Source organism: Pseudoduganella sp. GW821-FHT12E03 (assembly GCF_058807115.1).
In genome coordinates this window covers 172618-230288 of the sequence record NZ_JBXAQJ010000009.1, presented here as the reverse complement: position 1 = coordinate 230288, position 57671 = coordinate 172618, and the positions used below count along the sequence as shown (strand labels likewise).

Below are 57671 nucleotides of genomic sequence, written 5' to 3'. Positions count from 1 at the left end.
GGGCCATCGTCTGGAATCTGATCACTTGGTACTACGGCATTCCATCGTCGTCGTCGCACGCGCTGATCGGCGGCCTGGTCGGCGCCGCGGTGGCCAAGTCCGGCACCGGCGCGCTGATCTCCGGCGGCCTGATCAAGACCGTGACCTTCATCGTGGTGGCGCCGCTGCTGGGCTTCGTGCTCGGTTCGCTGATCATGCTGATCGTGTCTTGGGTGTTTGTCCGCACCACGCCGCGCAAGGTCGATACCTGGTTCCGCCGCCTGCAGTTGGCGTCCGCGGCTGGTTACAGCCTGGGCCACGGCGGCAATGACGCGCAAAAGACCATGGGCATCATCTGGATGCTGCTGATCGCGACGGGCCACGTGGCCGCCGACGCGAAAGCACCGCCGGACTGGGTCATCATCGCCTGCTATGGCACGATTTCGTTTGGCACCTTGTTCGGTGGCTGGCGTATCGTGAAAACCATGGGCCAGAAAATCACCAAGCTGAAACCGGTCGGTGGCTTCTGCGCCGAGACCGGTGGCGCCTTCACCCTGCTGATGGCTTCGTTCTGGGGCGTGCCGGTCTCGACCACGCACACTATCACCGGCGCGATCGTCGGTGTCGGTTCGTCGCAAAAGATGTCGGCGGTGCGCTGGGGTGTCGCGGGCAACATCGTGTGGGCCTGGATCTTCACCATTCCGGCGTCGGCCTTCGTGGCGGCGATCGCGTGGTGGGTGGGTAAGCACATCATGTAATGACGGCCATGCGATTTAGCAAGTTGGGTGCCGGGCCTTCAGGCCGGGTATCCACGTAGCAAGAAACAAGGGAGCTTCGGCTCCCTTGTTTCTTGGCTGCTACAATGGCCGGATGTTGAGTTCTTTCCTGAACCGGATCAAGCCGGATTCCTTCACGCTGGCCCTGCTGGCCACCGTGGCCATTGCCACCGTGGCCCCGTGCACCGGCCAGCTGGCCGTCGCGTTCAGCGACATCACGGCCGTTGCCATTGCCGCATTGTTTTTCCTGCATGGCGCCAAGCTGCCCCGGGAAGCCATCATTGCCGGCATGACGCACTGGCGCTTGCATGTCACCGTGCTGGGCTTCACGTTCGTGCTGTTCCCGTTGCTGGGATTGCTGATGACGCCAATGATGGGCGCGGTACTGACGCCGGAGCTGACGATCGGCATGCTGTTCCTGTGCATGCTGCCGTCCACCGTACAGTCGTCGATCGCCTTCACCGCGATGGGCCGGGGCAATGTGCCGGCCGCCATCTGCAGCGCCTCGGCGTCGAATTTCATCGGCATCTTCCTGACCCCGCTGCTGGTGTCCGCCTTTGTCATGCAGGGCGCGGCGGGGCGCTCCGCCGGCGATGCGGTGCTGGCCATCGTGATCCAGCTGTTGCTGCCGTTCATTGCCGGCCAGTTGCTGCGGGGCTGGATCGGCGCCTGGGTCGACCGCCACAAGCCGGTCTTGAAATATGTGGACCAGGGCTCGATCTTGCTGGTGGTGTATACCGCCTTTTCCGAGGCGGTCAGCGAAGGCATCTGGAGCAAGCTGGGATTGCCGGCCCTGGCCAGCCTGCTCCTGGTGTGCTGCGTGCTGCTGGCGGTGGTGCTGTGGCTGACGGGGTATGTCAGCCGCCGCCTCGGCTTTTCGCGCGAAGATACCATCACGATCGTGTTTTGCGGTTCCAAAAAGAGCCTGGCGTCCGGTGTGCCGATGGCCAAAGTGCTGTTTGCCACCTCATCGCTGGGCATGGTCATTTTGCCGCTGATGCTGTTCCATCAAATCCAGCTGATGGTATGCGCCGTGCTGGCGCAGCGTTTCGGCAGCCGTTCCGAGGGAGAATAAATGGGCAATTCAGCAGGAAAACTGGCAATCGCACCGGAAGATCCGTCGTCGCCCGACGCTGTGCGGCTGATGGCGGAATTGTCCGCGGTGCTGGCCGCCATCACCGGCGACAGCGGGTTGTCGTCGTTCGGCCCGGACGATGTGCGGGTGCCGCGCTCGCGCTTCCTGGTGGCGCGCGACGACAAGGGCAGGGCGGTCGGCTGCGGCGCGTTGCGGCCGCAGGACGGCGCCGCGGCGGAAATCAAGCGCATGTATGCCGCGCAAGGCGGCGGCGGTGTGGGCGCCGCACTGCTGGCGGCGCTGGAGCAGGAAGCCGAGGCGCTGGGGTACCATGTGATCCGGCTGTCGACGCGTATTGTCAATACCCGCGCGGTGTCGTTTTACGAGCGGCACGGCTACCGCCTGATCCCGAACTTCGGCCGCTACAAAGGCAGCCATGACTCGGCCTGTTTTGAAAAGCAATTAATCCATCACGAATGAACCGCTTCCTGAAATTTACCGTGCCCGCCATCGCCCTGGCGGCCGGCGCGTGGCTGTATGCCACCCCCTACCTGGCCTTCCACGGCATGAAGAGCGCGGCGCAAGCGCGCGACGCGCAGCGCCTGTCCGGCTATATTGATTTCGTCGCCGTGAAGGCCGACCTGAAAGAGACGCTGAACGCGAAAATCACCGGCAACGCGCGCGCCAGCGACAACCCATTGGGCGCCATGGGGGCAGCGCTGGGCGCGATGGTCATCAACCCGATGGTCGACCTGTTCATCACACCGGAAGCCATCGCGGAAATGATGAAGGGGCACCAGCCGAAACTGGCCGGCCAGGGCGGTGGCGCCCCTGCCGATAACGATGCCAAGGCGGACACCACGATGGGTTACGAGGGGCTGAACCGCTTCGTGGTCGCGGTCCGCCGACAGGGCGACGAGGGCGAACCGCTTGCCATGGTGCTGCAGCGCGACGGCCTGGCGGGCTGGAAACTGGTGGCGCTGCGGCTGCCGCTGTGACGCCGCGTGGTCATGTTATTTGATGCAGACCGCCCGCACCATCTTGATGTCGGTAATTCCTAGCAGCACTTTTTCAATGCCATCCATTTTCAGGGTCAGCATGCCGTCTTCCAGTGCGGCGGCCAGCAGCTGGGCCACGCGGGCGTGTTCCTGCAGCAGTTTTTTCACCTTGTCGGACCCCAGCATCAGCTCGTGCAAGCCGACCCGGCCCTTGTAGCCCCGGTTGCATTCGTCGCAGCCCACCGCGCGGTACATGGTGAACTTGCCGTCCTTGTCGGTGTAGCGTTCGCGCCATCCCTTGAGCACGGCGGCGCGGCCGGCCTTGGCGTCTTTCTTGAAGCTTTCCGTGTTTTGCAATTCTTCGCAAAATTCCGTCAGCAGCAATTCCAGTTCGATCTCGGCCGGCTGGTAGGCTTCCTTGCAGTTGCCGCACAGCCGCTTGGCCAGGCGCTGCGCCAGGATGCCCAAGAGCGCATCGGCAAAATTGAACGGGTCCATGCCCATGTCCAGCAAGCGCACGATGGATTCCGGCGCGCTGTTGGTGTGCAGGGTGGCAAACACCAGGTGGCCGGTCAGTGACGCTTCAATGCCCATGCCGACGGTTTCCTTGTCGCGCATTTCACCGACCATGATGATGTCCGGGTCGGCCCGCAGGAACGCCCGCATCACCGTGGCGAAGTCGAGCCCCGCCTTGCGGTTGACCTGCACCTGGCGCAAGCCTTTCTGGGTGATTTCCACCGGGTCTTCCGCGGTCCAGATTTTCGTGTCCGGCGTGTTCAGGTAATTCAGCACCGAGTGCAGGGTGGTGGTCTTGCCGGAGCCGGTCGGGCCGCACACGAAAAACAGGCCATACGGCTTCTCGATCGCGGAGCGCAGGCGGTCCAGGTTGAACGGCAGCACCCCCAGCTTGTCGAGCGGGATCGGTTCGCCGGCGGCCAGGATCCGCATCACGATGTCTTCCACGCCCCCGGTGGACGGGATGGTGGCCACCCGCAATTCAATGTCGAGCGGGCCGTACTTCTTGAACTTGATTTTGCCGTCCTGCGGCTTGCGGCGCTCGGAAATATCGAGGTCGCACATGATCTTGATGCGGGCCACCAGCGCGCTACGGTAAGCGTGCGGGATTTCAATGTACGGCACCAGCGAGCCATCCTTGCGAAAGCGCACCCCGGTCTTGCCCTTGCCGGGCAGCGGTTCGATGTGGATGTCCGAGACGCCCTGGCGGTAGGCGTCGATAATGATCTTGTTGACCAGCTTGACCAGTTCATTCTCGACCGCTTCCGAGACCTGTTCCTGCTCGCCGCCTTCTTCATCCTGCTCGTCCAGGCCGGACAGTAATTCGCCGACCGTGCCGCTATCGCTGGCGGCGCCATAAAACTGGTCGACAGTCTGTTCGAATTCCAGGTTGGTGGTGACGCGGTAGACGATTTTCGAGCGCGGGAAAATCTGGTTGACGATGCGGGTATTGGCCACCTGTTCCGGGTCGGTCGCCAGCACCAGCAAGCCATCCTTGTTTTCTTCCAGCGGCAGCCACCAGCACTCTTCCACATATTGCCGCTTCAGGTTGCGCAGCAAGTCGATCGGCTTGATGCGGTCGGCTTTATATGGTTCGTACGGCACATTGAAGTGGCGTGACAGGGCCTGGCCCAGCACGGGCAGCTTCACGTGCATTTCCTTGAGCAGCACTTCTTCGACCGCGATGTCGTTCTTGCGCGCCGAGCGCGTCGCCATTTCCAGGTCGGCGGTGGAAATCACGGCATCGGACACCAGGCCGTCATATTTGGTGCGCACATATTGCGGCGGTTTCATGCGCTGGCTGAGCGCCACCGACAGGGTGTCGCACAGTTCCTTCACGCCATCGAGCGCGATTTGCGAAAACGGCCCGCCTTCGCGGTTGTTGATGAACTGGACCACGCCCAGCAATTCCTTCGACTGCACGGAAATCAACGGCGCCACCAGCATTTCACGGGTGCGGTAGCCGGTGCGCTGGTCCACGCCTTGCTGGAAGCGCAAGTCCGGCGACAGCCGCTTCAATTCGTTTTCATCGTAGACGTCGGTGATGTTGACGGTCTTGTGCGTCAGCGCCACGTAGCCGGCGATCGAGTGCGGCGTCACGGCCAGCTTGAGGTCGCGGAAGGTGGTCAGCCCGGTCTTGACCTTGGAGACGATGTAATCCTTCTCATGGTCCATCGCGTACAGCGTGAAGCGGTCGCAATTGAACAAGTCGCAGAACTCCATGCCCAGGTCGAGCATGATCTCATCGAGGTTGTTGGTGGCGTGGATCTTGGTGGTTACCGCATGGAGCTTTCTGAAGAACGCCAACCGCAGGTCAACCTCGCTGGGTTTTTGACTTAAATGGCCGGCGTCGTTCATGGTTTCCTTATAGTTCCACTTCCAGTCCCTCGTAGGCGAGGAACACTTGCAAGCCTTCCGGAATGATGGCCGCGTGGCGCGCCATCACTTCCGCGAACACGGCTTCCAGCTCGTCATCGCTGCGGGTTGGTTCGTGGTGCGTACAGTACAGCCGTTTGGCGCCGGCCTTGATGGCCATTGCCAGCGCGGAATCAAACGTGCCATGGCCCCAACCCTTTTTGGCCGGATATTCTTCGCGGGTGTAGGAACAGTCTACTATCATCGCGGTGACGCCGCGCACCATGTCTTCAATCGCGCGCACCCGTTCTTCGATGTGCAGCTGGTACGATGCGTGGTCGGGATGGTCTTCCGGGTAAATGTTGTAGTGCGGTTCATGATCGCCCGTGAAAAACACGGACTTGCCATTGCACTCGATGCGGTAGCCCAGGTCGATGACCGGGTGGTTCATCACCACATTGGACACTTGCGCATCGCCCACCATGATGGTTTCGCCCAGGCCCAGCGTGCGGTACTCGATGGTCGCGTCCATCTGCGTTTCGCTGACGGGGAAATAGCTGTTTTGCAGCTGAACGCCCATCACATGTTCAATGCCGTTGCCGGTATCCGGGTCGGTGGCGCCGTGCAGGCGCACGCGGCTGCCCTTGATGAACAGCGGCGTGAAAAATGGCAGGCCGTGGATATGGTCCCAGTGGCTATGGGTGATGAAGATGTTGGCGTGGACCGGTACTTTTTTTTGGGCGATCAGGGACTGCGCCAGCGCGAATATGCCGGTGCCGCCGTCAATCACAATCAGGGTGTCGTCATCACTGCGCACTTCGATACAGGTGGTATTGCCACCGTAGCGCGCAGTGCGCGGTCCGGGAGAGGGAATGGAACCCCGAACCCCCCAAAATTTGAATTTCATGCTCTAAGCCCCTAACCGTTCTTATTGTCCCGCACTTGCTCAGCTTCATCTTCATGGTTGAACAGGCAAGTGACAGTCAGAACCGATGATAGCCTTTTTTTCACGAAATCTGGGCCAAAAGTTGCGAATTTGAAGTACAAATCCCCTTTGGGGCACGGCAATGGGGGTATAACTGTAATTCCAATGTACAGCGGGCTGCACGGGAGCTAAACTGTCAATAATTACGTCTGGGCATCAAATTAAACCATGCAAGAGCTGAACCATACCCAAATTGCGCAGAGGCTGGACCAGCTGACCGAATTGAGCGTGGCGCTTGGCGCCAGCTACAACACGGACGAGCTGCTTGAGCGCATCCTGATGGTGGCCAAAAGCATGACCCATGCCGACGGCGGCACGCTGTACCGGCCCAGCGAGGACGGCCGCAGCCTGTGCTTCCACATTTCCGTCAACGACACCCTGGGTATCCGCCAGGGAGGCGCGCATGGCGACAAGATCGATATCCCCGCGGTGCCGCTGTATGACGAGCATGGCGACAAGAACCTGGCGTCGGTGGCGGCGTATTCCGCCAACTTCCGGTTGTCGGTCAATATCGAAGACGTGTACCAGGCCGACGTGTTTAACTTCTCCGGCATGCGCATGTTCGACCAGCAGCGCGGCTACCATTCGCAATCGTTCCTGACCGTGCCGATGGCCGACCACGAAGGCGAACTGGTCGGCGTGTTGCAACTGATTAACGCCAAGGATCCCGTCACCGGCGACATCCTGGCGTTCACGCCGACCGACCAGCGGTTCATTGAAGCGCTGGCGGCCCAGGCGGCGGTGGCCATCACCAACCAGCGCCTGATCCTGCAGCTGGAAGAATTGCTGGAGTCCCTGGTCAACCTGATCAATATCGGCATCGATGAAAAGTCGCCGTACACCGGGCGCCACTGCCAGTTCGTGCCGGAACTGACGATGATGCTGGCCGAGGCGGTGCACAATGCGGACAGCGGGCCGATGGCCGACTTCCGCATGACCGACGCCGACCGCAAGGAACTGTGGCTGGCGGGCCTGCTGCACGATTGCGGCAAGATCACCACGCCGGTCCATGTGGTGGATAAAGCCACCAAGCTGGAAACCATTTTCGACCGTATCCACACGGTATCGACCCGTTTCGAAGTGCTGATGCGCGATGCGGAAATCCGCGCCCTGAAAGCCAAGCTGGCCGGTGGCGACCACGCCGCCATCGACGCGCAACTGGCGGAAGACCTGGCGCGGATCGAAGCGGACCGCCAGTTCCTGCGCGCGGCCAACATCGGCGGCGAGGGCATGAAGCCGGATGACCAGGAACGGGTGCGCCAGCTGGCGAAACTGCGCTGGCTGGGGCCCGTCATCCAGAAGAAGGAGCCGGGCGGCGAAGAGCCGCCGTTCGTGCGCATCGAACAGGATTTCCTGACCCAGGAGGAAGTCGACAACCTGACCATCCGGTTTGGCACCCTGACCGATCCGGAGCGCAAGGAAATCAACAACCACATCGTCATGACGATCCGCATGCTGGAGTCGCTGCCGTGGCCGAAGCACTTGCAGAACGTGCCGGAATACGCGGGCGGCCACCACGAGCGCATGGACGGCAAAGGCTATCCGCGCGGCCTGACCAAGGACCAGATGTCGGTGCAGGCCCGCATCATGGCCATTGCCGACATCTTCGAAGCGCTGATGGCGCGCGACCGCCCGTACAAGAAGGGCAAGATGATGTCCGAAGCGATGCGCATCCTTGGCAACTTCAGCCTGAACGGCCATATCGATCCGGACTTGTTCGACATCTTCGTGCGGCAAAAAGTGTACCTGGCCTTCGCGCAGAAAAACGTCGACGAACGGCAGCGCGATTTCATCGACGAATCGAAAATCCCGGGCTATACGCCCTGATCACCGGCGCAAGGAGTTGGCGTGCCCCTGAAAATTTCCGGATTCACGGACAAGGCAGTCAAGTCGCTGCAAAAGTATTACCAGCGCTGGCTGATGGGGCTGGTGCTGACCTTGCTGGCTTGCCTGCAGTTGACCGGGGTGCTGCATCTGGAAACCATCGACCGGATGGAAACCGCCGTGGCCGATTTCCGTATGCGGCTGGAAAAGGCGGAACTCGATCCGCGCATCGTCATCGTCGATATTGACAGTAAAAGTCTGACCGAGGTGGGGCGTTTCCCCTGGAGCCGCAACCACGTGGCGGACCTGGTACGCCAGTTGACGGAAAAGTACCAGGTCAGCGCGATCGGCTTCGACGTCTCGTTCCCGGAACCCGATACCAGTTCCGGCTATGGCGTGCTGCAAAAGCTGGCGCAAAACGAATTGAAGCAGGTGCCGGGACTGCAATCCCAGTTGCAGCGCCTGGAATCGGCCATGGATTACGATGGCTTGCTGGCCGCCGCCATGAAAGACCGGCCCGTGGTGCTGGGCTATAACCTGTCCGGCACGGAAACCAAGGGCGTCTTGCCCGAGCCCGCGTTTACCGAGGAAAAACTCAATGGCAGGGCGCTGACAGCGCTGGAGACGCGCGGCTACGAAGGCAATATCCAGCGCTTGCAGGATGCCGCCGCCACGGCCGGCAGTTTCTCCGTGGTGACCGATCCGGACGGCGTGGTGCGCAGCACGGCACTGCTGCAAAAGGTGGGGACCGGTTATTACTCCACTCTGTCGCTGGCCACGGTGGCGGTTGCCGTGGGGGCGCATGCCATCGCGCCTTACCTGGAAGGCACGGTCGATACGCTGTCCGAGAGTGAAAAAGACAGCGGCGGCATCGACAAGATCGCCATGTTCAGCAAAGAGGGAAACCGGCTGATCCCGGTGGGGGACGGCCTGATCACTCGGGTGCAATTCCGTGGCAGGGGCGGGCCGGATGGCGGCGCATTCCGCTACGTGTCCGCGGTCGATGTGATGACGGGGAAAGTGCCGCAGGACGTCCTGGAAGGCGCCATTGTGCTGGTTGGCACGACCGCGCCGGGCTTGAACGACTTGCGGGCCACGCCGGTCAATGCGGAATACCCCGGGGTGGAAATCCACGCCAATATCATCAAATCGATCCTCGACGACCAGTTCAAGGTGCGACCTGATTTTTGGCTGACGATCGAGCTGGGATTCGTGCTGGCGATGGGGCTGCTGCTGACGTTCGCGCTGCCGGTTCTGTCGCCGCTGTGGGCGATCATGCTGTCGCTGGCCGCCATGGCGGCGGCGGCGGCGGTCAATTACTACTTTTATGTGCACCTGGACTGGGCGCTGGGCCTGGCGCTGGTCCTGCTGCTGGCGGCCGGCCTGTTTGTCGCCAATGTCGCCTGGGGCTACTTCTTCGAAGTGCGGCGCGGGCTGGCGCTGGTGTCGCGTTTCGGCGAATACGTGGCGCCGGAACTGGTGGCCGAGATGGCGGAAGACCCGGAAAAGTACAACATGGATGGCGAAAGCCGCGAACTGACGGTGCTGTTCGTCGACGTGCGCGGCTTTACCACGATTTCCGAAGGCTTGACGCCGAAACAGCTGCGCGAATACATCAATATTTACCTGACCGCGATGTCCAAGGATATCCGTGACTACTATCGCGGAACCCTGGACAAGTACATCGGCGACGCCGTGATGGCGTTCTGGGGCGCGCCGGTGGCGTTCCCCGACCACGCCAGCCGGGGCGTGGCCACCGCGCTGAAAATGCAGGAAAGCGCCCATAAGCTCAATGACGACTTTATCAAGCGCGGCTGGCCGGAACTGAAAATCGGTATCGGCTTGAATTCGGGCCCGATGCACGTGGGCGACATGGGTTCGGAAATCCGCCGCGCCTACACCGTGATGGGCGACGCCGTGAACCTGGGCTCGCGCCTGGAAGGCATCACCAAGGTCTATGGCGTCGGTATTTGCGTGGGCGAAGTCACGCGTCATGCCGCCACCGAATTCGCGTACCGTGAATTGGACCTGGTGAAAGTCAAGGGCAAGAACGAACCGGTGGCGATTTTTGAACCGGTCGGCCTGGACAAGGATTTGCCGGAAGCCGACAAGGCGGAAATCGCCCGCTGGAACGAGGCGCTGGCGCTGGTGCGCGGGCAGCAGTGGGATGCCGCCCAGACCATGCTCGAAGCGCTCAACGCCGCCCATGCCCGGGGCTTGTACACCCTGTACCTGGAGCGCATCGCGATCTACCGCGAACATCCGCCGGGCGACGACTGGGATGGCGTGACCAAGTTTGAAACGAAGTAGCCGCCTCGATAACACACGGCGCTGAAAGTGTCTCCCGCCTGCATCAAGCCGCCCGAAAATTGCGGACTTCAATCCTAAATCGGACTAAACTTAAAGTAACAACCATTTCTTATTAGCCAAATTATCAGATGGCTACCGGAGGTGGTTGCGCTGCTGTCCGGAGGCATCATGAGGTGTCGCATTGCGCACATGCTGGCTGCAACGGCCTTCGCCGCTGCCGCAGGCATCGCACACGCCGCCTCCGCCACAATTTCCGATGAGCAGGATAAAAAGGACGACAGGCCCAGCCTGACGGGGACGGCGGTACTGGATAACAGCGCCAGCAACGTGCGCGCAGGTGTTCAGCTTGGCTATTCCATTCCATTGGCCGGTAACACGCTCGATGTCTATGGCAGCTGGTCGCAGGCCGGCACTCGCTACGGCGGTCCGGCCGGACCCGGGTTGCAAGGCTGGCCGGGCGGATCAAGCAGCGCGGCGGACAGCGAGCGCCGGCTGTGGGACGGTCCCGGCAAAGGCGCGGCCGTCGGTGTGCGCTGGAACCGGATGCTGGCGTCCGGCGGTGGGTATGAATCGCGGCTCAGCCTCGGCGCCGATGTGCGCGGCTACCGCGCCAACGGTCCACTCCTGGAGGTGGAACCGGGCAACGACGTCACCGTCGCGCCCTTGAGCGTGAACGTCAGCGGCAACTGGACCTTGAACGAGGGCACCGTGAGTGGATCTGTCACCTGGCTGCACAATATTGGCGCCCCGCGCGGCCACCAGGATGACATTGCACGCCTGCGGCCCGGCGCCAGCGCCAATTACAGCATCTTGCGCCTGGCGGGCCAGTTGACCCGCGACTTGCCCAGCGATTTCCAGGTCCGTGCCGGGGTCCGGGGCCAATACACCAGTGACGTGCTATTGCCGGGCGAACAGTTCGGCGCTGGCGGCGCCGGCGGCGGCTTGCTGGTGCGCGGCTTCAATGACCGCGCGCTGGCGCGTGACAGTGGCCTGGCCGCGCATGTGGAACTGTATTCGCCGGAATGGTGCGGCGCCTATATGCGCTGGCGTTGCCGCGCGCTGGTGTTTTACGACAAAGGCTATTTCCGCAGCAACCGCGACTTGCCCGGCGAGTTGCGCAGCAACACGGTGCGCAGCATCGGCGTCGGCGTGCGCATGAACATTTATAAAAATGTAGACCTGCAAGTGGACTATGGCCGCGTGGTCCGGTCCAGCATCGTTCCGCAAGAAGACAAGAACCGCCTGCACGTGCGACTCGGCATGCGCTGGTGATCCCGCCACAGCAAACATAGGAAGGCAAGCGATGAATCTCCATCCCGTCCATCACGGACTGCGCCGCAAAGTGCTCGTTGTCCTGATCGCCGCCTGCTATACCTCCGCATCAGCCAACCCCACCGCCCCGCAAGTCATCGCCGGGCAGGCCAGCTTCCAGCAGAGCGGCAACCTGTTTTCCATCACGAATTCCCCCAACGCGATCATCAACTGGCAAAGTTTTTCCATCGCGCCCAATGAGATCACGCGGTTTATCCAGCAAAACGCCGACAGCCGGGTCCTGAACCGCATCACCGGGCAAGATCCCAGCCGCATCCTCGGCGCGCTGCAATCGAACGGCCACGTGTACCTGATCAATCCGAACGGCGTCCTGTTCGGCAAGGGCGCGCGGGTCGATGTGCAGGGGCTGGTGGCGTCGTCGCTGGCGCTGTCCGACAACGACTTCCTGACGGGACGTCACCGCTTCACGGGTGTCAACGCGGGGAAAGTGTCGAACGAAGGCGCGATTGTCACGCCCAATGGCGGCAAGGTATTCCTGGTCGGCTCCAGTGTGGAGAACAGCGGCGTGATCACGTCGCCGCAGGGGGAAGTGGTGCTGGCGGCGGGCCACACGGTGCAACTGGTCGATTCAAGCGATCCGTCGGTGCACGTGGTGGTGTCGGCGCCGGATGGCCAAGCGGTCAATCTGGGCCAGGTGCTGGCCTCGGGCGGACGGGTGGGGATTTTTGGCGCGCTGGTCAACCAGCGCGGCAAGGTCAGCGCCGACAGCGCGCTGCGCACCGAGAGCGGCAAGATCGTTTTAAAGGCGTCCGGCACCACCTTGCTGGAAAAAGGCTCCAGCACCAGCGCGGTCAACAGCGCGGGGCAGGGCGGCGACATCCGGTTGCTGGGCCAGCGCGTTGGCCTGATGGACGATGCGCAAGTCGACGCCAGCGGTGAACAGGGCGGCGGCCAGGTCTTGATCGGCGGCGGCTACCAGGGCCAGGATGCGAAGGTAGCCAATGCGCAGCAAACCTATATCGGCGAGCAGGTGCAGGTACGCTCGAACGCGCTGGGCAATGGCAACGGCGGGCGCATCATCGCGTGGGGCGACAATGCCACGCGCGTCTATGGCAGCCTGTTCGCCCGTGGCGGCGCGCAGGGCGGCGACGGCGGCTTCATTGAAACTTCCGGCCATTACCTCGACATGCAGGGCAATGCCGATACCCGCGCGCCGCGCGGTAAAACCGGGCAGTTGCTGCTGGACCCGACCAATATCACGATTATCGGCGGCTCACCATCGAATGGCAGCAATGTGCAGGTGACCGGCAATGTGTTCGCGGAAGCCGGCAGCAGCACCGACAGCGAGCTCGATACGGGACGGCTGAATTCCGCACTGTCCGGCAACAACATCACGGTCACCACCGCCAACAGCGGCGCCGCCGCGGCTGGCAACCTGACGGTGGATTCATCCGCCACGATTAGCTGGGGCACGACCAACAAGCTGACCCTGCGGGCGGACAATAACATCGTCATCAATGGCGCCATCACCAACAGCAACGCGCCGGTCGAATTGAACGCCGTCGGCGGCTCGATTTCGCAGAGTTATCCGATCACCGCCGCCTCGCTGACCGCGACGGCGCCCGCCGGCAGCATCACCTTGAACCAGAGTGCGAACGCCATCAGCGGCGCCGTGACGGCCTCGGCCTCCGGCAACATCCTGCTGGCCGCGAACGCGCTCACCACCGGGACGGTGACCTCCAGCGGCGGCGGCATCATCCAGGCCGCCAGCACGTCCGGCGCGCTGACCATCAATGGCAATATCAGCAGCAATGGCGGCGCCATCACCCTCGAATCGTATTTCGGGTATGGCATTGCGACCGGCAGCAGCACGGCCATTTCCAGCGGCGGCGGCACGGTGATCCTGCGTGGCGACGCCATGGATTTGCAGGGGACTGTCAATGCCGGCGCCGGCGGCATTACCACGATTGCGCGCAGCACCAGCCAGTCGGTGCACCTGGGCGGCACGGAAGCCGATTCCAGCAATATCCTGGCGCTGACGGAAGCGGAAATCCAGCGCATGAACACCACCGGCGCGATTACCCTGACGAACAATGGGGTGACGGGCAGTCCGGACATCGAAGTCAATGCGTTGAATGTCGCGTCGTCGCACCCGACCGGCGCCTTCAATATCGTGGCGCAGGGCGATTCCGACATCAGCGTGCTGGGCAATGTTGCCACCAACGGTGTCCTGGTGGTGACCAGCGGCAATACCAGCACCTCGCGCATCACGCTCGATGGCTCGCTGACGTCGGCCAGCAGCGTGGTGATGTCCACCGGCTACCTGAACGCGAACCAGAACATCACGGCGCCCTCAATCGGCCTGGTGTCGAAAAACTCGATAGACGTGGGCGCGGTCAATGAAGCGGTCGGCGTGCTGAATATTCCGACCGCCATGCTGCCGCGCTTCAATACCACCAGTCTGCTGCTGCAGGTCGACAATACCATCACGACCGGCGATATCTCGTTCAGCCAGCCATTCTCGTGGACCGGCACATTGTTCCTGAATGCGAAGGACCAGTACAACACCGGCAATAACGCGATCAGCGTCTCCAGCCAGCTGGCGCTGGAAAATGGCACGTGGAACCAGGTCAGCGCCAGCCTGCCATCGCTGAGTGTGGCGAAACTGAAACTCACGCAGACCGCGTTTACCCGCGCCCTCGGTGGCGACGGCAGCAGCACCACGCCGTATCAGATCACGGACGTGTATGGTTTGCAGGGCGTGGGAACGGCCAGCAACACCCACAATTTCATCCTGGCCAATAACATCGACGCGTCATCCACCGCGACCTGGAACGGCAATACCGGCTTTGCCCCGATTGGCACCAGCACCCTGGCCTATGCCGGTATCTTCGACGGCAACAATAAAACCATTTCCGGCCTGACCATCAACCGCACCAGCCTTAATGGCGTTGGCCTGTTTGGCTACCTGGGCGCCGGCACGGTGAAAAACCTGACCCTGTCGGGCGGTTCCATCGCCGGGCAGCAAATGACGGGCGCGGTGGTGGGACAGATGACCAGTGGCGGCGGCCTGGTTTCCGGCGTGACCAGCAGCGTTCCCGTCTCCGGCACCTTTGCCGTGGGCGGCCTGGTCGGCGAGGCCGACCAGGGCACCATCACGGGTTCGTCCGCCACCGGCACGGTGAGTGGATCGGGGTCGTCCAGCCTGGCCAAGGTGGGCGGGCTGGTGGGATATAACGCCGGCGCGGCCATCACCAAGTCGTTTGCCACCGGCGCGGTCAGCACCGCGGCGGATGTGGCGGGTGGCCTGGTTGGCTACAACAGCGGCACCGTCACCAAATCGTATGCCACCGGCAGTGTGACGGGCGGCGGCCATGTCGGCGGGCTGGTTGGCTATAACGCCGGCAGCGTGACCGATGCCTATGCCACCGGCAGCGTCTCGGCCAATGCCACCGACAGCGGCGCCACCCATGCCGGGTTGGGCGGTCTGGCCGGCACGTCGACCGGCTCCCTGGCCACGTCGTACAGTACCGGGACGCTCAGCGCCGGCAGCTTTACCCTGGTGCATGGCGCGGTGGGCGACTATAACGATGGCACCGCGACCAACCTGTTCTGGAACAATGAGCAGAGCGGGGCTGGCGGCACGGACCCGGCCGCCACCGGCAGGACGGCGGCCCAGATGAAGCAGCAAGCGAGCTTCACCGGATTCGATTTCACCAATACCTGGCAACTGTACGACGCCACCACCAACCCCTTGCTGCGCGACTTCCTGGTGCCGCTGACGATCACCCTGACCGGGGGCACCACCAGCAAGACCTATGACGGTTCGGCGCAATCGTTCAACGCCACCCCGTCGTACAGCGGCTTTACCGGCGGCGATACCGAGTCCAGCCTGGGCGGTGGGCTGATCTGGGGCACCAGCGGCGCGCTGCACGCCGGTTCCTACACGCCTGGCGGCCTGTCGTCGACCAAATACAGCATTACCTATACCGGCGCCGCGTCGTCCCTGACGATTTCCCAGCGCCCGGTGACGGCGGTGTTCAGCGGCAGCAAAGTGTATGACGGCACCACGACGCTGGCGTCGCCAACCTACACGATCAGCAACGTGGTCCCCGCCGATACCTCCAACCTGACGCTGGATGGGAGCGCGTCGTTTGCCGACAAGAACGTCGGCACATCCAAGCCGATCACCCCCAGCGTGACGCTGGCTGGTTCCGCCGCTCCTGATTACACGCTGACGAGCACGTCGGGCACCGGCACCATCACGGCCGCGCCGCTGACCATCAGCGGCCTGACTGGCGTAAACCGCGTTTATGACGCCACCACGGCGGCCACGCTCAATACCGGCTCCGCCACCTTGTGTTGCAAGGCGACCGGCGATACCGTCACGGTCTCCTATACGCCGGGCTTCACCACGTTTGCCGACAAGCATGCAGGCACCGGCAAGGTCATCACGATCGGCAGTTCGGCATTTGCGCTCAGCGGCGCCGACGCCGGCAATTACACCATGACGCCGCCGACCGGCATCCTGGCCGACATCACGCCTGCGCCGCTGACCGTCAGCGGCCTGTCCGGCGTATCGCGCATCTATAACGCCACCACCACCGCCAGCGTGACCGGCACCGCCGCCCTCAGCGGCGTGCTGGGATCCGATGTGGTCAGCGTTGCCGGTTATGGCAACGGTACCTTTGCCGACAAGAATATCGGCACCGGCAAGGGCATCACCTTGCCGGGAAGCGCGTTCAGCCTGACCGGCGCCGACGCCGCCAATTACAGCGTGACGGCGCCCACCGGGCTGATGGCGAATGTGACCGCCGCGCCGCTGACGGTCAGCGGCGTCACCGCCAGCAACCGCACCTACGACGCCACGACCGTTGCCGGCCTGGCCGGCACGCCGGTGCTGTCCGGCATCTTCACGGTGGCCAGTGTGACCGACGACGTCAGCGCCAGCCCGACCCTGGGCAACGGCGCGTTTGCCGACAAGGCGGTCGGCACCGGCAAGGCGGTGAGCGCGCCCGGCAGCGTGATCACCCTGCTGGGCGCCGACGCGGGCAACTACACGGTGTCGGCGCTGACGGGCCTGACGGCCGATATCAGCCAGGCGTCGCTGACGGTGTCCGGCCTGACCGCCGCCAACCGCACCTACAACCAGAGCACGTCGGCATCGACCAGCGGTGGTTCGCTGGTTGGCCTGCTGGCCAGTGACGTGGTGACGCTGGGCAGCGTGACGGCGGACTTCGATACCAAGAATGTCGGCACCGGCAAGACCGTGACCGTGTCCAATGTGGCCACCAGCGGCGCGGATGCGGGCAATTACAGCGTGACCCTGCCGACCGGCCTGACGGCCAATATCACGCCGGCGATCCTGACGGTCAGCGGCATGACGGCCAACAGCCGCGTGTACGACGCCACCACCGTGGCCAGCACCACGGGCGGCGCGCTGGCTGGCATCCTGGGCGGCGAAGACGTGGCGATGGGCGCTGCCACCGCCGCCTTTGCGGACAAGAACGTCGGCACCGGCAAACCCGTGACGGTGTCGTCGATCGCGCTGACTGGCGCCGATGCCGGCAACTATTCGGTGACGTCGCCAACCGGCCTGACGGCCGCCATCACGGCCGCCGGCCTGACGGTCACCGGCGTCACGGGCACCTCGCGCGCCTACAACGGCGGCACCAGCGTCAATCTGGCCGGCACGCCATTGCTGGCCGGGGTGGCCGGCGGTGATACGGTGACGCTCAACGCGTCGCTGGGCACCGGCAATTTCGCCGACAAGCATATCGGTACCGCGAAAACCATCACGATACCGAACGGCGCCCTGACCATTACCGGCGCCGACGCCGCCAACTACACGCTGACCATTCCAACCGATGTGACGGCCGATGTGACGGCGGCCGGCGTGACGGTGTCGGGGCTTGCCGCCACCAGCCGCCCGTATAACGGCGGGACCAGTGTCGCCACCACGGGCGGCTCGCTGCTGGGCGTCATCGAAGGCGAGCTGGTCAGCATGGGCACGGTCACGGCGGACTTTGCCGATAAGAACGTCGGCACCAGCAAGCCCGTCACGGTGTCGCAAGTGCTGCTGACCGGCGCCGACGCGGGGAACTACACATTGACCTTGCCGACCGGCCTGACGGCCAACGTCACGGCGGCGGCGCTGACGGTCTCCGGCATTGCCGGCCTGTCCCGCGTGTATGACGGCACCACCGGCGCCAACACCAGTGGCGGCACCCTGTCGGGGGTGTTTGGCTCGGACGCGGTGGCGATCGGCGCCGTCTCGGCATCGTTTGCCAATAAAAACGTCGGCACCCTCAAACCGGTGACGGTCAGCGCCGTCAGCCTGACGGGCGCGGACGCCACCAATTACACGGTGACGGTGCCGACCGGTGTGACCGCAACGATTACGCCGGCCACGTTGACCATGCCCGGCATCACCGGCGTCGCGAAGCAGTACGACAACACCACGGCGGCCAGCACCACGGGCGGCGCGCTGGCGGGCGTGATCGGCAGTGACGTGGTGACGGCCGGCAGCTTCACGGCGACCTATGCGGACAAGAATGTCGGCACGGCCAAACCGCTGAGCCTGACCACGATCGCGCTGACGGGCACCGATGCGGCCAACTACACCCTGACGCAGCCAAGTGGCGTGACGGCGGACATTACGCAGCGGCCGCTGTCGACCTGGACCGGCGGCGCCGATCTGTTCTGGACCAACAGTAATAACTGGGCCGGCGGCGTTGCGCCGGATGGCGCCAACGTGGCGGCGGCCGTGTTGCCGCTGGCCAGTGGTGACGTGATCCTGAACACCGGTTCCGTCACCCTGGAAACCCTGACCGCGTCCAGTGGGCAGAAAGTCGTGATCAGTGGCGGTGCACTGACCTTGGGCATCAACGCCAGCCAGGCGTCGAACATTGCCGCCATGGACCTCAATAGCGGCAGCGTCAACGTGGTCGGGACGCTGAGCGGCTCCAATTACGTGCAGGCGGGCGGTGCGCTGGGCGGTTCCGGCGGCGTCACGTTCAGCAGCTTTGCGCAGGGCGGCGGCACGGTCAGCGGATTGGGTTCCCTGACCGTGACCAATAACTGGGCGCAAAGCGGCGGCACGTTCGCGATTCCCGGTACGCTGTCGATCCAGCAAAACACCGGCAGCCTGGCGATGCAAGCGACCACCGCGCAAACCAGCATCACGCTCGACGTGACGGAAGGCGGCAGTATTTCCCAGAGTGGCGCACTGATCACCAATGCGCTGTCGACCAATTCGCAGAACGGCGTTACCCTGACCAACAGCGGCAACCAGATCAAGGCGTACAGCGGCACCAACAGCAGTACCGGCGGCATTTCGCTGGTCAACACCACTGGCGGCAATGTCCTGGCGCTGGGCCCCGTGACCAGCACGAATGGCGGCATCACGGTCGACAATACCGGTTCCGGCGGCATCCATGTCAGCGGCACATTGAGTGCACCGACCGGCGCCATCCAGCTGACGGCCCACAGCCCGATCAATGTGTCGGCGGCGATCCAGGCCGACAGCATCGGCCTCGATGCCAGCACCAATATTTCGCTGTCGAGTGGATCGTCGCTGTCCGCCGTGCATAACATTACGCTTGGCGCGGGGAGCGGCATCGACCTCGATGGCGCGATTTCCAGCACCTCGGGTTCGGTCTCGATGGTGGCCAACACCGGTAATATCGTGGCCACCAGCGGCACGTCGATCAACAGCCCGGGCGGCGTCAGCATGACTACCGTCACCGGTTCGGTGACGGCGGCCAACTCGATCTTCGCCAGCGGCACCACGCCGACGATCAATGACGCGGCAGCCGTTGCCGCCGCCAAGGCCGCCGCCGAAGAAGCCGCCGCCAAGGCTGCGGCGGAAGCGGCCGCGAAGAAAGCCGCGGAAGAGGCGGCCGCCAAGGCCGCGGCGGAAGCCGCCGCGAAGAAAGCGGCGGAAGAAGCGGCGGCCAAGGCTGCGGCGGAAGCGGCCGCGCAGAAAGCGGCGGAAGAAGCGGCCGCGAAGAAAGCGGCGGAAGAAGCCGCCGCCAAAGCGGCAGTGGAAGCGGCCGCGAAGAAAGCGGCGGAAGAGGCCGCCGCGAAGGCCGCGGCGGAAGCGGCTGCGCAAAAAGCCGCCGAAGAAGCCGCCGCCAAGGCTGCGGCGGAAGCGGCGGCCAAGGCGGCGGAAGAAGCGGCGGCCAAAGCAGCAGCCGAAGCAGCGGCCAAGGCGGCGGAGGAAGCGGCAGCCCAGGCGGCGGCCAAGGCGGCGGAAGAGGCGGCCGCCAAGGCTGCAGCGGAAGCGGCCGCCAAGGCGGCCGAGGAAGCCGCTGCCAAGGCTGCGGCGGAAGCCGCCGCCAAGAAAGCCGCAGCGGAAGCGGCCGCCAAGGCAGCAGCGGAAGCCGCGGCGAAGGCGGCGGCCGAAGCGGCGGCCAAGAAAGCCGCGGAAGAGGCGGCCGCCAAGGCGGCAGCGGAAGCGGCGGCGCAGGCGCAGCAGACCAAGGAAGCGGAACCCGTCCGCGAAGCCATCAATACCGCCGTGAATTTGATTAATACGGCGGCCAACAACGTGGTCGACACCACGCCCGCCAACACCGCCACCGGCGGTGGCGGCGGCGCTTCATCGGCCAGTTCGTCGTCGAGTTCTTCGTCCGACAGCAAGTCGGACAGCGATTCCAAGAAAGAGGAGAAAAAGGATGGCGTTGCCCCACAGGACAGCGCGCCTAAGAAAGATGAACCCGTCAAAAAAATGTATTGCAACTGATCGTATTGCCACCGAAGGCATGGCAGGCCGCCGCCAGCGGCGCACCGTACTGGCGGCGCTGGCCATGCTGGCCATGGCCGCCGCCATGCCGGCGCCGGCCGCCACGGTGGCCGGGACGGTCACCCAGCTTAGCGGCGCCATGAGCGCCAGCGGGCCCGGTGGCGAGGTGCGGCAACTGGCGCTGAAGTCGGAAGTCGCCAGTGGTGAAACGCTGACCACCGCCAAGGACAGCTATGCGGTGGTGACCTTCGTCGACCACAGCGAAGCCGTCCTGAAACCGGTCACCACCCTGGCCATCGAGCATTTCCGGTTCGATCATGGCAAGCCGGCGGAAGACAGCGCGGGCCTGCGGCTGGTGCGTGGCGGCCTGCGGACCGTGACCGGCCTGCTGGGCAAGCGCAACCGGGAAAAGTTCAGCTTGCAGACGCCCAGCGCCACCATCGGCATCCGCGGTACCACGTTTTTCCTTGAATACCTGACTGGCAGCGCCGATGGCGCCAGCGCCAGCCAGCTCGACCCGGGCTTGCACGTGTACGTCAGCGACGGCGGCATTTCCCTGACCAACCAGGCCGGGTTCTTCCAATACGATCCGGGCCAGTATGGCTACATCAAGGACGACAAGACCAAGCCGGTCAAGATGAGCGCCAATCCGGGCATGCAGTTCGACTTGCCGCCGGGGTTTGGCGCCAGTGGCTTGCCCGGGAAGTAACTTTGTAACGAAATTATTTCAAATAAGCATTATTTGTTGTTTCTGTGATAGCATCCCGTTGCGCTGCGTCCATCGCGGTCTGCAATGGGAGTTGTCTCATACAGTTGCAAAATTTCTGAATGCCGGGCGCAACGGGCCGGTCCTGAGTAATAATTCCATACAGCACAAGAACAACCCACGAGCCGATACATGAAACGACAACTAGCGCGCTTATTTGCAGGTTCCCTCCTGGCCGCCGCCGTCAGCACCGCCTGGGCCGCAGAACCGGACGACGGCGTGGTCCGGTTTGAAATCACGCGGTTTACCGTTACCGGCAATTCCTTGTTGCCGCAGGCGGAAATCGACAGCGTGCTGGCGCCATTTGCCGGCCAGCGGCGCGACTTCGGCGACGTGCAGCGTGCCCTGGAAGCCCTGGAAGCGGCGTTCCATGCGCGCGGCTACAACATCGTCACGGTCGAATTGCCGGAACAGGAACTCGATAAAGGCGTGGTGCAGTTCAAGGTGGTGGAAACCAAGATCGGCCGCATCAAGGTCAGCGGCAATCAGCACTTTGATGAAGCCAACGTGCGCCGCGCGCTGCCGCACCTGCAGGAAGGCAAGACGCCGAACCTGAAAAAAGTGTCGGCCGGCCTGAAACTGGCTAATGACAGCCCGGCGCGCAAGATTGCCCTGAAGCTGCAAAGCAGCGACGAAGATGGGGAAGTCAATGCCGCGCTCGACGTGACGGATGAAAATCCGTGGAAAGCCATGCTCAACGTGGACAATACCGGTACCGACTCGACCGGCAAGACCCACGTCGGCGTGGTGCTGCAACATGCCAACCTGTGGGGCCTGGACCACGTGGCCAGCCTGCAATACACCACCACGGCGGAAAAGCCGGGCCAGGTCAAGGTGTATGGCCTGGGCTACCACATTCCGCTGTACAGCCTGGGCGACGCGATCGACTTGTTTGCCAGCTACTCGAACGTGGATTCGGGCGTGGTCACAGCCGGCGTGCTGAGCCTGGCGGTGAGCGGCAAGGGCGCCGTATATGGCGCCCGCTACACTCACAACATGGCCAAACGGGGCGACCTGGAATCGCGCCTGATCTACGGTCTCGATTTCAAGGCCTTCAAGAATAACGTGACGTTCCTCGGCACCCAGCTGGGCAACGATGTGACCGTGCATCCGCTGTCGGTCAACTATGTGGCCAACTGGGCCAAGGATGGCACCGACCTGGGCGGTTCCGTGACCCTGGTGCACAACATCCCGGGCGGCGACAAGGGGGGCTCGGACGATTTCAACCGCGCCCGCACCGGCGCCAAGGCCCGCTATACGGCGCTGCGCCTGTCGGGCAGTGCCGGCCGCGCGCTGGCCAATGACTGGCAATTGCGCGCCATCGTCAATGCCCAGCTGACGTCGGATGCGCTGATCCCCGGCGAACAGTTTGGCGGCGGCGGCGCCGGTTCCGTGCGCGGTTTCGCCGAACGTGAAATTTCCAACGACAGCGGCCTGGGTGCGAACCTGGAAGCGTATACGCCGGACTTTTGCAATTCGGACCGCTGGCAGTGCCGCGTGCTGGGCTTCTATGACATGGCTTACGTCAAGCGCAACCACGCACTGGCAGGTGAATTGACCAGCACGACCATTGGCAGCACCGGCCTCGGCTTGCGCGTGCTGATGGGCAGTTCCTTCAACCTGCAACTCGACTACGGCCATGTGATACAGGCCGGGGCCACGGGCCGCAACGGCGCCAACCGCCTGCACGTGCGATTGGGCCTCGCTTATTAGACAACATGGGTGCCGGGCCTTCACGCCGGGCGCCCATTTATCAGGCAGGATAGTTATCATGAATTCCCCCGGGCGTCCGCTGTACCTCAAGCGCAAAGCGCTGGCTGTCATGGTTGCCGCCTGTTACGGGGCGGCGTACGCCAATCCCCTGGCGCCGCAAATCATCGCGGGCCAGGCGGCATTCCAGCACAATGGCAAGGTGTTTTCCATCACGAACACACCGAACGCCATCATCAACTGGCAAAGCTTTTCCATCGCACCGGATGAAGTCACGCGCTTCATCCAGCAAAACGCCGACAGCCGGGTCCTGAACCGCATCACGGGCCAGGACCCCAGCCGCATCCTCGGCGCGCTGCAATCGAACGGCCACGTGTACCTGATCAACCCGAACGGCGTCCTGTTCGGCAAGGGCGCGCGGGTCGATGTGCAGGGGCTGGTGGCGTCGTCGCTGGCGCTGTCCGACAACGACTTCCTGACCGGGCGTCACCGCTTCACGGGCGCCAATGCCGGCAAGGTGGCGAACGAAGGCGCGATCGTCACGCCCAATGGCGGCAAGGTATTCCTGGTCGGCGCCAGCGTGGAAAACAGTGGTGTGATCACGTCGCCGCAGGGGGACGTGGTGCTGGCGGCGGGCCACACGGTGCAACTGGTCGATTCCAGCGATCCATCGGTGCACGTGGTGGTGTCGGCGCCGGATGGCCAGGCGGTCAATCTGGGCCAGGTGCTGGCCTCGGGCGGACGGGTGGGGATTTTTGGCGCGCTGGTCAACCAGCGCGGCAAGGTCAGCGCCGACAGCGCCGTGCGCGGCGAAAACGGCAAGATCGTCCTGAAAGCGTCCGGCACCACCTTGCTGGAAAAAGGGTCCAGCACCAGCGCGGTCAACAGCGCGGGGCAGGGCGGCGACATCCGGTTGCTGGGCCAGCGGGTCGGCCTGACGGACGATGCGCAAGTGGACGCCAGCGGGGCGCAGGGCGGTGGCCAGGTCTTGATTGGCGGTGGCCAGCAGGGCAAGGACGCTTCGGTGCCCAATGCCGAACAAACCTATATCGGCGCGCAGGTATCGGTGCGCGCCGACGCCGTTGGCAGTGGCAATGGCGGGCGCGTCATCGCGTGGAGCGACAAGTCCACCCGCGTCTATGGCAGCCTGTCCGCCAGGGGCGGCGCGCAAGGCGGCGACGGCGGCTTCCTGGAAACCTCGGGCGGCTACCTGGACATGCAGGGCCAGGTCGACACGCGCGCCCCGGCCGGCAAGGGCGGCAAGCTGTTGCTGGACCCGACCGACATTGAAATCGTCGCCTCCGGCACCTCCGGCGGCATGTCATCGAGCACGCCGTTCGTGCAGACCACCAATTCCAGCAGCAGCACCATCGCGGCCTCGCAGTTCACGTCCTACCTCAACTCGGGCACCAGCGTGGAAGTCTCCACCAGCAACGCGCTGGGCGGCGGCACCGGCAACCTGACGGTGTCGGCGCCGGTGTCATGGACCGGCGCATCGACGCTGACCTTGACCGCCAGCGGCGGCGCCATGGCCATCAATGCCAACCTGACGGGCAGCCATGCCAGCGCCGCGCTGGTCTTGTCCGCCACCGGCGATATCACGCAAAACAGCGCCAATTACATCAAGGTGCCGAGCGTCACGGCCACCTCGTCCACCGGCGGCATTTCGCTGATGGGCTCGCAAAACGAGATTTCAACGCTGTCGATGTCGGCCTACAAGGCCATCGACGCCTTTACCGCCAATTTCCAGACCTCGGTCACCAAGGCCACCTCCAGCACTACCAGCGTTTCGGACAATGGCGACGTTACGCTGATGAGCGACGGCATCATGACCATTGCCGGCCCGGTCTCCACCGCGCGCGGCGGCGTCACCATCGAGAGCTTACAGGGCATCATCGTCAACGGTTCCGGCAGTATCGCCACCAGCGGCGGCGATATCGCGTTTACGCAGGACAGCGGCTATTCGGTCGACATCAACGCCGGGGCGACCGTCAGCAGCAGCGGCGGCATGATCAGTATTTCCACCGACACGCTGACGGTGGATGGCGTGGTCGATGCCGGCAACGGCCTGTTGAGTATCCAGGCACTGTCGAGCGGACGGCCGGTGGAAATCGGCGCCACCAACGCCACGGCCACCTCGCTGTCGCTGACCTCCACGACGGTGCCGAACCTGCGCACCACGGGGGAACTGGCGGTCACGACGTCCGGTTCCGGCGGCACGGTCACCGTGTCCGGTTCGATCGATTACACCACCGGCAATGCGCAGCCGTCCACCGTGATGTTGAGCGCGGACGACCATATTGCGCTGAACGGCACGCTGAAAGTCGATGGCGACCTGGTGCTGGCCACCACGGCGGCCGGCGACAAGCGCATCACCTTTGGCAGCGGCTCGTCCACCACGGTGTCGGGCGAACTCAGCCTGACGGCCGGCAACCTGACGTTGAGCGGCACGGTTTCCGCCGACAGCGTCACGTTGAACACGGAAAATTCCATCATCGTTGGCACCGGCACCGAAGCGTCCGACACGCTGGTGGTGGCCGCGGCCGACCTGGAAAGCAAGCTGACCGCCAACTCGCTGAACCTGTATGTCGGCATCGACGCCACCAGCAGCGGCATCACGCTGAACGAAGACTTGTCGCTGGGCGGCAACCTGAACCTGTATTCGCCCAGCACCATCACGGTGACCGGCGACCTGGCCGTGAGCGGTGAGCTGACCCTGGAAGGCGGCGCCTGGTCGCAAACCGGCGCGTCGCTGCCGGCCTTGTCCGCCGGTGCGTTCTCCATCAATGGCGGCACCTTCCTGCGCGCCCAGGGCGGGACCGGCGACCTGGCGACGCCATACCTGATTACCGACGTCTACGGGCTGCAGGGCATCGGCACCTTGCTCGATACCACCCTGCATTACAAGCTGGAGAACAATATCGACGCCAGTTCCACGTCCGCGTGGAGCAGTGGCTTCCAGCCGATCGGCAACAGCGATTATCCGTACCAGGGCGATTTCGACGGCAATGGCAAGACCATCAGCGGCCTGTACGTCAACCGGCCCGGCTATAACACGGCGGGCCTGTTCGGCGAACTGGGCGGCGCGGCGAATATCCACGACCTGACCTTGTCCGGCAATGTCACCGGTGGCACGTACACGGGCGGGCTGGCCGGCTACACCGGATCGGGCGTCACGATCAGCAATATCACCAGCAGCGTCAATGTCACCGGCGAAGTCACGGGCTCGGGTTCCACCGCCAAGGTTGGCGGGCTGGTGGGCTATAACTGGGGCACCATCGCCAATGCGTCGTCCAGCGGCACGATCACCGCCGACAGCGACGATGGCACCGCCCTGGCCGGCGGCCTGGTGGGCTATAACAGCAATGAGATTTCCAATTCGCACGCCAGCGGCCCGGTCTACGCGATCGGGCAATATGCATACGCGGGCGGCCTGGTGGGCTTGAACTGGGAAAACATTACCGGTTCCTACGCGACCGGCGCCGTGTCGGCCAATGGCTCGCTGGATGGCGCGGCAGGTGGCCTGATCGGCACCAATAACGTGAATATTTCTGGTGTCTATGCCACCGGCAACGTGACCGCGTCCAACAACGCCGTGGCCGGCGGGCTGGTCGGGTTCAATGATGGCGGATTGCTGTCGGAAGTGTATGCCACCGGCACGGTCACCGGCGTCAACCATGTCGGCGGCCTGGTGGGCGACAATTCCGGCAGCATCGATACGTCGTACGCCACCGGGGCGGTGTCGGGCACCAAGAGCTATGTGGGCGGGCTGGTCGGCAGCCACGCGTATGGCACCTTGCAGTATGTGTATGCCACCGGCAATGTCTCGGCCGGCGCCTATGGCGGCGGCCTGGTGGGCGAGAACCTGGCGGAAATCTACGACGCCTATGCCACCGGCAACGTGACGGGCTACAGCGGCACGGTGGTCACCAAACAATACATCGGCGGCTTTATCGGGCTCAACGATGGCGGCACCATCAGCCGCGCCTACAGCACCGGGACGATATCGGCGAGCGGCTTCAGCAATGTGGCGGGCTTTGCCAGCTATGCGGGATGCGATTGCCAGTCCCCGGGCAACCAGGCCCTCAACGTGTATTACAACAGCACCACGGCTGGCGCCTCGGACGATTTCGCCACCCCCCTGACGAGTGCGCAAATGATGCAGTCGTCGAATTTCACGGGCTTCGATTTCGAATCGAACTGGCGCAACTACGATGGCTACACCACGCCGCTGCTGAAATCCATGCTGACCGATCTGACGGTCACCGTGTCCGGGACGCAGACCCACGTGTATGACGGCGCCACGCCGGCATTCACATTGGGCGGTTCGACCACCTATGCCGGCTTTACCGGCAGCGATACGGAAGCCTCGCTGGGCGGCGCGCTGGGCTGGGGCACGGCCGTCAATTACAGCGCGACCCCTTACGATCTGACCGGCCTGTATTCGACCAAGTACGATATCAGCTACACCGGTTCGGGTTCGACACTGTCGATCACCAAACGCACGGTGACGCCGACCGCCACCAAGACGTATGACCGCCTGACGTCGGTGTCGAGCGGCAATATCAGTTTCATCAACATGGTCGATGGCGATTCGCTGAGCCTGGTGGCCTCGGTTTCGTTCAACGACAAGAATGTCGGCACCGGCAAAACCCTGAATATCGTCGAGCCCAACCTGTTCGGCGCCGATGCCAACAATTACACGCTCAATACCTCTGGCGCCACCGGCACCATCACGGCGGCGCCTTTGAGCGTGACCGGCATGACCGGCGTGTCGCGCACCTACAATGCCGGCACGGCCGCCGCCACCACCGGCGGCACCCTGGCCGGCGTCATCAGCGGCGATACGGTCACCCTGGGCACCACCACCGCCAGCTTCGCCGACAAAAATGTCGGCACCGGCAAGGCCATCACGGTAGGCACCGTCGGCCTGTCCGGCGCCGATGCCGGCAATTACACGGTGACCGCGCCGACCGGGCTGACGGCCAATATCACGGCGGCGCCTTTGAGCGTGACGGGCCTCGCTGGCGTGTCCCGCACCTATGACATGGGCACCAGCGCCACCACCACGGGCGGCGCCTTGTCCGGCATCCTGGGTTCGGACAGCGTGGCGATCGACACCGTCACGGCCAGCTATGCCGACAAGAATGTCGGCGCGACGAAATCCGTCACGGTCAGCGGCGTCACCCTGTCCGGTACCGACGCCGGCAATTATGCGGTGACCCTGCCGACCGGCGTGACCGGCGCCATTACCGCCGCGCCACTGACGGTATCGGGCCTGAGCGCCGTCAGCCGCAGCTATGACCAGACCACCAGCGCCACCACCACGGGCGGTTCCCTGTCCGGCGTGCTGGGCTCGGAAGACGTGTCGCTGGGGGCGGTCACGGCCAGTTTCGCGGACAAGCATGCCGGCACGGGCAAGACGGTGACGGTCAGCAACGTGGCGCTGACCGGTACGGCCATCGCCAATTATTCCGTGACGCTGCCGGGCGCCCTGAGCGCCGATATCACGGCGGCGGCGCTGACCGTCACCGGCATGACCGGCGTGTCGCGCACCTACAATGCCGGCACTTCCGCGTCCACCACGGGCGGCACGCTGGCCGGGGTCTTCAGCGGCGATAGCGTGACATTGGGAGCGGCCACGGCCAGCTTTGCCGACAAGACCGTCGGCACCGGCAAGGCCATCACCATCAGCAATATCGGCCTGTCCGGCACGGATGCCGGCAATTATTCGGTGACCGCGCCGACCGGCCTGACCGCCAACATCACGGCGGCGGCGCTGACCGTGAGCGGCATGACGGCCGACTCGCGCGTCTACAATGCCGGCACGTCGGCCACCACCACCGGCGGCAGCCTGTCCGGCGTCCTCGGCTCCGATAGCGTGGCGCTGGGTTCCGTGACGGCGGCGTTCGCCGACAAGCAGGCCGGCACCGGCAAAGCCGTGACGGTCAGCGGCATTGCGCTGTCGGGGACGGACGCCGGCAATTATGCGCTGACCCTGCCGAGCGGCTTGAGCGCGAACATCACCGCGGCGCCGCTGACGGTGACCGGCATGACGGGCGTGGACCGCGTCTACAACAGTGGCACGGCGGCCGGCACCAGCGGCGGGTCGCTGTCGGGCATCCTCAGCTCGGATGCGGTATCGATCGGCACTGTGGCGGCCAGCTTCGCCAATAAAAATGTGGGTACTGGCAAGGCGATTACCGTCAACACGGTTGGCCTGACCGGTACCGATGCCGCCAATTACACGGTGACGGCGCCATCCGGCCTGACTGCCGATATCACGGCGGCGCCATTGACCGTCACAGGCATGACGGCGGTGTCCCGCACTTACAACGCCGGTACTGGCGCCAGCACCACGGGCGGCACGCTGTCGGGCATCTACAGTGGCGACACCGTCAGCACCGGCACGGTGACGGCCAGCTTCGCCGACAAGAACGTCGGCACCGGCAAAACCGTGACCGTCAGCGGCGTCACGCTGAGCGGTACCGACGCCGGCAATTACACCGTGACCGCGCCGACCGGTTTGACGGCCAATATCACGGCGGCGCCATTGACCGTGACCGGATTGACCGGCGTGTCGCGCACCTATGACGCCACCACCGTGGCCGGCACCACCGGCGGCGCGCTGTCGGGCATCCTGAGTTCGGACGATGTGTCGGTGGGAACGGTGACGGCCAGCTTTGGCAGCAAGACGGTCGGCACCTCGAAGCCCGTCACGGTGTCCGGCATCAGCCTGTCCGGCGCCGACAGCGGCAACTATGCGCTGACCCTGCCGAGCGGCCTGACGGCCGACATCACGGCCGCCTCGGTCACGGTGTCCGGCCTGCTGGCCGCCAACCGCACTTATGACGGCACCACCGCGGCGTCCGTCAGCGGCGGTACGGTGACCGGCGTACTGTCCAGCGACGTGGTGACGGTGGGCGCCATCAGCGCCAGCTTCAGCGATAAAAACGTCGGCAGCGGCAAGACCGTCACCATCAGCAGCGCCGGCCTGTCCGGCGCCGACGCCGGCAATTACACCCTGGTGCAGCCATCCGGCCTGACGGCGGACATCACCGCCAAGGCCTTGAGCGTGACCGGCATGACGGGCGTGTCCCGCGTGTATGACACCACCACGACGGCCACCACCAGCGGCGGCGCCTTGTCGGGGATCGTCAGCGGCGACACGGTCACCAAAGATGCCGTGACTGCCAGCTTCGCCGATAAAAACGTCGGCGCCTCGAAGGCCATCACGGTCTCCAGTATTGGCCTGGCTGGCGCCGATGCCGGCAATTACACCGTGACCTTGCCTTCCGGCTTGAGCGCCAGTATCACGGCGGCGCCGTTGAGCGTGACGGGGATTACCGGTGTATCGCGAGTATACGACGCCACCACGGCCGCCACCACCACCGGCGGCGCGCTGTCCGGCCTGCTGGGTTCGGACAATGTCGCGATGGGGGCGGTCACGGCGGCCTTCGCCAGCAAGAACGTGGGGACGTCCAAGGCCATCACGGTCTCGGGCATCAGTCTGTCCGGTAGCGACAGCGGCAATTACACGCTGACCTTGCCGGCCGGCGTGACCGCCGACATCACGGCGGCGCCATTGACGGTCAGCGGCATGGCGGCCGTCAACCGCACGTATAACGCCACGACTGCCGCCAGCACCACCGGCGGCACGCTGAGCGGTGTGCTCGGTTCCGATACCGTCACCAAGGGCACGGTCACGGCCAGCTTCGCGGACAAGAACGCCGGGACCGGCAAAGCGGTCACGGTCAGCAACATTGCACTGGGCGGCGCCGATGCGGGCAATTACACGGTGACCTTGCCGTCCGGCCTGTCGGCCGATATCGCGCAAGCGCCGCTGACGGTGACCGGCATGACAGGCGTATCGCGCGTCTACGACGCCACCATCACGGCCACCACCAGCGGCGGCGCGCTGTCCGGTGTACTGGGCACGGACAGCGTGGCGATGGATGCCGTGGCGGCCAGCTTTGCGGATAAGAATGTGGGGACGAACAAGGCCATTACGGTGGCCAGCGTCGGGCTGACGGGCGCCGATGCAACAAACTACACGGTGACACTGCCCGCCGGTCTCTCCGCCAATATCACGGTGGCGCCCCTGACCGTGTCCGGCTTGCTGGTGCCGGACCGCGCCTATAACGCGCAATCCGCCGCGGTCACGACCGGCGGCACGCTGGCCGGCGTGGTGGGCAGTGACACAGTCGCGATCGGCACGGTGAACGCCGCCTTCGCCACGCCGGTCCCGGGCGCCGGCAAGCCGGTGACCGTGACCAGTATCGGCCTGACCGGCGCCGACGCCGGCAATTATGCGATCAGTGCCTTGCCGACCGCCTTGACCGGCACCGTTACGCAAGCGCCGCTGGCGACGTGGACCGGGCCGGCCAGCGGCGCCTGGACCGACAGCGCGAACTGGACCGGCGGCGTGGCGCCGGTCAATGATTATGTGCTGGCCGCGATCCTGCCGGGCGCCTCGGGCACGGTGACGTTTGGCAGCGGCACGGTGACCTTGCAGTCGCTGACGGCGGCGGCGGGGCAATCGCTGCACATCAGCGGCGGCACGTTGACCCTGGGCAGCGCCGCGTCGGACCTGTCGTCCGTCGCGGGCGGCGTGACCCTGGCCACGGGCGGCGCCCTGACCCTGGCGGGCCAACTGACGGCCGGCAGCTATACGCAAACCGGCGGCACGGTGGGCGGCAGCGGCGTGCTGGCGGCGCAGCAATTCGCCATGAGCGGCGGCGCCATCGGCAGCCTGACCGGGCTCACCGTGGCGGGCGCCTATGGCCACACCGGTGGTGCGATTGCCATTCCCGGCAGCGCCCACATCACGCAAACCACCGGCAACCTGGTGATGGGCCCGATGTCGGCCGACACTGCGATCACGCTGGTGTCGGGCGGTGCGATCACGCAGACCGGCGCGCTGGCCAGCGCGCTGCTCACTACCACTTCGCAGACCGGCGTCACCCTGGCCAATAGCGCCAACCACGTGCTGGCCTACACCGGTGTCAATGGCGCCGGCGGCATCCATCTGGTCAACGTGACAGGCAATACCCACCAATTGGCGCTGGGCAATGTGGTGACCACGGGCGGCAACCTGACTGTCGACAACACGGGCGGCATCAATACCACGGCGTCGCAAGCCGCGCCTAACGGCATCGTGACCCTGACGGCGCACAGCCCGATTATTGTGAATCATCCAATTTCCGCGCAAAGCATCGCCTTGTCGGCCAGTACGGATATCGCGCTCAATTCCGGTGCGTCGCTGCAGGCCACCAACGATATCGGCATGTCGGCCGGCACCGGCATTGAAATGAGTGCTGGTTCCTCGCTGCAGGCAACCAACAATATCGGCATGACGGCCGGTTCCGACATTACACTGGCCGGCTCGCTGCAAAGCACGTCCGGCAATATCAGCGCGACCGCCACGTCCGGCGGCATCACGGCGCTGCCTGGCACCAGTATCAGCGCCAGCACGCCGGTGTCGTTGACCGCGGTGACCGGAACTGTGTCATCATCCGCGATTACGTTCGCGGGCGGCGCCACGCCGGTGATTAACGATCCGGCAACAGTGGCGGCGGAAGCCGCGGCCAAGGCGGCAGCCGACGCGGCGGCCAAGGCGGCGGCGGATGCGGCGGCGAAGGCGGCGGCGGAAGCGGCGGCCAAGAAAGCCGCGGAAGAAGCGGCAGCCAAGGCGGCAGCCGATGCTGCAGCGAAAGCCGCAGCGGAAGCGGCAGCCAAGCAGGCGGCGGAAGAAGCTGCGGCGAAGGCGGCGGCGGACGCGGCGGCCAAGAAAGCCGCGGAAGAAGCGGCGGCCAAGGCGGCGGCGGAAGCCGCTGCCAAGGCGGCAGCCGACGCGGCGGCCAAAGCGGCGGCGGAAGCAGCGGCGGAAGCTGCGGCGAAGGCGGCTGCAGAAGCGGCGGCCAAGGCTGCGGCGGAAGCAGCGGCGCAAGCGGCGGCGGAAGCGGCTGCGAAGGCGGCAGCGGAAGAGGCGGCGGCCAAGGCCGCTGCGGAAGCCGCAGCGAAAGCCGCGGCGGAAGAAGCCGCCGCCAAGGCCGCCGCCGACGCGGCAGCCAAGCATGCCGCTGCGGAAGCGGCTGCGAAAGCGGCTGCCGAAGCCGCCGCCAAGAAAGCTGCGGAAGAAGCGGCGGCCAAAGCCGCGGCCGAAGCGGCAGCGAAGAAGGCGGCCGAAGAGGCGGCGGCAAAAGCGTCGCAAAACCAGGGTAGCGAACCGGTGGGCCAGGCCATCAATTCCACGGTGAATATCATCAACACCGCGGTATCGACGGTCAATCCCTTGCAAGACCAGGATGACGCCAAAAAACTGGCCGCGATGAGCACGCCGTCGTCCGGCGCGTCGTCTTCGTCGTCCTCTTCATCGTCGTCCTCGTCGTCCGAGAAGAGCGCGTCGGAGGAAAAGTCCGCCGACAGCAAGGAAGAAAAGAAGGACGGCAATACGAAAACCAGCGAACTCGTGAAGAAAGACGAGCCCGTGAAAAAACTGTACTGCAACTGACAGCACGCAACCGCATTGACTTAAGAGACAGAATGAAGAAAGAGTTTTTCCCGCCGCTGACCCTCAAGCGCAAACTGCTGGCCGTGATGGTCGCCGCCTGTTACGGCGTAGCCCAGGCCAATCCGATGGCGCCCCAGGTGATCGCCGGCCAGGCCCTGTTCAACCAGCAGGGCAACGTTTTCACGATTACGAATACGCCGAACACCATCATCAACTGGCAAGCGTTTTCCATCAGCCCGAACGAGGTCACGCGATTCATCCAGCAAAGCAGCGACAGCCGGGTGCTGAACCGCATCACCGGCCAGGACCCCAGCCGGATCCTCGGCGCGCTGCAATCGAACGGCAAGGTATACCTGGTCAACCCGAACGGCATCCTGTTCGGCAAGGATGCGCGGGTCGATGTGAATGGCCTGGTGGCGTCCAGCCTGGCGATCTCGGACATCGACTTCCTGGCGGGGAAAAAACACTTCAGCGGTGGCGGCAACGGCAAGGTGGTCAACCAGGGCGCCATCGTGACGCCCAATGGCGGCCAGGTGTACCTGATTGCATCGGATGTGGAAAACAGCGGCGTCATCACGTCGCCGCAGGGCGAGATCGTGCTGGCGGCAGGCCACACGGTGCAACTGGCCGATTCCAGCGATCCGTCGGTGCACGTGGTGGTCTCGGCGCCGGCCAGCCAGGCGCTGAACCTGGGCCAGGTACTGGCCTCCGGCGGCCGGGTCGGCATTTACGGCGCACTGGTCAATCAGCGCGGCGTGGTCAACGCCAACAGCGCGGTGCGTACCGACAGCGGCAAGATCGTCCTGAAAGCTTCGGGGACCACCTTGCTGGAGCAGGGTAGTGTCACCTCCGCCACCAGCAGCGCCGGCAAGGGCGGCGATATCCAGTTGCTGGGCCGGCACGTGGCGTTCAATGGCGACGCCCGGCTTGACGCCAGCGGCGTGGCCGGCGGCTCGGTCCTGGTGGGCGGCGATGTCCAGGGCGCCAATGCGGCCGTGCCCAACGCAAGCCAGGCATTCGTGTCGGCCGATGCGTCGATCCGCGCCGATGCCAGCGGGGCGGGGCAACACGGCGGCAAAGTCGTCGTCTGGGGCGATGATGCGGCGCGCGTGTATGGTGCGATTTCCGCACAGGGTGGCGCGCAGGGCCAGGGCGGCCTGGTGGAAACGTCCGGCCATTACCTCGACGTGGCCGGCGCGCGCATCGATACCCGCGCGGCGGGCGGCAAGAATGGCCTGTGGCTGCTGGATCCGGAAAACATTGCAATCGATGCCGCCTATACCGGCCCGAATACGCTCGATGCGGTGAAAACCTTCAATGCCGGTGCGGCGACCGGCACCACCAGCATCAATCCCTCGCAGCTCAATGCGGCCACCTCCGACATCATGCTGCAGGCCCGCAGCAATATCGATATCAACTCCGCCATCAATGTGGCGCAATCGGGCGTCAAGCTGACGGCGCAGGCCGGCGGTTCGATCAATGTCGGCGCGGCCGTCACCACCCAGGGTGGCGACGTGACCTTGCAAGCCAATCATGGCGACTATGCGACCGGCAGCGGCGCGGTCCATGTCCATGCGGCCGTGGCCACCAATGGCGGCGCCTTCCATGCCAGCGGCACGCAAGTGACCATCAACAGCGCCGTCAATGTCGGCGCGGGCGCGGTCGACTTGCGCGCCAACAGCGCCGGCGGCAGCATTGCCATCGGCGGCGCCGGCTCCATCACCGGCGCGGCAACGGCGGACGACCGCCTGTTTTCCTTCATAGCCGACAATGTGTCGGTGGACGGCAGCGTCAATGGCGGCGGCACGGCGGGCGACACCACGGTATCGTTCACCCCGTACACCAGCAGCCGCCCGATTGCCATCGGCGCCACGCGCAGCGGTTCCAGCCTGGCCCTGACGGCCGCGGACCTGGGCCATGTGTCGGCGTATGGCATCAATATCGGCAGTGCCGGCGCGGCCGGCGGCATCACGGTGGGACAGGACCTGGACCTGTCCGCCAACGTGCGCAGCGTGGTGTTTGAAAGCGCGGCCGACATCAATTTCAATGCCAAGGTCAAGACCGACACCAGCGCCGGTTTCATTGTGGCGGGCGCTTATGGCAGTACCGCGAAAATCGCCTTCAACAGTGGCGGCGGCGTGCATGCCTACAATGTGCTGCTGCGCGCCGACAACATGGAGTTGGGCAGCGCGGCCAATACCGTGCAGGCGGCCGGCACCGTGAAGCTGTCGACGCAATCGTCCGATGCGCCGATCGTGGTGGGCGCCGGTGTGACGGGACCTGCCGGTACCCTGGTGCTGAGCGCCGATGAAGTGCGCGCCATCAGTGCGCCGGAAATCGACATTGGCGACCGGTCGCGCGGTACGCTTAGCGTCACCGGTGAACTCAACCTGTCGTCCGGCACGGCGGCCACCAGCAAGCTGTTGCTGGCCGGTTCCGCGCTGTCGCTGGAAGCGAATGTGACGGTGGCCGATACGCTGGGTCTGGTGTCCGATGGCGCCATCGGCCAGTTCAACAGCGTCATCAGCGCGGCCGGCGTGGTGGCGCAGGGCGACAGTGTGAACCTGTCCGGCAACAACACCGTGCAAAACCTGGCCGGTTCGGCCGGCAGCGGCGGATTTGTGTTCAACAACGCCGGTGCCCTGACTGTCGGCACGGTGGCGGGTTTCAGCGGCGTGACCTTGGCCAGCGACAATACCGGCGAGATCGGTATCACCGGCACGGCCGTCACTGTGCAGCAGGCGCTGACGGCGCCATCCGGTTCGGTGCGCGTGACCGGCGCTACGGTCACGGTGGGCAATGGCGCTGTGCCGGCCAGCGCCGCCATTTCCGGCGCCAGTGTCACGCTGGACGGTGACGCGGTGGCGCTGCAATCGGGCGCGTCCGTGAAAGGCGATGACGTGACGTTCGTCGCCGGCAACCTGGCCCTGGCGGCCGGGTCGGCCACCACGGCCGGTGACGACCTGTCGATCCAGGTAAAGTCCGGCAACGCCATGGTGCTGGGCGCCGGTGCGGCCGATGCCGCCGGCACGCTCGGCGTCAGCACGGCGGAAGTCGCGACCCTGACGGCGGACCGTCTCAACGTGGTTGGCGGTGGCGGCAATGCGACCGTCAATGAATTGAACCTGGTGACGAGCGGACATATCCGTGATCACTTGCGGCTGTCGCTGTTCAATAACATCACGCTGGCCGGACCGGTGACGGTTCCGTACAACCTGTCCGCCAGCGCCACCGGCACCGTGGCCAATAACGCCAAAGTGACGGCCAAGAGCACTCACCTGTCCGGCGGGTATTTCGCCCTCGGCGCCGGCAGCGCCATCGTGGCGCCGGAAGGTGTGACGCTGCTCGCATCGTCCGCGCCCGTGATTGCCATCGGCGCCGGCGCGGCGCCCGGCGAGGGCGGTATTGCCGTGTCGGACACCGTGATGAAAAACATCGCGACCGATTCCCTCACCATCACGAATGTCAAATCCGGCGGCAGCATCGTGCTGGGCGCGCTGGACTTGAGCGGCACGGCGTCCTACAGCGATACGGCGGTGGCCTTGAGCAGTGCCGGCGGCATTGCCGTGACGGGCGCCGTGAAAGTGCCGGATTCGCTGTTCCTGAGCGCCACGGGCGCGTTTGAAAACAGTGGCGCGATCCAGGCGAAATCGCTTGGTGTTTCCGCCGTCAATATGAACCTGGCGGGCGGCAGCTCGATCGCCGCCACCGATTACGTGTCCTTGTCGTCGCAGACCGCCGGTTCGATGGTGCTGGGCAGCGGCGCGACGGATTCGGCCACGGTGCTGGGCTTGTCGGATACGGAATTGCGCACCATCAGCACGCCTGAGATCAACCTGCACGCCACGCAGGGCGGCGTCGAAGTGCGCGCGCTCAACCTGAGCGGCGCCGGGCCGTCCGAGAGCCTGCGGATTACCGCCGGCGGCGGCGGCATCAACGTCACGGGGGCGGTCAACCTGTCGAACACGCCGTTGCTGTTGCTGTTCCCGTTGTCGGGCGGCGTGACGCAGACGGCACCCATCACGGTGTCATCGCTGTCGGTGACGGGGCTGGGCAATGTCGTCCTGAACCAGGCCAATCAAGTGGACACATTGTTTGTCACCTCTGCCACCGGCAATGTGGAATTGACCAATGCCCGCTCGCTGGCCATCGATGCTATTTCCGCGCCAAGCGGCAAGGTGACGCTGAACGTGGCCGGCAACATCACCGGTGGCGGCAGCCAGGCCATTTTGGCCGATACGCTGGATCTGACGGCCAGCGGCAGCATCGGCACCAGCGCGCAGGCGCTGAACACCTCGGTCTCGGTGTTGAGTGCGGAAAGCACGGCGGCGTCGGGCAACAGCCCGATCAATATCACCAACCAGAATTACACGGGCAACCCGGTGACCGCGCATGCCGGCCAGTTGACCGTGTACAAGCTGAAGGTCGCCAACGGCAACGCTGGCGCGGTCACGCTGAACAACACCGGCGCCACCGTGGTGGACAGCACCGGCGTGGTGAAGACCGACAGCGGCAAAATCACCCTCACCGCGCATAGCCCGTTGACCATCGACGGCACGGTGGAAACCGTCAGCGGCGATATCGACTTGACGGCCAGTTCGAGCACGGGGGGCAGCGATGCGCTGACCTTCGCCTCGACCGCGCAAGTGAAATCGACCACCGGCTTTATCAAGCTGGCGGCGGGGACCACGATTACCGGCGTGACGACGTCCACCGTCCAGGCCGCGCCGGGCAAGCTGACGCAGATCGCGGACATGACGAACAATCCGACGGCGGCGCCGACACCGACGCCAACCGCGGCGCCAACGTCAACGCCAACGGCCGCACCGACGCAGACCCCGACGGCGGCGCCAACGCAAACGCCAACGGCCGCGCCGACGCAGACCCCGACGGCCGCGCCAACGCAAACCCCGACCGCGGCGCCAACGCAAACGCCGACGGTTGCCCCGACGCAGAGCCCGACGCCGGAGCCAACCCAAACGCCAACCGTGGCGCCGACCGTGGCCCCGACCGTCGCTCCGACTGTCGCGCCGACGGTTGCGCCGACCGAAGCGCCAACGGTCGCGCCGACGCAGCCTCCGACGCAAGCGCCGACCCAGGCGCCGCCGACGGAACCGCCGACCCAGGCGCCGACGGAACCGCCGACGCAAGCCCCGACGCAAGCCCCGACGCAGGCGCCTACCCAGGCGCCGACGCAAGCGCCAACGCAAGCGCCGACCCAGGCCCCGACCACGGCGCCATCGGCGGACATCTGCGTGATCGCCCCGAATTCGGCGCTGTGCGCCGTGCTGTCCCCGCCCACGGTCAGTGAGCCCACCAAGCCGGTGAACGTGGCGAGTACGCAAGTGATCAACGTGATCAATGACATCCAGCCGGCGATCGCGCAAACCGAAGTCGTCAAGAAGGACCCGGTCCCTACCGCCGCACCGACGGAAGGCCCGGCAGCAACATCCGCGCCGGATGAAAAGACGGCAAAGGAAGAAACGAAAGAATCCAAATCAGCCGACAAGGGAACGACAAAAAATGAACAACCTGTCAAAAAACTCTATTGCAACTAAAGCCCTGCTGCTGATCGCGTTCTGGCTCAGCTGCACGTTTGCAATGGCGGCCCAGGTGGCCGGGACGGTGACCCAGCTGAGCGGGCCGCTGCTGGCCAAGAAGGCCAGTGGCGCCGTGAAGATCCTGTCGCTGAAATCGGAAGTGGAGAGCGGCGATACGCTGGTGACGGAGAAGAACACCTATGCCATGGTGAAGTTCATCGACAACAGTGAAATCACGCTGAAGCCGGCGTCCCAGCTCACCATCGACAACTTTGCGTTCGACAACGCCAAGCCCGATGGCGACAGCGCCAGCTTCAACTTGCTGAAGGGCGGCATGCGCTCGGTCAGCGGCTTGCTGGGCAAGCGCAACAAGGAAAAGTTTGCGCTGAAGACGCCGGCCGCCACCATCGGTATCCGGGGCACCACCTTCATCGTCGATTATGTGCCAGGCGGTGAGGACACGGCGCTGGCGTCGCTGCAAGCGTACCTGAACGCCAGCACGGCGGCCCTGGGCGACGCCGCGCCGATCGCGCCGCTGCAAATGGCGCAGGCGGGGTTGCCGGGGGCGGGCGGCGGCCTGGCCCCGGGCCTGTATGTGCATGTGATCGACGGGATCATCAACCTGTCCAACCGGGGCGGGGTCCAGTCGTTCAGCGCGGGGCAGTTCGGCTTTACCGCCAGCTTCATCAAGCCGCCTGTCATCGTGCCGAACAATCCCGGCATCCAGTTCACGCCGCCAGCGGCGTTCCAGACGTCGCAAGCGGCTGATGTCAACAAAACGCCGCCCAAATCCAACGCGGTCGATTGCGAAGTGCGCTGATCGCCTGACCTTCGCTTGATCTTCGCCTGACTCCCCCACGCAACACCCCGGTGCGCCGTCCTGGCGCACCGCTGCTTTCCCTCCCGAAACTGTGGTACAACGTCGCTTGACCTTCCCATCATGGGATGGTTCAAGCTGTCCGTATTACTGGAGCACACTTTGAAAGCAGACTATCCACCGCAACCCCATGTGCTGACGTTCGGCGTGCAGGGCATGACGTGCGCCTCGTGCGTGGCGCGGGTCGAGCGCGCGCTGGCCGCCGTGCCCGGCGTGGCCAGCGCCAGCGTCAACCTGGCGACCGAACAGGCGCGCGTCGAATCGCCGGCGCCGCTGGCGCTGGACGCCATGCGGGCGGCGCTCGACAAGGCCGGGTTTGGCGTGGCGGCCGACAGCGGGGCCGTGGCGCAGGCCGGACCGTCCGGCCGCAAGGAGCGTGCCGGCGGCAGTACCGTGCTGTGGTCCGCCCTGCTGTCGCTGCCGCTGATGGCGCCGATGGTGGCGGACTGGTTCGGTTACCGCCTGCTGTTGGCGCCGCAAACGCTGGCGCTGCTGCAATTGCTGCTGGCCACGCCGGTGCAATTCATTTTCGGCGCGCGCTTTTACAAGGCGGGCGTAAAAGCGTTGCTGGCCGGCGGCGGCAACATGGATTTGCTGGTGGCGCTGGGCACCAGCGCCGCCTATGGCACCAGCGCGTATCACCTGTGGCGGGCGGAAACCGCGCTGGGCTATGCGCACGCCCATGCCCACCTGTATTTCGAAGCGTCGGCCATGGTGATCACGCTGGTCTTGCTGGGTAAATGGCTGGAAGCGCGCGCCAAGCGGCAGGCGGTGTCGGCGATCCGCGCCTTGCAGGCGCTGCGGCCGGATGTGGCGCGGGTGCGCAAGGCCGGCACGGACATCGAGGTGCCGATCGCGCAGGTCGCGGTGGGCGACGTGGTGGTGGTGCGGCCCGGCGAACGCATCGCCGTGGACGGCGTGGTGCTGGAGGGCGACAGCCACGTCGACGAGGCGCTGATCACGGGCGAGAGCTTGCCGGTGGCGCGCGGTCCGGGCGAGCGGGTCACCGGCGGCGCCATCAATGGCGAAGGCTTGCTGCTGGTGCGGACCACGGCGATCGGCGCGGAAACCGTGCTGGCGCGCATTATCCGTCTGGTGGAAGCGGCGCAGGGCGCCAAGGCGCCGGTGCAGCGGCTGGTCGACCGGGTCAGCGCCATCTTTGTGCCGGTGGTGCTGGTGGTGGCGGCGCTGACCTATGGCGGCTGGTGGTACAGCGGCGCCGAACCGGAACTGGCGCTGATGCATGCGGTGGCGGTGCTGGTGATCGCCTGCCCGTGCGCGCTGGGACTGGCCACGCCGGCCGCCATCATGGCCGGCACCGGCGCCGCCGCGCGCCACGGCATCCTGGTCAAGGATATGCAGGCGCTGGAACTGGCGCAGCGCATCACCACGGTGGTGTTCGACAAGACCGGCACCCTGACGGAAGGCAAACCGGTGCTGGTGGCGCTGGAGCCGCACGCCAGCGACCGCCAGCGCTTGCTGGTGCTGGCGGCCGCCATGCAGCGCGGCAGTGAACATGCGCTGGCGCGCGCCGTGGTTGGCGCGGCGGCGCAGCGCGATTTGGTGGTGCCGGCCGCTGTCGGTGTGACGGCCATGCCGGGCCGGGGCCTGTCCGCCAGCGTGGAGGGCATGCCGCTGCTGCTGGGCAGTGCGCGCCTGATGCGGGAACACCATATCGCGCTGGCGCCGCTGGCCGCTCTGGCGGCGGAACTGGAGCAGGGCGGCCATACCGTGTCCTGGCTGGCCGACAGCGCCCGCCATGAATTGCTGGGATTGCTGGCCTTTGCCGATCCCGTCAAGCCAACCTCGGCGGGCGCGATCCGCGCCCTGCATGCGCGGGGCATTGCCACTGTCATGCTGACCGGCGACAACGCGGGGGCGGCGGAGCGGGTGGCGCTGGCGGCGCCGGTGCAGGCGGTGGAGTCCGGGCTACTGCCGGAAGACAAGACGCGCCGCATCGTCGAGCTGAAGGCGGCCGGCGGCGTGGTGGCGATGGTGGGCGACGGCATCAATGACGCCCCCGCGCTGGCGGCGGCCGATGTCGGCATTGCCATGTCCGGCGGGGCTGACGCGGCCATGCATGCGGCGGGCATCACCCTGATGCGCGCCGATCCCGCGCTGGTGGCGGGGGCCATCGATATTTCACGCCGCACCGTGCGCAAGATCCGCCAAAACCTGTTCTGGGCTTTTGTCTATAACCTGGCCGGCATTCCGCTGGCGGCCGCCGGGCTGCTGAACCCGATGGTGGCCGGCGCCGCCATGGCCGCCAGTTCCGTCAGCGTGGTGGCCAATGCACTGTTGCTGCGGCGCTGGAAGCCCACCCTTCCCAAGGAAAAACCATGAACATCGGCCAGGCGGCGCAGGCGTCCGGCGTCAGCGCCAAGATGATCCGCTATTACGAGAGTATTGCGCTGCTGAAGGCGGCGTCGCGCTCCGACGCCGGCTACCGCAAGTACGGCGCGGACGACGTGCATACCTTGCGCTTCATCCGCCGCGCCCGCAAGCTGGGTTTTTCCCTGGAACAGATCCGTGGCTTGCTGGCGTTGTGGCAAGACCGTGAGCGCGCCAGCGCGGACGTCAAACGCATCGCCAGCGCGCATGTCGACGATTTGAATGCGCGCATCCGGGAATTGACGGAGATGCGCGATACCCTGGCTTCGCTGGCCGATGCTTGCTGCGGCGATACCCGGCCGGATTGCCCGATCCTTGGGATCCTGGGCGCGCCGGACGCTAACGCATAAACATCCACACCGTCAGCACCAGGCCGACGGCCACCACGAACAGCCGCATGGCGCGTTCGGGCATGCGGTGGATCAGCCAGGAGCCGCACAGGCCGCCGGCAATGCCACCCACGCACAGGGCCAGCGCGGCCGGCCAGCTGATGCGGTCGGACAGGGCGAATACCAGCGTGGCGGAACAGTTCATGGCCATCGCCAGCATGTTCTTGGTGGCGGTCGCCATGCGGATTTGCTGGCCCGCGATGGTCAGCGCGGCCAGCATCAAAAAGCCGATGCCGCCGCCGAAATAGCCGCCATACACGGCGATGCACGACTGCACCGTGGCCAGCGCCCAGGTCGGCATGCCTTCCACCGCGTGCAGCGGCTGGCTGCGGAAACTGCCCCAGGCAAACACCGAGGTGGCAAACAGCACCAGCCATGGCACCAGTTTGGCGAAGAACGTGGGCGGCGTGACCATCAGCAGCAGCGCGCCGAAAATGCCGCCGACAAAGCTGATGATGAACAACTGGCGGAACGTCAATCCCGCCACGCCACCGGACAGATTGCGCCCGGCCACGGCGGACGTGGTCTGGCTGGGGAACATGGCGATGGTGGACGTCATGTTGGCCGCGACCGGATCGAGTCCGGCCAGCAGCAGGGTCGGAAAGGTGATGAAGGAGCCGCCGCCGGCCAGCGCATTTTGCACCCCCGCGAACAGCCCGGCCGCGGCAATGATGATGACAGTGGACAGCTCGAGGGCGGGGACGGCGGGCATAGGGTCGGGTCAGAGTGGCGGCCGACCCATTATAGCCGCGCGGGTATGGCCGCGCGGATGTCGCCGTGCGGTTCAGCGCGCGCCGGTGACCGGGAAGCCCGCGTCGGCAATCGCACCGCGCACCTCGTCCAGCGGACGGCCCGAGACCACGTTGACGGTCTTCGCCGCCAGGTCGACCTCGACCTTCGCCGCCGCATCGAGCCGCTGCACGGCGCGCGTCACGCTGGCCACGCAGCCGCCGCAGGTCATGTCTTGCACTTCGAATGTATACATGGTGAGGCTCCTGAAGAGGGGAAAAGTATCACTGTAAACCTTCCTGCGGTAGGAAGGTCAAGCGGTATTGCCGGGATCGTCGTTATATACGGAGCCGGTGGAGCTAAATGGGATAACCGGCTATCCGGACCACGTGAATGCATCCCGGGACGGCTATGCTTGCCGACAGGATCATGTTACTTTGGTAATTTTTCATTCAACGGACATTGCACATGACATTACGGATGGCGCCAGTGCTGGTGCTGGTGGTGATATTGGCGGGCTGCAGCAAATCTGAACGTGTTCCAGGGGCACAGAACTATGCGGCGCAGGCGGAAGGGAAGCCTGCGCGCGGCAAATTCCTGGCCTATGAACATACGATCAGCATCGATGCGGCGGAAGATAAAGTGCTGCCGCTGGCGGACAAGCTGCAGGCCGCCTGCGCGGCCGATACCGCCAACACCTGCACTCTGCTGCAATCGAGCAAAGGCAGCGGGCGCGACGTTTCCGCGCACCTGCGGGTACGGGCCAAACCGGCCGGGATCGATGCGCTGATGAAGTTGGCGTCCAGCGGCGGCGACGTCGCGCACCAGGAAACCCGCGTCGATGACCTGGCCAAGGCCATCAGCGACAGCGACAAGCAGCTCGATATGCTCAGGCAATACCAGCGCAAATTGACGGAGCTGGAAAATCGCGCCGGCAACAACCTGGAAACCCTGATGAAGGTGTCCAAGGAGCTGGCGCAGGTACAGGCGGAGCTGGAACAGGCCATGGGCCAGAATGCCCATTTGCTGCAGCGCGTGAACCTGGATTTGCTCGATGTGCAGATCAGTGCGCGCCACCGGCAATCGTTCTGGACGCCAGTGCGCCATGCGCTGGACGACTTCAGTGGCGACCTGTCACGCGGCATTTCCAGCGTTGTCACGGGCGTGGCATACCTGGTGCCATGGCTGCTGGTGGGCGCCATCGCTCTGGCGGGCGGACGCAGGCTGTGGCGCTGGCGTAAAAAGCCACGCCAGTAAAACAAAGCCCCGCGCACCTTGCGATGCGCGGGGCTTGACTGGCTGCGGCCGGGGAGGGCCGCTGCGGTCGATTACAGCACGTCGGAAGCGTGATCCGCCAGGCGCGAGCGTTCGCCGCGCGCCAGGGTTACGTGGCCGCTGTGGGTCCAGCCTTTGAAGCGGTCCACCACGTACGTCAGGCCGGACGAGCCTTCGGTCAGGTAAGGCGTGTCGATCTGTGCGATGTTACCCAGGCACAGGATCTTGGTGCCCGGACCGGCGCGCGTCACCAGGGTCTTCATCTGCTTCGGCGTCAGGTTTTGCGCCTCGTCGATGATGAGGAACTTGTTGACGAAGGTGCGGCCACGCATGAAGTTCAGCGACTTGATCTTGATGCGCGAGCGGATCAAGTCCTGCGTCGCGGCGCGGCCCCATTCACCGCCTTCGCCGTCGGACTTGTTCAGCACTTCCAGGTTGTCGTCGAATGCGCCCATCCACGGCGACATTTTTTCTTCTTCCGTACCAGGCAGGAAACCGATGTCCTCGCCCACCGGGACCGTGACCCGGGTGACGATGATTTCGTTATACAGCTTGGTTTCCAGTACCTGCGCCAGGCCGGCAGCCAGGGCCAGCAAGGTCTTGCCGGTACCGGCCTGGCCCAGCAAGGTGACGAAGTCGCACTCCGGGTTCATCAGCAGGTTCAGCGCGAAGTTCTGTTCGCGGTTGCGCGCCGTGACGCCCCACACATTGTTCTTGTTGTGCGAGTAGTCGCGCAGCGTTTGCAGGACGGCGGTCTTGCCGTTGATCTGCTTCACCTGGCCATAGAATGGCGCCTCGCCATTGTTCGGCTCCAGGAACACGAACTGGTTGACCAGCAGCGAAGAAATGAATGGACCGGTGACGCGGTAGAACGTCGCGCTCTGGCCATTTTTATTTTCCTGCCAGGACTCCATGTCCTTGCCATGCTTGTCCCAGAAGTCGTTCGGCAATTGCACGATGCCGGAATACAGCAAGTCCGTATCTTCCAGCACGTGGTCATTGAAGTAATCTTCCGCCGGCAGCGCCAATGCGCGCGCCTTGATGCGCATGTTGATGTCTTTCGACACCAGCACCACGGCGCGGCCCGGCTGGTCCGCTTCCAGCGAACGCACCACGGCCAGGATCTGGTTGTCGGCTTTGCCTTGCGGCAGGCCTTCCGGCAAGTCCGCCATGTGCAGCTTGGTCTGGAAGTACAGGCGGCCCTTGGCATCCTTGTTGCCCAGCTTGGACAGCGCGATGCCCGATTCGATGGCGTCATCGTCCGTGTCCGCCATCAGCGCATCGAGCGTGCGCGATACCTGGCGGGCGTTGCGGGCCACCTCGGACATGCCCTTCTTGTGGTTGTCCAATTCCTCCAATGTCATCATCGGCAGGTAGACATCGTGTTCCTCGAAGCGGAACAGCGACGACGGATCGTGCATCAGCACATTGGTGTCGAGCACGAACAGCTTGGTCAGGCCGGACTGGTCCGCATGGCGGCTGGAGGACGACTTGACGGTGACTTCGTGTTCCTTGTGTTTGACTGGATGCGGGCCATCGACCGCTACCGGCGGCGTTTTGCCGCGCAGCGATTTGACCTTGGCTTTCGGCGTCGGCGAAATTTCCTCGGTCAGCGGCACGTGCACATGCGGCTCCGCCACCGGCGCTGCCTTGACGGCCTTGGCGGCGGCTTTGCGCGCAGGCTTGGCGGCTGGCGCTTCCGCGACGACTGGTACGACAGGGACTGCTTTTACGGCTTTTGCTACGGGCACCGCCTTCACGGATGCTTTTTTAGGCGCGGGTGGCGCCTCTTCTTCCACGGGCAAAGGCACGGGACGGGCGCCGCTGGCCTTCGGGTAATCTTTTGCGAGCAGCAGGGTCGCTGGCTTGCTTGGCATTTTTGGCAGTGGCATCAGTATCTCGATCTAAAAAAAGCTTGATGGGTCCGCCCATTGGATACGCCGCGCAAGTAGCGGCGCATGGGGTGGATGCTGACGGAAAGGTAAAACGAGACTGCCGCGGGCGAGGAACGCCCGGATTGGGTACCGGGGGGTGGCATACGCCACCGGGTACAGTGGGTGGGTGGAGTTTGACTCAAAGTACGTTAGTTTGTGACGAATTCCAAAACTTCCTCTACGTGAGTTGCAACCTTCACGCCTCTCCATTCTTTCACCAATCGGCCTTGAGCGTCAACGATAAACGTGCTGCGCTCAATGCCCCTGACAGTCTTACCGTACATTTGCTTCATCTTCATGACATTGAAGAGAGCGCAGACGGTTTCATCGGGGTCGGAAATCAGTTCAAACGGCAGTCCCAGTTTCGCCTTGAAGTTTTCGTGCGAGCGCAGCGAATCGCGGCTGATGCCATAAATCTCCACACCGGCAGCCTGGAACTGGTCGTACGCATCGCGGAACGCCATGTTTTCAGTGGTGCAGCCAGGGGTGTTGTCCTTCGGGTAAAAGAACAGCACCGTGCGCGTGGCCGGGCGGCCCAGCAGCTGGAACGTCTGGCCGCTGGTCATTGCGGCGGCAAAATCGGCGAGGGGTGCAACAGTTTGGCTGTCAGCCACGGAAGTTCTCCTGGAACGGATGGCGCTGTTTTCGGTGCTGGCAGCGTACCCAGCAATTGGAATGTGGGGGGCGAAGCGGGATATTTCAACGCCGCAATGTTGTTATTTCTTCTCGATCATGAGCGCCAGCGTCACTTTGCGGCCTTCACCCATCAAAATATTGTAGGTGCGGCACGCGGCGTTGGTGTCCATGCATTCGACGCCGATGTGTTTGCTGGTCAAAGGATTGGTCAGGCGCGGATGCACGAAGCGCTGGCGTTCGCCGGTGCCAAGGATCACCACATCGGGCTGGTCTTGCGCCAGCAATTCAAAGTGCTCGACGGTCAGCGCCTCGAACGACGCCACCGGCCAGGCGCGGGGCGCGATTTCCGGCAGCATATACAGGCTGTAATCGAACGGCTGGGCATTGATTTCGACCCCGCCAGCGAAGTAGCCGGTCACGGTCTGGTATTGCTGGGTGGTGCTGGGATGGAGCTTCATAGCGTGTATCTGAGCGTAAAGTAGCGTAATTTGGCGTAAAGGGACGCGATTTCTATTGGTATTGTAACGTTTTCACGCGATCCGGGGTCCCCGGCAGTTGCTTTAATGGGGCGCTTTCGGCAGAATGGGTATTTTCGCAATGCACCATTCAAGTTACATTGACGCGCACGGAAAGAGCAACTAAGTGAATTTTGTCGGTCAAATGACCGAATTTTCTAGCGCGGGATGCACCAAAAGCCACCAAGAAAGTTAGGATCAGATTTTGCGACCGGTTCAAAAATCGAACAAGCTGGCGGAAGTTTGCTATGAAATCCGCGGTCCCGTGCCTGAAAAGGCGCGCCAGATGGAAGAAGAGGGCCACAAGATCACGAAGCTCAATATCGGCAACCTGGCCGTATTCGGTTTCGACCCGCCGGACGAAATCGTCCACGACATGATGGTCAACCTGCCGAACGCGGCCGGTTACACCGATTCCAAAGGCATGTTCGCGCCGCGCAAGGCCGTCATGCACTACACGCAAGGCAAGAAAATCGCCGGCGTCGCCATCGACGATATCTACCTGGGCAATGGCGCATCCGAACTGATCGTGATGTCGATGAATGCGCTGCTCAACACCGGCGACGAAGTGCTGGTGCCGGCGCCGGATTACCCGCTGTGGACCGCGGCGGTCAGCCTGTCCGGCGGCACGCCGGTGCACTATGTCTGCGACGAACAGCAAGACTGGTTTCCGGACATCGACGACATGCGCAAGAAGATCACGCCGAATACCAAGGCGATCGTCGTGATCAACCCGAACAACCCGACCGGGGCGCTGTATCCGGATGAAATCCTGCTGCAGATTATCGAGTTGGCGCGCCAGCACCAGCTGATCATCTATGCGGATGAAATCTACGACAAGGTGCTGTACGACGGCAATGAACACACGTCGATCGCCTCGCTGGCGGACGACATCCTGTTCGTGACGTTCAACGGCTTGTCGAAAAACTACCGTTCCTGCGGCTACCGCGCCGGCTGGATGGTGGTGTCGGGCGAAAAACGCCATGCCAAGGATTACATCGAAGGCCTGAATATGCTGGCTTCGATGCGTTTGTGCGCAAACGCGCCGGGCCAGTTTGCCATCCAGACTGCGCTCGGAGGCTACCAGTCCATACAGGACCTGGTGGGGCCGGGCGGGCGCCTGTTGAAGCAACGCGATCTGGCTTACCAGCTGCTGACCGATATCCCGGGCGTCACCTGCGTCAAGCCGAAAGCCGCGCTGTACATGTTCCCGCGTCTTGATCCGAAGATCTACCCGATCGCGGATGACCAGCAGTTCGCGTACGACCTGTTGGCAGAAACCAAAGTACTTATCGTCCAGGGCACCGGATTCAACTGGATTGCGCCCGACCACTTCCGCGTCGTATTCTTGCCGAATACCGATGACATGACGGATGCGTTCGGACGTATCGCGCGCTTCATGGAAGGCTATCGCAAGCGCCACGGCAGCCCAATCTGATCACAACGAAAAAACCACCATTATGAAACCCATCAAAGTAGGCTTGTTAGGCATCGGCACCGTAGGCGCCGGCACGTTCAACGTATTGGCACGCAACCAGGAAGAGATTACCCGCCGCGCAGGCCGGGGTATTGAAATTGTTGCCGTTGCCGACCTGAACACTGCACGTGCCATCGAGCTGACCGGCGGCAAATGCAAAGTCGTGGCCGACGCGCGTGACATCGTCAACGATCCGGAAATCGATATCGTCATCGAACTGATCGGTGGCTATGGCATCGCGCGCGAACTCGTCCTGCAAGCAATCGCCAATGGCAAGCATGTGGTGACGGCCAATAAAGCGCTGCTGGCCACGCACGGCAATGAAATCTTCGCCGCGGCCCAGGCCAAAGGCGTGATGGTGGCGTTCGAGGCGGCGGTGGCCGGCGGCATCCCGATCATCAAATCGCTGCGCGAAGGCCTGACCGCCAACCGCATCCAGTGGCTGGCCGGCATCATCAACGGCACCACCAACTTCATCCTGTCCGAAATGCGTGACAAGGGCCTGGATTTCGACACCGTGCTGAAAGAAGCCCAGCGTCTGGGTTACGCCGAAGCCGATCCGACCTTCGACATCGAAGGCGTCGACGCCGCCCATAAAGCCACCATCATGTCCGCGATCGCGTTCGGCATCCCGGTGCAGTTCGACAAGGCGCACGTGGAAGGCATCACCAAGCTGCAGGCGGTGGACATTCAATACGCCGAGCAGCTGGGCTACCGCATCAAGCTGCTGGGCATCGCCAAGCGCGCCGTGGTGAACGGCGTCGAAGGCATCGAGCTGCGCGTGCACCCGACCCTGATTCCGGCCAAGCGCCTGATCGCCAACGTCGAAGGCGCGATGAACGCCGTGCTGGTGCAGGGCGACGCTGTCGGCGCCACCCTGTACTACGGCAAAGGCGCGGGCGCCGAGCCGACCGCGTCGGCCGTGATTGCCGACCTGGTCGACATCACCCGCCTGGCCACGGCCGATCCGGAACACCGCGTGCCGCACCTGGCGTTCCAGCCGAATGCGCTGACCGACATTAACATCTTGCCGATGTCGGAAATCACCACCAGCTACTACCTGCGCCTGAACGTGGTGGACCAGCCTGGCGTGCTGGCCGACCTGACCCGCATCCTGGCCGACGCGACGATTTCCATCGACGCCATGATGCAAAAGGAACCGGCCGACAACGAGACCCGCACCGACATCGTGATCCTGACGCACCAGACCCAGGAAAAGAATGTAGTCGCGGCGATCGCCAAGATGGAAGCGTTGTCCACCGTGCTGGGCGAAGTCACCAAGATCCGCCTGGAAAACCTGAGCTGATCGGCACAGGGTTCACGAGGAGAGCGGCGCCGGGTGCGCCGCTTTTTTTTAGGCGGTCACCAGCTTGCGTACGAACGTTTCTTCGATCAAACGCACCGCGCTGGCCACGCCATTTTCCTGCGCCATCGCGCGGGCCGCCGCCTGGGCCTGTTGCGCCATTGATGGCGTGCGCAGCACTTCCGTGATGCGTGCCGCCAGTTTCTTGGCCGTCACGCTGCGCACGTGCAGCGGCTTGCCCGCGCAGCCCAGGCGCTGCAATTCCCGTCCCCAATGTTCCTGCTCACTGATGTGGGCAATCACCACCGACGGCATGCCCGCCAGGGTCACCGATTGCGTGGTGCCCGCGCCGCCATGGTGGACCACGGCGCGGCAGCGGGGGAACACCGCATGATGCGGGGCGGCGCCGATGTACAGGATGTCCCGGCTGGATGTGAAGCCGCACGCCTGTGCGCCGCTGCTTTGGATGATGGCGCGGCAGCCGGCCAGCCGTGCCGCCTGCGTTAGGAGTTGCAAGGCGTTGCTTTGCAATGCATGGTCGCGCGGCATCCAGCTGCCCGTCGTCATGTACACGGGCGCGTCGCCCGCCGCAAGAAAATCGGCCAGTTCGGCGCCGAGCTGGCCTTCGAGCTGCATATTCGGCATGTCGAGGAAGCCCGTGACCTGGAACGCCGCCGGCCAGTCCGGCTGCCGTTCGCAGATGGCCTGGCTGACACCGACCACGGTCAGTTGCCGCGACAGCCACACTTCGTTCACCACATCGCGCACCGGCGGCAGGTTCATGCGCTTGCGCAACCGGTTGGAGTAAGAGCTGAGCGTGCGCTGCATCGCCATGCGTGTCAGCCACCACAGGAATCGGTTACCGATCCGGCCGAAGGGATGGGCAACGGGGCAATTGTGGATGCTGGGAACGGCGGCATGGGACAGCACGATGCTGACATAGGGCTTGTGCGCACGTTCGGCTGCCACCTGCAGCGGGTGCAGGAAGTAGTGGCCGATCAAAATATCGCATTCCGTGCTCAATTGCTTCGCCACGGTAAACATGGCTTCTTCCGCCGGCAGGTAGCAGTGGTCGAGCAGCGACGCCATTTGCGTCATCGGATTGCGCATGCGGACCGCGGCCGCGCCGATCCGCTCCGCCACGTCGGGTGCGATCACTGGCGAAGCAATGATGCGCAGCGCAACGCCCGCAGCGGACGTGATACCGGCATAGGCGGCGCTGTCCACGCACGTGATGGCCAGCGTGACGTCGTGCCCCGCGCGCTGCAAACCTTCCGCCAGTGCCAGGAAGGGGCGGATGTCGCCATGGCTGCCCCAGGTCTGCATACCAATCTTCATAACTGTTTCCACGTTGCAAAAACGCCATCGTGACACGGATCGTCCCGGCCTGCAATTAGCGCCGCCGGTGGTTAACCCTGCTGCCGGTACTGGCTGGGCGACATCCCGGTCCAGCCTTTGAATGCGCGTGAAAAATTCGCGGTGTCGCCAAAGCCCAGCAGGAACGTGACTTCCGTCACCGAACGGCGGGCTTGGCGCAAGTAGCTGCAGGCCAGCTCCTGGCGGGTCTTGTTCAGCAATTCCTGGAAATGGGTGCCGCGCTGCGCCAGCTTGTGGTGCTGCGTTTCCGGACTCATGCCCAGCGCCGCCGCCACCTTGTCGCGGTTGCATTCCCCGTCCGGCAGCAATTCGATGATCTTGCTGGTGACCCGCGCCACCACGTCATTGTTGTCGAGCCGCGCCAGGTATTCGATCACGATATTGTCATGCAGCAGCGCCAGCTCGGGACTGGCGCCGTGCAGTGGCGCCAGCAGGGCGGCGCGGTCGAACACCAGCACGCCGGCCTCCTGCCCGAACAGCACGGGCGCCTGGTACAGCGCGGTGTAAGGCGCCGCGCCCGGGGCCGGCACGGGGCGCCGCATTTCCACCCGCAGCGGATGGAGGCCGGGGTGGGACAGCTGGCGCATGGTTTGCACCACGAACGCGAGGAAACAGTCTTCGCTTTCACTGCAGGTCCGGGCCCGTGGCACAAAGCGCAATGTCACGTGCTGGCCCTGTTCCAGCACGGTAGCTTCGGCCACCTGCGCCACCAGCCGGATAAAGCGCGCAAAGCGGTGGCAGAAATCCAGCAGGGTGGCGCTGGCCTGCAGTGCATAGCCCAGCGCATGCAGGTTGGCCAGTTGCAGGTGGGGCGCCACCGACAAGCCGAAATACGGATCGCCGGTGGCGGTCACGCACAGGCCGTACAGGCGCGTCATCTCGGCGGTCGACACGCGCACCAGCGGGTCGTTCGACAGCGGCGCCGCGATGCCGGCCGCGCGCAGCAGGGCGGCGCCGTCGATGCCGCGCGCGTCCAGCGCGCGCGCGATGGCCAGCCCGTAACTGCCGATGGTGGTGTAGCTGCTTTCTGCGGGAACAGCGGAACGTTCGGGCATGGCGTCCTGTCTGCAAGCGAAGTGCCGATCGGCTAATCGTAGCAAGCCTGGGCGGTTTTCAGCAATGCCGCCGCGCGCCAATACAGCCAGGCCGCCACCGGATACAACACACCGGCCAGCAGCATGGCGCGGCGCAGGCCGGAGGTGGGATCGCCATCGGCCAGCCAGTCGCTGGCCATGCCGAGCACTTGCGGGCCGATCACCAGCGCACCGATGTTGGCGGCCAGCACACCGACCGCGATCACGGTGGCGCGCATGCGTTGCGGCACCAGGTTTTGCAGGATCACCCAGCTGACCGCCGTTGGCGCATAGGAAAGCAAGCCTGGCACCACCAGTAGCCACAGCGCGGTGGGGTAGCTGCCGGTCAGCAAGACGCCGGCCATGCAGGGCCAGACCAGCAATTGCGCGATGCCGCCGATCAGCACGCGGCTGCGCGGCTGGGTCCGCGCCAGGCGGTCGGACAGCCAGCCCAGCGTAATGGTGCCGGCAATCCCGGCCACACCGATCACCAGGCCGAGCGCCGGCCCCAGTTGCGCCGCGCCGACGTGGAAATGGCGGGTCAGGTAGGCGGGAATCCAGATCGCCATCAGGCTGGCGCCGGTGACCACTAAAATCACGGCGCCCAGCAAATGCAGCAAGCCCGGTTCCGCGCGGATATAACGCAGGACTTCGCCGAACGATGGCGCCAGGCCGGCGGCGCCGGCCTGGCGCGGCTCGGTGCCGCCCCGCACCGGTTCTTTGGTGGTCAGCCACAGCACCAGCGCCAGCACGACGCCGGGCGCGCCCAGCAGGATAAAAGCCCAGCGCCAGCCCCAGTGCCCTGCGATCAGCCCGGACAGCGAAAACGCCAGCACCATGCCCAGGCTGCCGCCGCTGCCGAAAATGCCGACCGCCTTGCCCCGTTCATGCGGCGGGAACAGGTCGGCAATCACCGATTGCGCCGGCGGCGTCGATCCCGCTTCCCCGACCCCGACGAAAATGCGCGCCAGCGCCATTTGCGTGGCATTGGCCGCCATCCCGCACAGCATGGTGCACAGCGACCAGATGAACAGCGACGCGGCAATCACGTTGCGGCGGTTGCGGCGGTCGGCCAGCATGGCGACGGGAATCGCCAGAGTGGCGTAAAACAAGCCGAACACGGTGCCGGACAAGAAGCCCATCATGGTGTCGGACAAGCCCAGTTCGCGCTTGATCGGCTCGACCAGGATGCCCATCACGTAGCGGTCCAGCACACTGAATGTATAGGTCAGCCACAGCAGTCCGAGCATGTAATAGCGTCCGGCGACGGGCGCCGCCGCGTCCGGGTGGAGCATGGCGTTGGTGTCGGTTTTCAATGGAGACTCCACAGTTGGGCGAGCAGGACGAACACAATCAAGAACAGCGCTTCCGCGCCCAGCAACAGCGCGGCGCGCAAGCCCACTTTACGCACTTCCAGCAGCGACGTCTTCAGGCCGACGGCCGCGATGGCAATCACCAGGCAGGCGCGCGACAGGCCGTTCAGCGCGGCGCCCAGCGGCGGCGCGATCAGCCCGGCGCTGCCGGCCGCCAGCAACACGATAAAGCCGACCAGGAAGGCAGGCAACAGCGGGGCGCCGGCGCCGGGCCGGCGCCATTCGCCATCGCCATCGGCACGGCCACGGCGCTGGCGCAGCGCCAGCGACAGTCCCAGCACCACCGGCAACAGCATCGCCACCCGCAGCATCTTGGTCAGCACCGCCACGTCGCCCACCTCGTGCGACATGCTGTAGCCCGCCCCGACCACTTGCGCCACGTCGTGGATGGTGCCGCCCAGGAAAATGCCAGCTTGCACCGGCGTCAGGCCCAAGGTCGACGCCAGCAAGGGATACAGTACCATCGCCACGGTCGACAGGACCGTGACCCCGGCCACCGTGAAGATCAGTTCGCGTTCATGCTCGCTGTTGTCGCCACTGTCGCCGCGTGGCAGCACGGTGGCGATCGCAATCGCCGCCGACGCGCCGCAAATCGCGGTGGCGCCGCCGGTCAGTATGCCCAGCCGGCGCGGCAGGCCGAACACGCGGCTCAGGGCGACGCCCAAGGCGATGGTGGCCAGCACGGCGGCGATCACCAGCGAGCCGTTGTACCAGCCCAGGCTGCCGATTTGCTCGAGCGTGATGCGCGCGCCCAGCAGGGCCACGCCGAGGCGCAAGATGCGTCGCGCGGAAAAATCGATGCCGGGTTTGGCGCTGCCGCCCATCACCGCGCTGTGCAGCGCCATGCCCAGCAGCAGCGCATACAGCAGGGTCGGGCCGCCGCGCGTATCGGCAATGAAGGTGGCGGCGGCCGCCACTACGATGCACAGCAGAATGCCCGGCCAATGGCCGCGCAGCGCCGGCAGCCAGACGGCGGCGGGTTTGTCCAGCGCGGTCATGGCCGCTTTCATGCCAGCCGCTGCAGGCCGGCCAGCTTGATCGTCACGCGGTCGAGCAGGCTGCTGGGGATGAACTTGCGCAGGTGCCACAAGGCCACCAGCGGATACCGCGCCTTGGGCTTGTCCGCTTCCAGCGCGTGGCAGATGGCGCTGGTGACCACCGACATCGGTTTCGCGGTTTTCAATTCGTTGGCGACAAAGGCCGGCATGGCCGCCATCGCCGCCGCGTAATCGGTGCCGTCATAGCGGCCATCGGCCTGTTCGCTGGGGCTCTTGTCCCAGATCGGCGTTTTGATGGCGCCCGGCTCGATGGCGCTGACCGCGATGCCATAGATCGACAGTTCGCGCCGCAAGCCGTCCGACAGCGCTTCCACCGCGTGCTTGGTCATGGCGTACACCGTCACCAGCGGGAAGGCCACGCCGCCGCTGATGGAACTGAGGTTGACGATGCGCCCCGGCGGGTGCGGGCAGTTGGCGCGCGCGCCCAGCAGCGGCAGGAAGGCCTGGGTCACGGCCAGCAGGCCGAACACATTGACGTCGAACGCTTTTTTCACATCGTCGACGCTGGTGTGCATCAGCGGGCCGGAGGGCGCCACGCCGGCATTGTTGATCAACCCGGCCAGGCCGCGGTCGCCGACCGCGGCCTGCACGGCGGCGACGGCGGCCGGCAAGGCCCGGGCGTCGCCGACATCGAACAGCAGCGGCGTGAATTGCGGTCCCAGCGCCTGCTGGACGCGCTCGGCGTCGGCGGCCTTGCGCACGCTGCCGAAAACCCGGTGCCCGCTGGCGATCAGCGCCTGCGCGGTGGCGTAGCCGATGCCGCTCGAGACGCCGGTAATGACGAAGGTCTTGCTCATGGTGGTTTCCTGGTCGGAGGTGTTGTGGTCCATGCGGCCGGGATCATGCCGGCCACGGTGCTTGAATGCTTGGAGTGTTGTTGCGTGACTGAATCAGGTGGGCGCCGCCGTGTTGGCGTGCGCCTGCCGCAGTTGCCGGCCGATTTCGCCGGCCAGCGCGTGCAGCGGTTCCAGGTAGCGCTGCACCGCCATCGCTTCCGTCAGGGTGGTGCGGTAGTGGCGCATGCTGAGCGCGCCGATCAGGCGCTTGCCCTGGTACAGCGGCACCGCCAGGCCACGGCCACGGTCGCCTTCCAGTGGCGCGGTGGTGGCATAGCCATTGCGCACCACGGTTTTCAGCAGGGCGGCGGCGGCCGGTTTGTCGCACAGCTTGCCGTCCTGGATGTCCGGCTTGCCTTCCAGTTCGGACAGGATCAGGCTGCGCTCCGCGCGCGGACAAAACGCCAGGTACGCCTGGCCGAAGGCCGACACCAGCAGTGAAAAACGGTAGTGGTAGGGCGACTGGTGGTCCGGCGCCACGTGGCTGTGCGGCGCGGTGCTGCAGCGCACCCGCATGGCCATGCCTTCCGGCGTACCCAGGTACAGCGGCCATTTATGCTGCCGGGTAAATTGTTCCATCAGCGGTTGCGCCACGTCCACCAGCAAGTCGCGCGGCTGGTAGCCGGCGTTCAGCGCCAGCACGCGCGGCGCCAGCCGGTAGCCGGCGGTGCGCGACACTTGCGCCACGTAGCCGTCCGCCATCAGCGCGCGCAGCAGCCGTACCAGCGTCGGTTTCGGCAAGCCGCTGTCCTGGTGCAGTTCGTCGAGCGTGGTCAGCGCGCGGCGGTTCAGCAGTTCCAGCACCAGCAGCGCGCGCGACACCGTCTCGATGGCGGCGCCGTCGCGCCGGCCGTCCGCGTGATCCCCGGAGTCCATGGCGTGGCCGTGTCAGGCGACGGGACGGGTGCCGATGATGGAGACGCGCTGGCCATAGCGGCGGCTCGGGAAGTAATCCCACACCGCGTGATGCTGGGTGCAGCGGTTGTCCCAGAACGTCACCATGTTCGGCGTCCATTGCACGCGGCATTGCAGTTCCGGCATGCCGGCGCAGTGCCGGTACAGCATGTCCAGCAGCGCGTCGCTTTCATGCGGCGCCAGTTGCGGGATGCGCAAGGTGAAACCGCTGTTGACGAACAGCATCTTGCGGCCGTTGCCCGGATGGGTGGCGACCACCGGGTGCTCGTTTTGTGGCCACCCGCCTTCCGGCACCTTGACTTCATAGTGGCCGCTGTACGGCTTGGCGCCGTGGTGGATCGCGGTCAGGCCGGACAGGAATTGCTTCATGGCCGGCGACAGGGTTTCATAAGCCAGGTGCATGTTGAGAAACATGGTGTTGCCGCCGCCGCCTTTTGGCGCATCGGTGATGTACAGCATGGAACCCATCGGCGGTTCGGCGTCGCAGGTGACGTCGGTGTGCCAGCCTTCGCCGGCCACGTTCTTGCTGGTTTCATCGGCGCGGACTTGCAGGATTTCCGGGTCGTCGCCGGCGCCATACAGTTCCGTCATGGCCACCGCCGCCGCGTCGCCGGCGGCTTTGGCCTTGGCCTTGGCGGCATGGATCGGG

At 64.8% G+C, this 57671-nt stretch carries 32 protein-coding genes (2 of these 32 only partly in view); 18 read left to right on the top strand and 14 right to left on the bottom strand.

The annotated features are described in order from the left end of the window. The 4 genes from AC1RRC_RS23045 to AC1RRC_RS23030 form a co-directional block, all read left to right on the top strand. Positions 1-737, top strand: the 3' portion of a protein-coding gene (locus AC1RRC_RS23045) for an inorganic phosphate transporter (RefSeq protein ID WP_493057870.1). Its footprint begins 274 nt before the window's first position; 737 of the gene's 1011 nt are visible here — the last part of the coding sequence; its start codon lies off the left edge, out of view; its stop codon occupies positions 735-737. A gap of 112 nt (positions 738-849) precedes the next feature. Beyond that, entirely contained in the window at positions 850-1830 is a 981-nt protein-coding gene (locus AC1RRC_RS23040) for a bile acid:sodium symporter family protein (RefSeq protein ID WP_493057869.1), read from the top strand. Next, complete coding sequence (locus tag AC1RRC_RS23035) at positions 1831-2310, top strand: GNAT family N-acetyltransferase (RefSeq protein WP_493057868.1); 480 nt, start codon at positions 1831-1833, stop codon at positions 2308-2310. It begins immediately after the preceding gene. Continuing rightward, positions 2307-2828 carry a DUF2939 domain-containing protein gene (locus AC1RRC_RS23030; protein ID WP_493057867.1) on the top strand — a complete coding sequence of 174 codons (522 nt, stop codon included), beginning with the start codon at positions 2307-2309 and terminating at the stop codon, positions 2826-2828. Before AC1RRC_RS23035 ends, AC1RRC_RS23030 begins: the two co-directional genes overlap by 4 nt. Before the next feature lie 15 nt (positions 2829-2843). On the opposite strand, the gene AC1RRC_RS23025 is transcribed toward AC1RRC_RS23030, so the two are convergent. Continuing rightward, positions 2844-5201: a GspE/PulE family protein gene (locus AC1RRC_RS23025; RefSeq protein WP_493057866.1), complete on the bottom strand. Its 2358-nt coding sequence runs from the start codon at positions 5199-5201 to the stop codon at positions 2844-2846. Positions 5202-5208: 7 nt separating this feature from the next. Further along, positions 5209-6105, bottom strand: a complete 897-nt coding sequence (locus tag AC1RRC_RS23020; RefSeq protein WP_493057865.1) for an MBL fold metallo-hydrolase — start codon at positions 6103-6105, stop codon at positions 5209-5211. Between the two features lie 246 nt (positions 6106-6351). Between AC1RRC_RS23020 and AC1RRC_RS23015 the strand changes: the two genes are divergently transcribed. From AC1RRC_RS23015 to cueR, 11 genes are all read left to right on the top strand, one after another. Continuing rightward, complete coding sequence (locus tag AC1RRC_RS23015; RefSeq protein WP_493057864.1) at positions 6352-8010, top strand: HD domain-containing phosphohydrolase; 1659 nt, start codon at positions 6352-6354, stop codon at positions 8008-8010. Between the two features lie 93 nt (positions 8011-8103). Continuing rightward, on the top strand, positions 8104-10317 hold the full coding sequence (locus AC1RRC_RS23010; RefSeq protein ID WP_493058016.1) for a CHASE2 domain-containing protein: 2214 nt from the start codon (positions 8104-8106) through the stop codon (positions 10315-10317). Between the two features lie 168 nt (positions 10318-10485). After that, positions 10486-11589 carry a ShlB/FhaC/HecB family hemolysin secretion/activation protein gene (locus AC1RRC_RS23005; protein WP_493057863.1) on the top strand — a complete coding sequence of 368 codons (1104 nt, stop codon included), beginning with the start codon at positions 10486-10488 and terminating at the stop codon, positions 11587-11589. A 31-nt stretch (positions 11590-11620) separates the two neighbouring features. After that, positions 11621-20335 carry a beta strand repeat-containing protein gene (locus tag AC1RRC_RS23000; RefSeq protein WP_493057862.1) on the top strand — a complete coding sequence of 2905 codons (8715 nt, stop codon included), beginning with the start codon at positions 11621-11623 and terminating at the stop codon, positions 20333-20335. A 19-nt stretch (positions 20336-20354) separates the two neighbouring features. After that, the gene (locus AC1RRC_RS22995) at positions 20355-21044 is read left to right on the top strand and encodes a FecR family protein (RefSeq protein WP_493057861.1); all 690 of its coding nucleotides are present in this window, start codon (positions 20355-20357) and stop codon (positions 21042-21044) included. A 189-nt stretch (positions 21045-21233) separates the two neighbouring features. Continuing rightward, entirely contained in the window at positions 21234-22814 is a 1581-nt protein-coding gene (locus AC1RRC_RS22990; protein WP_493057860.1) for a ShlB/FhaC/HecB family hemolysin secretion/activation protein, read from the top strand. 58 nt (positions 22815-22872) lie between these two features. After that, complete coding sequence (locus tag AC1RRC_RS22985; RefSeq protein ID WP_493057859.1) at positions 22873-33324, top strand: YDG domain-containing protein; 10452 nt, start codon at positions 22873-22875, stop codon at positions 33322-33324. A gap of 32 nt (positions 33325-33356) precedes the next feature. After that, positions 33357-38882 (top strand): two-partner secretion domain-containing protein, encoded by a 5526-nt coding sequence (locus tag AC1RRC_RS22980; protein WP_493057858.1) that lies wholly within the window; start codon positions 33357-33359, stop codon positions 38880-38882. Continuing rightward, positions 38848-39684 carry a FecR family protein gene (locus AC1RRC_RS22975; protein WP_493057857.1) on the top strand — a complete coding sequence of 279 codons (837 nt, stop codon included), beginning with the start codon at positions 38848-38850 and terminating at the stop codon, positions 39682-39684. Before AC1RRC_RS22980 ends, AC1RRC_RS22975 begins: the two co-directional genes overlap by 35 nt. Positions 39685-39804: 120 nt before the next feature. Continuing rightward, on the top strand, positions 39805-42084 hold the full coding sequence (locus tag AC1RRC_RS22970; RefSeq protein WP_493057856.1) for a heavy metal translocating P-type ATPase: 2280 nt from the start codon (positions 39805-39807) through the stop codon (positions 42082-42084). Next, entirely contained in the window at positions 42081-42482 is a 402-nt protein-coding gene (gene cueR, locus AC1RRC_RS22965) for a Cu(I)-responsive transcriptional regulator (RefSeq protein ID WP_493057855.1), read from the top strand. The genes AC1RRC_RS22970 and cueR overlap by 4 nt, the downstream gene beginning before the upstream one ends. Here the strand turns inward: cueR and AC1RRC_RS22960 are convergent. Further along, positions 42472-43233 carry a sulfite exporter TauE/SafE family protein gene (locus tag AC1RRC_RS22960; RefSeq protein WP_493057854.1) on the bottom strand — a complete coding sequence of 254 codons (762 nt, stop codon included), beginning with the start codon at positions 43231-43233 and terminating at the stop codon, positions 42472-42474. The two genes, cueR and AC1RRC_RS22960, sit on opposite strands and share 11 nt — an antisense overlap. Positions 43234-43305: 72 nt before the next feature. Further along, positions 43306-43506 carry a heavy-metal-associated domain-containing protein gene (locus AC1RRC_RS22955; protein WP_493057853.1) on the bottom strand — a complete coding sequence of 67 codons (201 nt, stop codon included), beginning with the start codon at positions 43504-43506 and terminating at the stop codon, positions 43306-43308. 212 nt (positions 43507-43718) lie between these two features. Here AC1RRC_RS22955 and AC1RRC_RS22950 point away from each other — a divergent pair, with 212 nt between their 5' ends. Next, positions 43719-44507, top strand: a complete 789-nt coding sequence (locus AC1RRC_RS22950) for a DUF4349 domain-containing protein (protein WP_493057852.1) — start codon at positions 43719-43721, stop codon at positions 44505-44507. Between the two features lie 71 nt (positions 44508-44578). On the opposite strand, the gene AC1RRC_RS22945 is transcribed toward AC1RRC_RS22950, so the two are convergent. The 3 genes from AC1RRC_RS22945 to AC1RRC_RS22935 all read right to left on the bottom strand — a co-directional run bounded on the left by AC1RRC_RS22945 (position 44579) and on the right by AC1RRC_RS22935 (position 47553). After that, positions 44579-46417, bottom strand: coding sequence for a PhoH family protein (locus AC1RRC_RS22945; RefSeq protein ID WP_493057851.1), 1839 nt, complete (start codon positions 46415-46417; stop codon positions 44579-44581). Positions 46418-46608: 191 nt separating this feature from the next. Further along, positions 46609-47073 carry a peroxiredoxin gene (locus tag AC1RRC_RS22940; protein ID WP_493057850.1) on the bottom strand — a complete coding sequence of 155 codons (465 nt, stop codon included), beginning with the start codon at positions 47071-47073 and terminating at the stop codon, positions 46609-46611. A gap of 102 nt (positions 47074-47175) precedes the next feature. Beyond that, positions 47176-47553 (bottom strand): Mth938-like domain-containing protein, encoded by a 378-nt coding sequence (locus tag AC1RRC_RS22935; RefSeq protein WP_493057849.1) that lies wholly within the window; start codon positions 47551-47553, stop codon positions 47176-47178. A 262-nt stretch (positions 47554-47815) separates the two neighbouring features. Here AC1RRC_RS22935 and AC1RRC_RS22930 point away from each other — a divergent pair, with 262 nt between their 5' ends. Then, positions 47816-49048 (top strand): pyridoxal phosphate-dependent aminotransferase, encoded by a 1233-nt coding sequence (locus AC1RRC_RS22930; protein ID WP_493057848.1) that lies wholly within the window; start codon positions 47816-47818, stop codon positions 49046-49048. Positions 49049-49070: 22 nt separating this feature from the next. Continuing rightward, positions 49071-50393 carry a homoserine dehydrogenase gene (locus AC1RRC_RS22925; protein ID WP_493057847.1) on the top strand — a complete coding sequence of 441 codons (1323 nt, stop codon included), beginning with the start codon at positions 49071-49073 and terminating at the stop codon, positions 50391-50393. A 48-nt stretch (positions 50394-50441) separates the two neighbouring features. Here the strand turns inward: AC1RRC_RS22925 and AC1RRC_RS22920 are convergent, their stop codons facing one another. The 7 genes from AC1RRC_RS22920 to AC1RRC_RS22890 form a co-directional block, all read right to left on the bottom strand. After that, a complete protein-coding gene (locus tag AC1RRC_RS22920; RefSeq protein ID WP_493057846.1) occupies positions 50442-51728 on the bottom strand; it encodes a glycosyltransferase in 1287 nt (428 codons plus the stop codon). Between the two features lie 71 nt (positions 51729-51799). Further along, a complete protein-coding gene (locus AC1RRC_RS22915) occupies positions 51800-52822 on the bottom strand; it encodes an AraC family transcriptional regulator (RefSeq protein ID WP_493057845.1) in 1023 nt (340 codons plus the stop codon). 32 nt (positions 52823-52854) lie between these two features. After that, on the bottom strand, positions 52855-54156 hold the full coding sequence (locus AC1RRC_RS22910) for a spinster family MFS transporter (RefSeq protein ID WP_493057844.1): 1302 nt from the start codon (positions 54154-54156) through the stop codon (positions 52855-52857). Beyond that, positions 54153-55223, bottom strand: coding sequence for a YeiH family protein (locus tag AC1RRC_RS22905; RefSeq protein ID WP_493057843.1), 1071 nt, complete (start codon positions 55221-55223; stop codon positions 54153-54155). The genes AC1RRC_RS22910 and AC1RRC_RS22905 overlap by 4 nt, the downstream gene beginning before the upstream one ends. Beyond that, positions 55220-56101 carry an SDR family NAD(P)-dependent oxidoreductase gene (locus AC1RRC_RS22900; protein ID WP_493057842.1) on the bottom strand — a complete coding sequence of 294 codons (882 nt, stop codon included), beginning with the start codon at positions 56099-56101 and terminating at the stop codon, positions 55220-55222. Before AC1RRC_RS22900 ends, AC1RRC_RS22905 begins: the two co-directional genes overlap by 4 nt. Positions 56102-56161: 60 nt before the next feature. Next, positions 56162-56983, bottom strand: a complete 822-nt coding sequence (locus AC1RRC_RS22895; RefSeq protein ID WP_493057841.1) for a helix-turn-helix domain-containing protein — start codon at positions 56981-56983, stop codon at positions 56162-56164. Positions 56984-56995: 12 nt separating this feature from the next. Further along, positions 56996-57671: the 3' portion of a TauD/TfdA dioxygenase family protein gene (locus AC1RRC_RS22890; RefSeq protein ID WP_493057840.1), read on the bottom strand. It continues 263 nt past the right edge of the window; only the last 676 of its 939 coding nucleotides appear in the window; its start codon lies off the right edge, out of view; its stop codon occupies positions 56996-56998.

Excerpts from the sequence above, each read along its gene's own strand:
- AC1RRC_RS23025 (WP_493057866.1), bottom strand. The coding sequence starts at position 5,201 with ATGAACGACGCCGGCCATTTAAGTCAAAAACCCAGCGAGGTTGACCTG.
- AC1RRC_RS23010 (WP_493058016.1), top strand. The coding sequence starts at position 8,104 with ATGGGGCTGGTGCTGACCTTGCTGGCTTGCCTGCAGTTGACCGGGGTG.
- AC1RRC_RS22975 (WP_493057857.1), top strand. The coding sequence starts at position 38,848 with ATGAACAACCTGTCAAAAAACTCTATTGCAACTAAAGCCCTGCTGCTG.
- cueR (WP_493057855.1), top strand. The coding sequence starts at position 42,081 with ATGAACATCGGCCAGGCGGCGCAGGCGTCCGGCGTCAGCGCCAAGATG.
- AC1RRC_RS23035 (WP_493057868.1), top strand. The coding sequence starts at position 1,831 with ATGGGCAATTCAGCAGGAAAACTGGCAATCGCACCGGAAGATCCGTCG.
- AC1RRC_RS22895 (WP_493057841.1), bottom strand. The coding sequence starts at position 56,983 with ATGGACTCCGGGGATCACGCGGACGGCCGGCGCGACGGCGCCGCCATC.
- AC1RRC_RS22960 (WP_493057854.1), bottom strand. The coding sequence starts at position 43,233 with ATGCCCGCCGTCCCCGCCCTCGAGCTGTCCACTGTCATCATCATTGCC.
- AC1RRC_RS22925 (WP_493057847.1), top strand. The coding sequence starts at position 49,071 with ATGAAACCCATCAAAGTAGGCTTGTTAGGCATCGGCACCGTAGGCGCC.
- AC1RRC_RS23030 (WP_493057867.1), top strand. The coding sequence starts at position 2,307 with ATGAACCGCTTCCTGAAATTTACCGTGCCCGCCATCGCCCTGGCGGCC.
- AC1RRC_RS22990 (WP_493057860.1), top strand. The coding sequence starts at position 21,234 with ATGAAACGACAACTAGCGCGCTTATTTGCAGGTTCCCTCCTGGCCGCC.
- AC1RRC_RS23040 (WP_493057869.1), top strand. The coding sequence starts at position 850 with ATGTTGAGTTCTTTCCTGAACCGGATCAAGCCGGATTCCTTCACGCTG.
- AC1RRC_RS22995 (WP_493057861.1), top strand. The coding sequence starts at position 20,355 with ATGGCAGGCCGCCGCCAGCGGCGCACCGTACTGGCGGCGCTGGCCATG.
- AC1RRC_RS22905 (WP_493057843.1), bottom strand. The coding sequence starts at position 55,223 with ATGAAAGCGGCCATGACCGCGCTGGACAAACCCGCCGCCGTCTGGCTG.
- AC1RRC_RS22935 (WP_493057849.1), bottom strand. The coding sequence starts at position 47,553 with ATGAAGCTCCATCCCAGCACCACCCAGCAATACCAGACCGTGACCGGC.
- AC1RRC_RS22985 (WP_493057859.1), top strand. The coding sequence starts at position 22,873 with ATGAATTCCCCCGGGCGTCCGCTGTACCTCAAGCGCAAAGCGCTGGCT.
- AC1RRC_RS22915 (WP_493057845.1), bottom strand. The coding sequence starts at position 52,822 with ATGCCCGAACGTTCCGCTGTTCCCGCAGAAAGCAGCTACACCACCATC.
- AC1RRC_RS22955 (WP_493057853.1), bottom strand. The coding sequence starts at position 43,506 with ATGTATACATTCGAAGTGCAAGACATGACCTGCGGCGGCTGCGTGGCC.
- AC1RRC_RS23015 (WP_493057864.1), top strand. The coding sequence starts at position 6,352 with ATGCAAGAGCTGAACCATACCCAAATTGCGCAGAGGCTGGACCAGCTG.
- AC1RRC_RS23020 (WP_493057865.1), bottom strand. The coding sequence starts at position 6,105 with ATGAAATTCAAATTTTGGGGGGTTCGGGGTTCCATTCCCTCTCCCGGA.
- AC1RRC_RS22920 (WP_493057846.1), bottom strand. The coding sequence starts at position 51,728 with ATGAAGATTGGTATGCAGACCTGGGGCAGCCATGGCGACATCCGCCCC.
- AC1RRC_RS23000 (WP_493057862.1), top strand. The coding sequence starts at position 11,621 with ATGAATCTCCATCCCGTCCATCACGGACTGCGCCGCAAAGTGCTCGTT.
- AC1RRC_RS22980 (WP_493057858.1), top strand. The coding sequence starts at position 33,357 with ATGAAGAAAGAGTTTTTCCCGCCGCTGACCCTCAAGCGCAAACTGCTG.
- AC1RRC_RS22945 (WP_493057851.1), bottom strand. The coding sequence starts at position 46,417 with ATGCCACTGCCAAAAATGCCAAGCAAGCCAGCGACCCTGCTGCTCGCA.
- AC1RRC_RS22970 (WP_493057856.1), top strand. The coding sequence starts at position 39,805 with ATGGGATGGTTCAAGCTGTCCGTATTACTGGAGCACACTTTGAAAGCA.
- AC1RRC_RS22950 (WP_493057852.1), top strand. The coding sequence starts at position 43,719 with ATGACATTACGGATGGCGCCAGTGCTGGTGCTGGTGGTGATATTGGCG.
- AC1RRC_RS23005 (WP_493057863.1), top strand. The coding sequence starts at position 10,486 with ATGAGGTGTCGCATTGCGCACATGCTGGCTGCAACGGCCTTCGCCGCT.
- AC1RRC_RS22900 (WP_493057842.1), bottom strand. The coding sequence starts at position 56,101 with ATGGACCACAACACCTCCGACCAGGAAACCACCATGAGCAAGACCTTC.